This is a genomic window from Streptomyces sp. NPDC104226 (assembly GCF_055584085.1).
Map to the genome: position 1 here is coordinate 108,607 of NZ_JBVJMS010000005.1, position 54,678 is coordinate 163,284.

Here is a 54,678-nt window from a genome sequence, read left to right on the forward strand (position 1 = left end):
ATCGTCGCCGGTGGCGGCGTGGCCCTGCTGCAGGCCTCCTCGGTCTTCGAGAAGCTCGAGCTCACCGGCGACGAGGCGACCGGCGCCAACGCCGTCAAGCTCGCGCTGGAGGCCCCGCTCAAGCAGATCGCCGTCAACGGTGGTCTCGAGGGTGGCGTCGTCGTGGAGAAGGTCCGCAACCTGGCCGTCGGCCACGGCCTGAACGCCGCGACCGGCGAGTACGTCGACATGATCGCCGAGGGCATCATCGACCCGGCGAAGGTCACCCGCTCCGCGCTGCAGAACGCGGCGTCGATCGCGGCCCTCTTCCTCACCACCGAGGCCGTCATCGCCGACAAGCCCGAGAAGGCCGGCGCCGCTGCCGGCGGCGGCATGCCGGGCGGCGACATGGACTTCTGATCCACCCCGGGCTCCGGCCCGACGGTAGATCGGCTGTTCGCACCACGTACCGAGGGCGGCACCCTCTCCTCACGGAGGGGGTGCCGCCCTCGGGCGTTCGCGCGGGCCGCGGGGCCGTCTCTTTCGGACCGTGCCGTGTCCGGCCCCTGGGGCGGGCCGCACCGGCCGCCCGAGCTTTGGTTGACTGCAGGTATGACTGATGTGTTCGTCAAGATCTGCGGGCTCAAGACCGCGCACGACGTCGAGGTCGCCGTGGCCGCCGGAGCCGATGCCGTCGGCTTCGTGTTCGCGCCCGGCAGTCCCCGTACGGTCGATGCCGCGACGGCGCGGGCGCTGGTCGCCGGGGTGCCGGACGGGGTGCTGACCGTGGGGGTGTTCCGGGGGCAGTCCGTCGCCGAGGTGCGGCGGTTCGCGCAGGAGAGCGGCGTACGGGGCGTGCAGCTGCACGGCGAGGAGGGCCCGGAGGAGTTCGCGGCGCTGCGCGCCGAGGGGCGCACCCTGCTGCGGGCGACGGCGCAGCACGTGGAGCGCTGCGGGGAGTACGGGGAGGACCTGCTGCTCCTCGACGCCCCGGACCCCGGCTCCGGCAAGCCGTGGAACTGGGGCTCGGCGGAGTTCACCGCGCCCGCGGGCCGCTGGCTCCTGGCGGGCGGGCTGACTCCGGCCAACGTGGGCGAGGCCCTCGACGTCACCGGGGCGTGGGGGGTGGACGTCTCCAGCGGCGTGGAGAGCGAGCGCGGGATCAAGTCCCCGGACCTCATCCGCGCCTTCATCGCGGCGGCGCGGGGCGTCCAGCGGCCGTGAGGGGCGTCCAGCTGTGGTGAGGAGGGGGCGAAGGGCGGGCGGTGAGGGCCTTCCGTCCCTTCGGCGACGGACGTAGGTCCCTGTCCGCGGGCCTTCCGCCCCGGGGAGACTTCGCATCATGGACACTCTGGATTCGGTGATCGTCAACGTCAACGATCACCTCTGGACCTACCTGCTGATTCCGCTGGTGGTCGGTGCGGGCCTGTACTTCACGGTCCGCTCCCGGGGTGTGCAGCTGCGCCTGCTTCCGGAGATGTTCCGGGTGCTGAAGGAGAAGACCCCGCCGCGCGCCGACGGCCGCAAGCAGGTCTCCTCCTTCGGCGCCTTCACGATCTCGGCCGCCGCGCGCGTCGGTACCGGCAACATCGCCGGTGTCGCCGCCGCCATCACCCTGGGCGGCGCCGGCGCCGTCTTCTGGATGTGGATGATGGCGCTGATCGGCGCGGCCTCCGCCTTCGTGGAATCGGCCCTCGCCCAGCTCTACAAGGTGCGCAACGCCGGCGGCGCCTACCGGGGCGGCCCCGCGTACTACATGCAGCGTGCGCTCGGCAAACGCTGGCTCGGAGTGCTCTTCGCGGTGACGATCACCGTCACCTTCGGCTTCGTCTTCAACGCCGTACAGGCCAACACCATCACCGCCGTGGCCGCAGGCTCGCTCGCCGACGCGGACGGGTCGAACTGGTTCGGCCCCTCCCTCGGCGTGCTGCTGGCCGCACTGCTGGGCCTGGCCGTCTTCGGCGGGGTCAAGCGGCTCTCGTCCGTCACCACGGTCCTGGTCCCGGTCATGGCGATCGTCTACCTGCTGCTCGGCGCGGCGGTGGTCCTCCTCAACATCACCGAGTTCCCCCGGGTCATCGCGGACATCGTCGGCGGGGCCTTCGGCTTCCGCGAGCTGGCGGCCGGCGGCGTCGGCGCGGCGATCCAGCAGGGCATCCGGCGCGGCATGTTCTCCAACGAGGCGGGCCTCGGCTCCGCCCCGAACGCGGGCGCCGCCGCCGAGGTCTCGCACCCGGTCAAGCAGGGCCTCGTACAGTCCCTCGGCGTCTTCTTCGACACCCTCCTCGTCTGCACGATGACGGCCTTCATCGTCCTCGTGACCAACCCGGAGCTGTCCGGCCGCCAGGGGGCGGACCTGACGCAGACCGCGCTCAGCGACACGCTGGGCGGGTGGGCGGGCCACCTGCTCACCGGCGTCGTCTTCATGCTCGCCTTCAGCAGCATGATCGGGAACTACTACTACGGCGAGACCAACATCCAGTTCATCACCCGCAAGCGGTGGGTCCTGCCCGGGTACCGGGTGCTGGTCCTGTCGGCGGTCGTGCTGGGCTCGCTCGGCTCGGTGTCGGTCGTCTGGAACCTGGCGGACGTGTTCATGGGCCTCATGGCCCTGATCAACCTGGCCGCGATCATCCCGCTGTCGGCCATCGCCTTCCGCCTCCTGGACGACTACCTCGCCCAGCGCCGGGCGGGCCTGGAGCCGGTCTTCACCCGCGACCGCATGCCGGACCTCAAGGGCATCCAGTGCTGGGACCCGATCCGCACGACGGTCCCGTCCTCCCAGGCCCCGGAACGGGTGTAGCGGGGGTTTTCGTACCCCGATCGTGGGACGTTGAACGAAGCGGCCGCATGCCGTGAAACCGTCGGTCTACGCTCGCTGGCATATGCCGAGCGAGAGGAAGCCCGCGATGGCCGCAGCCATGGTCGAGCCCGGCCCGAACGCCGACGGCCGCACGTGGGAGTACCTCCTGCAGAGCTGGCGTGACCTGGACGTGCCGGAGGGCTGGCGCGCGGAGATCGACCGAGGGCAGATCACCTTGGGGCCTCCGCCCCACCGCCACCACAACGGAATCGCGGCCAAGGTGCATCGTGCCCTGTACGGGGTGGTGCCGCCCGAGTGGGGTGTCTACCAGATGCTCGGCATCCACATCTCGGCGCTGGGCAAGCTCTACGTGCCCGACCTGGTGGTCGCCCCGTCCGCGCTGGTCGAGGCCGTGGAAGCCGATGTCTCCGATCCCGTCGACGCGGCCGACGCTCTGCTCGTCGTCGAGGTCACCTCCAAGAGCAATGCCGAGGACGACCGCAAGAAGAAGCTCTGGGCCTACGCCCACGCCCCCGTCCCGGTCTACCTCCTCATCGACCGGTTCGACGAGCACGGCCCCACGGTCACCCTGTTCACCGAACCCCAGAACGGCGCCTACAAGCACGCCGCCCGCGTGGCCTTCGGTGACGAGCTGAGCCTCCCCGAGCCCTTCGTGCTGGTGCTCGACACGGGGAGTTTCCCGCACTGATCCGCTAGCCCCCAGAAGCGCGTCCGAAGCCCTGACCGCCCGAGCGCAGTTCACGCGGGGGCGCGGTTCCAGGGCATCCGTGACCATGGCAGGGACAGGGCGCTGCGGTCGGTCACCTCGTGCGGGGTGAGGGCGGCGATCGGGGTGGCCTCGTGGTGCCTCGCGTAGACGGTGTCGACGTAGCGGTGGCCGGTGTCGGGGGCGATGAAGAGGACCGTGCGGTGCGGCGAGCGCTCGCGCTCGTGGCGCGCCGCGAGGTAGCCGGCGCCGGTGGACAGCCCGGCGAAGACCGCGTGCCGGCGCAGCAGGTCGACGCTGCCGGCGAGGGCGGCCTCGAAGGAGACCCAGTGCAGGGTGTCGTAGAGCTCGTGCGCGACGTTCCCGAAGGGGATGGAGCTGCCGATCCCGGCGATGATCATCTCGGGGTCGCAGACGTGCTCGGAGCCGAAGGTGACGCTGCCGTACGGCTGGACGCCGACGAGTTCGACGTCGGCCCGTCCCGGGGCCGTTCCCCCGGCGTCCTCGCGGAGGTAGCGGGTGAGGGCGCCGGTGGAGGCGCCCGATCCGACCCCGCCGACGAGGGTGAGCGCCTGCGTGCCGGTGGCCTCGCGGATCCGGTCGGCGACGGCCCGGTAGCCGAGGTAGTGGACGTCGTCGTGGTACTGGCGCATCCAGTGGTACTCGGGGTGTGCGGCGAGGATCTCGTGGATCCGCTCGACGCGCCGCTTCTGGTCGAGCTTCAGGTCGCTGCACGGTTCCATCTGCTCCAGCGTCGCCCCGAGGACGGCCAGTTGGGTCCGCAGCACGTGGTCCACCGTGGACGAGCCGACGATGTGGCAGTGCAGGCCGTACCGGTGACAGGCCAGGGCCAGGGCGTACGCGTAGATGCCGCTGGAGCTGTCCAGCAGGGTGTCCCCGCGGCGTACGGCGCCGGTGTCGAGCAGGTGGCGCACCGCCGCGAGGGCGGAGACCACCTTCATCGTTTCAAAGCGCAGGCAGACGAGCCGGTCGTCGAGGCGTATCAGGTCCGGCCGGCCGATCGACTCCGTGATGTGCTGGTCCATGCTGTGCTGGTGCACGGTGGGGGATCTCCTTCGCAGGGGTGGTGCCGGTCGTGAAGGTGCGGGTGGCGGGGATGCCGTGGGCGTCCAGGGCGTGCAGGCAGCCGCGGACGCGGCGGCGCAGCCCGGGTGCGGCCGGGTCGAAGAGCACGCCCGCCACCGCACCGCTGTGCGCGATCTGTACGCCGACCGCCCCGACGCGGCGGGCGAGCACGGTCAGGGCTTCGAACTCCGGGTGTCCGAGGACCTGCTGCCCGCGCCGTGCGCTGGCGGTGGCGACCGCGCCGAGCAGCTGCGCGCTGCCGGTGGCCACGGCCCGGCGCAGCAGCGCGCGCAGCCGCTCGTAGGCGCGTACGTCGCCTTCGGCCGCGTCGGCCGGGTCGGCCGTCGGCAGGGACAGGGTGTCGACGGGTGCGCCCCCGCCGAGGGTGCAGCCGACGACGACCAGCGGCGGCAGGGCCGGGCCGAGGACCTCCAGGACCCGGCCCTCCCGCTGGGCGAACAGCACCGGCGGGCCGTCCAGCATCAGCGGATCGGAGGCGAGTTCGGCGCGTACGGCCAGTCCTGCGACCGTCGGTGGTTCCAGCCGCAGCCCGTACGAGTCCGCGACCGCGCGCACGGCTGCGATGACGTCGCTGCTGGAGCTGCCCATGCCCAGGCCGACCGGTATCCCGCCGGTGAGCCGCAACTCCCCGCCGCAGGGCGGCTGCCCGGTCCGCCGCGCGCACTCCGCGGCCGTGAGGATGGCGGCCCGCGCGGCCTTCGTACGGTCGGCCGGTACGACGGTGAGCGCCGCCGGCTCCGTACCGGGGCGGCGGAGGAACGCGGCGCTGCTGCCGGGGCCCGCCATGGGGAGGGTGACCAGCCCGGCGCACCGGCGCCCGGCGGCGTCGAGGAAGACGCCCTGGAGGATCTCGCCGTGGTGGCAGGGGGCCTGCCCGGCACCGGACGGAGCCGGGAGGGCGGAGACGGTGGTGGCCGCGCCGGGGATCACGCGCCGCCCGCCGTCCGGTAGCGGTACAGGACCGTCTCCTCGGCGCTGAACTGGGAGAAGGGGAAGGGCTCCGCGGACAGGGCGGTCACCCCGGAGCCGAGGAAGGCGCGGGCGACGGCGCTGCCGGTCTGGGCGTAGACGACCAGCGGGATGCCGCGGGAGCGGCAGCGCTCCAGGATGGTGTCGAAGGTGCCGTTGCTCAGGGTCATGCCGGTGGCGACGACGGCCCGTGCGCGCTCCAGCACCTCGTGCATGTCGTCGGTGACGGGGTCGCCCCACTGGGTGGCCTTGAGGTTGAGGTCGCACGGCAGCGGCCGGCCGCCGCGCGCGCGGATCGCCGCCACCAGCGGGTTGACGACGCCGATGAGGCCGACCTCGGCGCCCTCCTCGATGTCCAGCAGCCCGGCGATGGCGGCGTCGCGGGCCGTGGCGCGGAGCTCAGGGGTGCCGGCGGGGAGGGTGACGGGTTCGGCGTCTCCGGCGTCGGCGGCCGCGCGGTGGGGGCGGGTCTCGGAGAGGTAGGCGTCGAGGGCGGCGATGCGCAGGGGGCGCGGGGCCTCGCGCAGCAGGGCGTCGAGCGGGGTGCCGGAGGAGTCGCGGCAGATCGCCGGGTCGATCTCGCCGGCCTCGAACGCGCAGCCGCCGAAGGAGCCGCCGAGGCGGACCAGGACGTACTGGTTGAGGTAGGTGGTGTCGCCGCCGGCCAGGCGGGTGCCGTGGTGGATCCAGAAGACGCTGGTCGCGACGAGCGAGGAGGGCGACGGGCCGTACGCACCGGCCAGGACGGCCTCGACGAGCGCGTCGACCGAGGCGGAGGGGGCGGGGGCGGTGGTGGTGGTCGGGGGCGGGGTCATGGGGTTCCCTTTCACGGAGCGGGTTGGGGGCCCGTTGCAGGCGTCATGGCCGGAGCCGGAGCCGGAGCTGGAGCTGGAGCCGGAGCTGGAGCCGGTGTCGGGGCCGGAATCGAAGCCGGTGCTGGTGCTGGTGCTGACGTTGGTGTCGTTGTCGGCGTCTGGGGCGCGGCCGGTGTTGGTGTCGTGGCCGGGGCCGGGGCCGGAGCTGGTGCCGGTGTTGTGGGCAGTGCGGTTGTTGTGGCCGTCACCGCCGGCGGCGCCGGGGTGGTGAGGGGGCCGTGGTAGCTGAGTTGTGGGTGGCCGTGGGGGTTGGTGGTGAGTTCGGCGTCGACCTCGAAGACCTCGGCGAGCCGTTGCGCCGTCAGGACGGTGGCCGGCGGGCCGGAGGCGATCAGGCGGCCGTGGTGCAGGAGCAGCAGCCGGTCGCAGTACCGGGCGGCGAGGGACAGGTCGTGCAGGGCGACCAGGACCGTCTGCCCGGTGCCGGACAGCAGCTCCATCAGCTCCAGCTGGTGTTTGACGTCGAGGTGGTTGGTGGGTTCGTCGAGCAGCAGTCCGGACGGCTGCTGGGCCAGCGCGCGGGCGAGGTGGGTGCGTTGCCGCTCCCCGCCCGACAGCGCCTTCCACGGCCGGCCGGCGAGCGCGGTGAGCCCTACGCGTTCCAGCGCGGCGGCGACCACGGCCCGGTCGGCGGCGTCCGGCCCGCGCCAGCGGTCGCGGTACGGGGTCCGCCCCAGGCCGACGATGTCGGCGACCCGGAGGTCGCTGTCCGCGCCCGCGTCCTGTGCGACGAAGGCGACGTGCCGGGCGGTCCGGCGCGCACTCCAGCCGCGGACGGACTCCCCGTCGTACCGGACCACGCCCGCGTCGGGGGCCCGCAGCCCGGCCAGGCAGCGCAGCAGCGAGGACTTGCCCGAGCCGTTGGGGCCGAGCAGTCCGACGGTCTCGCCGGGGGCGATGTCCGCGCTGACGTCCCGTACGACCGGCGTGCCCGCCACCGACCAGCTCACTGCATCGGCGGTGATCCGTACGGCAGTCACGGAGCCCACGGCACTCACAGCTCCCCCCGCTTGCGCAGGACCAGCAGGAAGATGGGTACGCCGAGCAGTGCGGTGATCACGCCGACGGGCACCTCGCGGGGCCCGAAGGCGACCCGTGCCAGCGCGTCCGTCCACACCAGGAACACCGCGCCCGCGAGGGCCGCGTACGGGAGCAGTACCCGGTGCAGCGGCCCGACGAGGAACCGCACCCCGTGCGGGACGATCAGCCCGACGAAGCCGATGGCGCCGACGGTGGCCACCGCCACCGCGGTGAGCGCGGCGGTGACCACGAGCAGCAGCATCCGCGTGTGCCGGACGTCGATGCCGAGGGACGCGGCGGTGTCGGTGCCGAAGGCGAGCCCGTCGAGGGCGTTCGAGCAGAGCCAGGCCGCCGCGAGTCCCAGCGGGGTGACGACCGCGCAGACGGCGACCGTGTTCCAGCGGGCCGGTGCCATCGAGCCCAGGAGCCAGTGGGTGACGGCCCGGGTGGTGTCGGCGTCCGCCGAGGCCATCAGCACGAGCGAGGTCAGGGCGGTGAAGAGTTGCCCGATGACGACGCCGGTCAGGACGATGCGTACGGAGTCCAGCCCGGTGCGCCGCAGGAGCAGCAGGAGCAGCCCGAAGGAGAGCAGCGCTCCGGCGAGGGCTCCGCCGGTGACGCCGAGGGTGCTCGCGCCGATCCCGAGGACGACCACGGTGACGGCTCCGGCGGAGGCGCCCGAGGAGACGCCGAGCAGGTAGGGGTCGGCGAGGGCGTTGCGGGTGACCGCCTGGAGCACCGCTCCGCACACGGCGAGCGAGGCGCCGACGAGGGCGGCCATCAGCACGCGCGGCAGCCGCAGGTCCCAGACGAGCGAGTCGAGCAACGGGGGCAACGGCTCCACGTCCAGGCCGAGTCGGGCGCCGAAGACGCGGGCGAGGCCGGTCCAGCCCACGTCGGCGGCGCCGATGCGTACGGCCGCGGCGACCGAGGCCGCCAGGACGGCCGCGCCGAGGAGGGCGAGCCCCGCCCCGGCAGCGGCGGACCGGCGGGGGGCCGGAACCTCCGGAGCGAGCGGGCCGGCGGTCACCGGGGCGGCGGCCATGGCGTCGGCGGCCACCGTGTCAGCGGACATACCCGAGGTCCTTCATGCCGGCTGCCAGGAGCCCCAGGGCGTGTACGGAGCGCACCGAGGGGTCCAGTTCGATGCCGGGCACTTCGAGGATCCTGCCGTCGCGCACCGCGGCGAGCTTGGACACGACCGGGTGCTGGTTCATGGTGGTGCGCTTCTCGGCGGCGCTGTCGCCGGGCCGGCCGCGCTCGGACAGGTCGCCGATCACGATGAAGTCCGGGTTGCGCCGGGCGACTTCCTCCCAGGAGACCTCCGGCCAGTCCTCGTCGACGTCGTCGAAGGCGTTCTTCGCGCCGACGATCCGGCTCATCTCGCTGGGCAGGCCGGTCCTGCCCGCCACGTACGGCATGCCGTTGAAGACGGAGTAGAGGTAGACCACGGTCGGCCGGTCGGCGCCCCCGGTACCTCCGCTGCCCCCGGCGGCCTTCGACGCGTTCTCCCCGGCCTTGGCGACGGCGGCGCGCTGGTCGGCGGCGAGTTTCGCCGCCCGTTCGCCGACGCCGAAGACCGTGCCGAGGTTCTCGTAGTCGGAGAAGAGGAGCTCGAAGGGGGTGCGGCCGGCCGGGTTCTGCCCGGGGCAGTCCACGGCGCTGACGAAGGTCGGGACCTTGAGGGCGTCGAGCTCCTCGCGGGTGCCGGCCCGGTCCTTGGTGAAGAGGTCGGCGGAGCCGCCGATGACGAAGTCGGGGGTGGCGGAGCGCAGTTGCTCTCCGGTGGCGATCTTCGGGGCGATGACGGGGACCTTGGCGTACGCGGCCTCGTACGCGGCGGGGATCTTCGTCTTGAGGTTGGCGGTGCCCGCCATCGAGTCCTGGAGTCCCAGTTCGAGCAGGGTCTCGGTCGAGGTCTGGTCCAGGGCGACGGCCCGTTTCGGCGGCGCGGCGAAGGAGGCCTGGCGGCCGCAGCTGGTGACAGAGGACGCCGGGGCGGCGGGCCCGGCTCCGGCTCCGGCCTTGGGGCCGCTGGAGCCGCCGGTGGCGGGGGCGGCGCAGGCCGCGGTGGCGAGGGCGAGGGCCAGGGCGATGCCGAGGCGGGCGGGGTGGCGCATGGGTTCTCCGGTCTGGGCAGGGCGGGCAGGGCGGGGAGAGGGCAGGGGAGGGCGTTGTCGTGCACCGGGCAAGACCGCCGCGTTCGAAGGGTACTGTAATGGCATTCATTTTCATTAAGAACCTCGGGGGCGGTTCACCGAGCCCCCGCCCCACCCCCAAGGAGCGACCCCACCGTGGCAACCACACCCGCGCCCCCAGCCGCCAAGTCAGCTGATCCACAGGCGCGTTCGGTCCTCCGCGACCTCCCCTTCCTCCGCCTGTGGGCCGGCACCACCGCCTCCGGACTCGCGACCTGGGCCCTGCCCTTCGTCCTCGGGCTCGCCGTCCTCCACCGCGACCTGAGCGCCGCCGGCCTCGGCCTGGTCCTCGCCGCGCGCACGGCCGGATTCCTCGCCGCCGTCACCGTCGGCGGGGTCCTGGCCGACCGGCACTCCCGTCGCGCGGTCGTCCTCTGGTCGGCCCTGGCGGCAGCGGCCGCCGCGCCCCTCCTCGCCGCCGGACTGGGCCGCTCGCTCCTGCTGATGACGGCCGCCGCCGCCCTCGCCGGCGCCGGTCAGGGCGCCTGCCGCCCGGCGTTCCAGGCCCTCACCGCCGAGACCGTCGACCCCGGGCGCCGTCAGCAGGCCAACGCCGCAATGACGATGGCCGTACGCGGATCCACCCTCGCCGGACCCGCCCTGACCGCGCTGCTCGCGGCCTTCCTCGACGTCCGGACCCTGCTGCTCGGTATCGGCCTGCTCTGGCTGGTCGCCGCGCTGGTCCCGGGCCGGGGCGCGGGTGCCCTCGCTCCGGCGGATCCGGCCGCGGGGCCCGCCCCGCGCACGAGCTTCCGTACCGAATTCCTGGAGGGCGTACAGGAGGCGAGCCGCCATCCCTGGTTCCTCGCCGGGCTGGCCGCCCTCGTCGCGGTCATCGCCCTCGGCTACTCCGCCACCAGCGTCGCCCTGCCCCTGATCAGCCGGGACCGCTATGCCGGCGCATGGGTGCTCGCGGCGGCGACGACCGCGTACATAGTGGGCGCGCTCGGCGGAGCCCTGCTCATCGCCCGGTGGCGGCCGCGCTCCCAGGGCTGGGCCGCCTTCGCGGGACTGGCGGCGTACGGGTGCGCCCCGCTGAGCCTGATGCTGCCCGTGCACCCGGGCGTGGTCGTCGCCGCCTACGCCGTCGCCGGGATCGGGATCGAACTGTTCAACGTGCCCTGGTTCACCGCCACCCAGCGCGAGGTCGCCCCGGAGCGGCTGGCCCGCGTCTCCTCGCTGGACTTCCTCGTCTCCTACGGTCTGGCCCCGGTCGGCCTCGCCCTGATCGCCCCGGCCATCGACACCTTCGGCGTCACGCCCGTCCTCGGCGTCTGCGCGGCCGCCTGCTTCCTCGTACCGGCGGCGGCGGCCCTCGTCCCGACGGCCCGCCACTTCGCGCAGTCGGCCCCGGCCCCGGACGCGCCCTAGGGGAATCGCACGGATGGCACCGCCTTGGGACTCGTGCCACGCTTGAGGGAATCCATCGGACTCTCACAAGCGTGGCGGTCCCTCCCTCCGCATGGGGGCGTCAGGCCGCCGGGCAGCGACAACAGACACCCGTACCGTGTCCGTCTGCGAGGTGGAGTGATGCACGCACAACGCTCCCGTGCACTCCCCGCGGCGCTGGCCGCGGTGCTGCTCCTCGCGGGGGGAACGTCTGCGGCAGGCGCGTCCTCGGACCCCGGTGGGCAGGCCCTGTCGGCCGCCACGCCGTCCGCCGTGAGCGTGCCGGACGCCTTCACTCCCGTGGTCGTGACGCCGATCGCCGAGCCGACGTTCCCCTGGCTGGGCACGGACCAGAAGTACCACGTCTCCTACGACCTGCAACTGACCAATGCCTCGCGGCTGCCGGCCACCCTCACCGAAGTGCAGGTGGTCGACGCCGAACACCCCGACACCGTCGTCGGCACCCTCTCCGGCCGTCAGCTGGTCGATCCCGACTGCGAGTACGGAGCCTGCAACCTGCTGCGGATGCTGCCCTCGTCGAACGCCACCGACACCGTCATGCCCCCCGGCCAGTCCCGGGCCCTGATGGTGGACCTGACCTTCGACTCGCTGGACCAGGCACCCGCCGAGGTCATGCACCGGCTGTTCGTCACGGGGCAGGCCGTGCCCCCGGCCACCGAGCCGACCCCGATCAGCTACCTCGCCGCGCCCTTCGACATCTCTGCCGGCAAGGCCCGGGTCATCGCACCCCCGCTGAAGGGCGACAACTGGGTGGCCGTCAACGGATGCTGCGGCACCGGCGGGCCGCACCGTCCCTCGCTCAACTCGGTCAACGGCAAGCTGGCCAACTTCCAGCGCTTCGCCATCGACTGGATGAAGCTCAACGACGAAGGCAAGCTCTACAGCGGCGACAAGACGAAGAACGAGAGCTACGCCGACTACGGCCAGGCGGTGTACGCGGTCGCCGACGGCACCGTGAGCTCGACGCTCGACACGGTCGACGCGGGCACCCCCGGCATCCTGCCCGCCAACGACCCCGTCCTCGGTCCGAAGATCACCGTCAAGAACGTGGACGGCAACCACATCGTCCAGGACCTCGGCGGTGGCGTCTGGGCGATGTACGCGCACCTGATGAAGGGCAGTCTCCTGGTCAAGCCGGGGGACGAGGTCAAGAAGGGCCAGAAGATCGCCGATCTGGGCAACACCGGCAACTCCAACGCCCCTCACCTGCACTTCCAGCTGATGAACGACCCGTCCGTGTTCGAAGCCGACGCCGTGCCCTACGTCATCGACCGCTTCACCTACCAGGGCCAGATCCCCTACTCGGTCTGGGTGCTCACCGACGACTACCTGACCGGGACCTTCCTGCAGGGCAGGCTGCCCCAGGCGCAGTCCCGCACCGACGAGCTGCCCCTCGCCCTGTCCGTGGTCGACTTCCCGGATACGTGAGCACGGGCGACGGGGCTAGAACCAGGGGCGGGCGTCGGGCGCGGGCAGCGGGCGCAGCTCCGGCCAGCGGGCGAGGAGCCGGTCGGCCAGGTCGGAGCCGAGGCGGCCGAGAGCGTGCAGGTGGTCGTGGTCGCGGGTCATGCCGGCGACCACGCCGAGGCGGTGGACGAGCCGCTCGCGGGCGGTGACGTAGCCCCACTCGAAGTCCTCGGAGGCCACCCGGGCGAGCTGGTCGACCGTGCCGCGGTGGGCCCGCTCGACGAGCGCGTCGCCCTGGATCAGCCAGCCCGCGCACGCGTCGGCGAGGTCGCCCGGCACGTCCTTCCCGGTGAGGCCGCGCCAGGTGGACCGGTAGATCCCCTCGACCTCCGCGAGCGGGGGACCGGTGACCGACAGGGCGCACCAGCAGGTGGGGAAGGCGATGCGGAAGTAGGCCAGCTCCGTCAGCCCGTTGCCGAGCGAGGCCCGCTCGAAGTCGACGAAGCGGACGCCGTCGGCGGTGCGCAGGTCGTTGCCGGGGCAGGGGTCGCCGTGCAGCAGCGCGTGGTGCGGAGTCGGGTCCAAGCGGTCGAGGAGACCGGCGAGCTGGTCGGGAACGGCGGGCGGTACGGGGACGTCGAGCGTCCGGGCCAGGGCGAGGAAGGACTCCGCGTCGGCGGCCGTGGGCCCCGGCTCGACGGGCAGGGCGCCCGCGTCGGCGGGTCCGGTGAGGGAGTGCAGCCGGGCGAGCGACTCGGCGTAGGCGGGCAGCCAGTCGGCCGTCTCGCCGAGGTCCTCCAGGTACTCGAGGACGACGACGCGCGAGGCCGGGTCGGCGGCGAGCACCGCGGGCGCCACGGCAGCCGGTCCGGTGGCCCGCCCTGCGAGGCGCAGCCCGGTGAGCTCGCGCGCGAACCGGGTGTCCGCGTCGGCGGCGGTGTCCCCGGCGTCGGTCGCCTGCTTGACCACCACCGGCCGCCCGTCGGCCAGGCGCACCCACCACACCCGGGACCGCGGGCTGCTGTCCAGCAGCTTGGTCTCGGTGGGCGTGCCGAGGGCGGAGAGCAGCTCGTCGCTGAGCGGTATGCGGTTCCTCATGCGGCCGAGGGTAGCCGCCGCTCGTTCAGGCGAGAGCGGCTACGAAGGCTGCCCAGGCGGGGGCGCCGAAGGTGAGGTGGGGGCCTTCGGGGTCCTTGGAGTCCCGGACGGGGACGAGGTGGGGGTGGCCGTCGGAGACTTCGAGGCAGTCGCTGCCGTCGCCCGCGCTGTAGGTGGACTTGCGCCAGGTGGCCATCTCCAGGCAGTTGCCGCCGTCGCCGCCGCTGTAGGTGGACTTGTGCCAAGTGGCCATCGAGATGTCGTACTTAGGCGTGCTGGTCATGTTCGTACTCCTCCGCCACCGACTCGATCAGGGCCAGGGATTTGCGCGGTGACAGCGCGCTGGCCGTGAGGAGATCGTAGGTCAGGGTGTGACGTGCCACAGTGGCCGGATCGTCGAACAAGTGGCCCATTCCGATGCCGTCGACGTAGGCGAGCGGGGGCGCGTCGTCGAACGCCATCAGTTTGAGAGAACCGTCCAAGGCCGCATGCGCCCCAGCGCTGAACGGCAGCACCTGAAGGATGATCCGGTGGCGCCGGATCAGGTCCGCGAGGTGCCGCAGGGCCTCGGCCATCACCGACCGGCTGCCGATGACGCGGCGCAGTACCGCCTCGTCGAGCACGCACCACAACAACGGGGTTGTTGGCTCTGTGAGCAGGGCCGCGCGGGCCAGTCGGGCTTCGACCAGTTCGTCGATGGCCGCCTCCGTCGCCGTCGGCTGGTAGGCGCGGAAGACGGCTCGGGCGTAGGCCTCCTTCTGGAGCAGGCCCGGGATCAGCAGGGGCGCGTACTCCCGGATGGCCTTAGCCAGGGATTCGGCCTCAGCGGCCTCCGTGAAGTGGTCCGGGTACTTGAACTTCGTCGCCGCCTGGCAGTTGCGGGTGAAGAAGTCGTCCGTGCCCAGGATCTTGTCGATCTCCCGGCCCAGTTCAACGGTCATCCGCCTGGTCCCCGCTTCGAGTTGGCCGATGAAGGAGCCGCTGACGAAGAGGGGGTCGCCCAGCTTGTCCTGGCTGAGGCCGGCCCGTTTTCGGGCGACCCGCAGTTCGGAGCCGAGCATGGTGCGGGGTGAGGAGAACGGGTCGACGTCTCCGGAATCGGGCACGGCAACTCCCCTGACAACAGGTGCGGTTGTTTGGACCTTCGCTCTTGAAGGCTAACCACCCCGTCGCCACGCTGAGTACTGAACGCGATTACTCAGAGCGAAAGGTGACATGTCATGGTGCTCACGCCGAAGGAGCGGATGCTGGCGGCCGAGGAGGCCGTCGGGCAGTTGAGGGCCGCGCTGACGGACGTAGGCGTGGTGTTCCCCTCGCTCGGGGTGGACGGGGTGTCGGCGGCCGGGTCGTACGGGCTGCCGCTGGTCGACCTGGGGCGCTGCAACCTGGACACCGCGCTACGCCTGGCCGCCGTGCTGCACGAACGGGCGCACCCCTGAGGGGGCGTCGAGGCGGACCGTCAGGCGCGGGAGGAACCAGCCGACCAGGGGGCCCGTGCCCAGGGCGACGACCACCGTCCCCGGGCCGAGCGTGCCGCCGAGCAGCCAGCCGAGCCCGGCCACGGACACCTCGATGCCGGTGCGCACGGCCGCGACGGGCAGGCGGGTGATCCGGACGAGGCCGGTCATGATGCCGTCGCGCGGGCCCGAGCCGAACTGCGCGCCGAGGTAGAGCGCGTCGAAGAAGGCGAGGCCGAGCAGGCCGAGGGCGAGGTACGCGAGCGCGGCGGGCGTCCCCTCGGGGGCGGGGAGTACGGCGGCGGTGGCGTCGGCGGCGAAGCCGACGATGGCGACGTTGAGGACGGTGCCGAGCCCGGGGAGCTCGCGCAGTGGGATCCAGGCGAGGAGCACCAGGAGCGAGATCAGGTTCGTCGCCCAGCCGAAGGAGATGCCGAGGCTCTTGGCCGTGCCGTCGGTGAGCACGCTCCAGCTCGCCGTGCCGAGGCCGGACTCGACGAGCATCATGACGGCGGCGCCGTAGCCCGCCAGTCCGAGCAGGAGTTGGGGGAGGCGGCGTGCGGTGCGGCCCGCCCGGAGCTGGGCGATGGCGTTCATGCGGGGCATGGACCCAGCCTCGCCGGAATCTGGACCCCGAATCGATAGCCAGATTGCGTACGCTGGCCCGGTGAAGATCAGCGCGCACGCCGTCGGACGCATGGTCGGGACCTGGCAGGAGGGGCCCGGGCCGGCGCACCAGCGGCTCTCCGACCGGTTGCGGCTGCTGATTCTGGACGGGCGGCTCATTCTGGGGGCGGCGCTGCCGGGCGAACGCGACCTGGCCGGCGCGCTCGGCACGAGCAGGACCACGGTCGGGGCCGCGTACCGCACGCTCGTGGACCACGGCTACCTGGAGACGCGGGAGCGCGCGCGGGCGACCGTACGGCTCCCGCACGAGGACGCGCCCGCCCGGCGGCGGGCCGGCGATGCGGACGGTGACGCTGACGCGGAGGCCATCGACCTCTCCTTCGCCGCACCGCCCGCGCCCCCGGAGGTCCTGCACGCCGCCTTCGCGACGGCCCTGGAGCGGCTGCCGCTCCACTTCGAGCGGCACGGGTACGACCGGTACGGCATCGCGGAGCTGCGCGAGGCGGTCGCCGGGTGGTACGGGCGCCGGGGGCTGCCGACCTCGCCCGATCACGTCATGATCACCAGCGGTGCGCAGCACGCGATCGGTCTGCTGGTGCGGACGCTGCTGGCGCCGCGGGACAAGGTGGTGTTCGACCATCCCACCTATCCGCATGCGATCAGGGCGTTCGCCGAGGCGCGCGCCCGGCTGCTGCCGGTGGCGGTGGGGCCGTCCGGCTGGGACGTGCCGCAGCTCCTCGCGGCGGCGCGGTCGGCGCAACTGGCCTACCTGATCCCGGACTTCCACAATCCGACCGGGATGTACATGCCCGAGGAGGTGCGTCGTGGGCTGCGGCCGGCCTGCCCCACGATCATCGACGAGACCCTGGCCGACCTGGGGCTGGAGGGGGCGGACCCGGTCGCGGAACCCTTCGCCGCGACGCACCCCACCGTCATCAGCATCGGCTCGGTGTCCAAGAGCATCTGGGGCGGCCTGCGCATCGGCTGGATCCGCGCGGCGCCCTCGCTGCTGGAGCGGGTCGCTCGGTCCCGCCCGGCCACGGATCTCGGTACCCCGGTGGTGGAACAGCTGGCCACCGCCGTACTGCTGAACGGCGGTCAGTCCCGGCGGCCGGCGGCGCTCGCCCAACTGCGTGCGCAGCAGGACGCCTTGCTGGGGGCGCTGTCCGAGCACCTCCCCGATGTCCACGCGCCGCGGGCGGCGGGCGGGGTGACGCTCTGGGCGCGCTTCCCGGAGCCGGTCGCCTCGCGGTTGGCGGCGCTCGCCCCGGACCACGGGGTGGTGATCGCGGCGGGTCCGCAGTTCGGCGTCGGCGGCGCCTTCGAGCGCCACGTCCGCCTGCCCTACACGCTCCCGCCCGACCGCCTCACCGAGGCCGTCCGCCGCCTGTCCGCCGCCCACCGGGCCCTCACGGCGGGCGTCACCGGAGCCCACACCCCGGCGGCGGTGGCCTGAGGCGTGCGGTACGGCCCGTGGGCGGTCCTTCCGACCCTGAGGGTGAACTGGATTGGCCTCAGGGGCATTTCAGGGATCGGCGCCTGATGTGACTCGGGGTGGTGCTCTCGTAGCTTGATGGACATGATCACCTCGCGAACCGCATTCCTCGCCGCGCCCGTCCTGATGGGCGCCTACGGCGTCATCCGCATCATCGACGGCCTCGACGGCAGTAGGGGGCCGGGCTTCGCCTGGAGTGCCGGGCACCTGTGCTTCCTCGCCGCGCTCGCCCTCTTCGTCCAGGGCTTCGCCGCGATGCGGGAGGCCGCGGGGCGGAGCGAGCTGTCCACCGTGGGCCTGTGGACGGGCGTGGCGGGAGCCGTCGCCCTCGGTGCGCAGTTCACCATCGACCTGGTGGTCGGGTTCCTGTCGGCGGACCGGGGCGCGATGCACGAGCTGTTCACCCGGATCCAGGACATACCCGGTGTCCTTCCGGTGGTCTACGAGTTCGGGCCGCTGCTCTTCTTCGTGGGCCAGTTGGTCCTGGTCGGCCAGCTGGCCGGGCGCCGGGTCCTGACGGGGTGGGCCCCGGTCCTGGTGCTCCTCGCCACGGCAGTGCCCCTGGTCGGCAAGGACCTCATACCCGTCGCGGCGGTCCTCCTCCTGGTCGCCTACGCCCCGCTCTACCGCGGAGGCCTCGCAGCGGCCGCCGGGCCGAGGGCGGTGGCCTAGGACGGGGCGCGGTCCGTGCTCAGGCGGGCGTGGAGGTGCTCGTCGTGCCAGCCGTCCGCGTGGAGGAGGGCGCCGCGCATGGTGCCTTCCAGGGGGTAGCCGGACTTCTCGGCGACGTGGCAGGAGGCCGGGTTGGCCGTGGAGTGGGTGATGCGCAGGCGGTGCAGGCCGAGTTCCTCGAAGGCCCAGCGGGTCAGGACGGCCAGGCCCTCGGTGGTGGCTCCGGCGCCGCGGCCGGCCGGGAGGAGCCAGTACACGAACTCGGCGCTGCCGCCGCGCAGATCGATGTCGGCGAGGGCGATCAGGCCGACCGCGCAGCCGCCGTCCGCGGGGGCGAGGGCCCAGACCGCCGAGCTTTCGCCGTGCCAGCGTTCGCGCCAGCGGGCGATGCGGGTGACGGCCTGCTCCTCGGTGAGGGGGTCCGGGCGGTTCCAGTGGCGGATGTCCGGGTCCTCGTACGCAGCCACGAGCGCGGGGGCGTCGTAGGGCTCCCAGGGGCGCAGGTGCAGCCCGCAGGGGAGGGCGTACGAGGGCTGGGCGAGGGCGGCCATCCGGCCCGTCCGGACCACGGGCGGTATCGGGCGGGTGCGGGGGGAGGGCGGGGAGATCGCGGAGTCGGTCATCGGGCCATCATCGGGGCGATGCAGCCGGTCCGGCCGGGCGGGCCCGGGGACGTGAAGGCTCCCGCCCGGTGGGCCGCACCGGGCGGGAGCCTTCGTACAGGGGGGCCGGTGGTGTCAGCGGCCCACGGGGACGGGCGGGGCCTGGTTCGGCGCGGGCTCGGTGGCCGTCGACGGTGCGGGCTCGGGGGCCGTGTCCGCGTCCGGGCCGGTGTTGAACTCGGTCAGCATCTGCCGGGTGAAGCCGAAGAAGTAGGTGGCTGCGAAGCCGACCAGGTAGCCGACGGCCAGGCCGCCCGCGTAGATCGCGATGGTCATCCCCATGCCCGACTTGCCGTCGAGGAGGGGGAAGAGGGCCCAGCCCGAGGGGCCGATGGCGGTGGAGCCGAAGGCGGTGCCCAGCTGGTTGAAGAGGCCTACGAAGGCTCCGCCCGCGGCGCCGCCGATGCAGGCGGTGATGAAGGGGCGGCCCAGGGGGAGGGAGACGCCGTAGATGAGGGGTTCGCCCACGCCCAGGAAGCCGGCCGGGAGGGCGGACTTGATGGTGGTGCGGATCGAGCGGTTGCGGGGGAGCTTGTAGTAGACGGCGATGGCCGCGCCGACCTGGCCCGCGCCCGCCATGGCGAGGATGGGGAGCAGGACGGTGTAGCCGGTCTGCTCGATCAGGGTGGTGTGGATGGGGATCAGGGCCTGGTGCAGGCCCAGCATCACGAGCGGGAGGAAGAGGCCGCCGAGGACCAGGCCCGCGAAGGCGCCGCCGGTGGCGAGCAGCCAGGTGGCGAAGGTGCCGATGGCGCTGGAGACCTCACCGGCGACGAACATCAGGCCGAAGATGGTGACGAGGCCGGAGATCAGCACCGTGAGGGTGGGGGTGACCAGGACGTCGAGCGCCTCCGGGACCCACTTGCGGCACCACTTCTCCACCCGGACGGCGAGCAGCGCGGCCGCCAGCGCGCCGAGCACGCCGCCCTGGCCGGGGGAGAGCTGCTGGCCGAAGGCGTCGATCTTCGCGACGCCGGGGAAGACGATGATCGCGGCGACCGCGCCGCCGAGGATGGCGGTGCCGCCGAACTCCTTGGCGGTGTTGTAGCCGACGAAGACCGCGATCAGGGACATGAACCCGCTCGCCATCGCGGCGAGGGCGGGGACCACGGCGGGCACCCAGCCCATGTTGGTGAGGAAGCCGTTGAGCCCGGCGATGATGCCGCAGCCGATCAGGGCCGGGATCAGCGGGACGAAGATGTTCGCGATGCGGCGCAGGAACAGCTTGAAGGGGGTGGAGTTCTTCGCCTTCTGGGCGTTCTTGATGGCCGCGCCCTGGGCGGCGAGTTCCTCGGCCGTCACGGTGTGGGCCGGCGCGCTCCCGGCCGCCGGCGCGGCCGCGCGGCCTTCCGCGACCAGGGCCTCGAACTCGGGGGTGACGCGGGCGACGGTGCCCGGTCCCAGCACGATCTGGTACGTGTCGTCCTCGACGACGCCCATCACGGCGGGCAGGGCCTTGAGGGCCTCGTCCTGGACCAGGGAGCGGTCGCGCAGGGTGATCCGCAGGCGGGTCATGCAGTGCGCGACGGAGACGATGTTGTCCGGGCCGCCGACCAGAGGAAGGATCGCGGCGGCTGTGGCGCGGTTCTTGTCAGTGGACATCTTGGTGTTCGCCTTGCTGGTTGGGGGTCAGCGGGGAGCTAGCGGGCGGGGGTCCGGGTGAGGGCGGCCCGGAGGTGGCCCCGGGAGGCGGTGAGCAGGTCGGCGGCGGTGGGTCCGTCGACTCCGCCGAGGATGACGAGGATGGCCTGCTTGACCTCGCCGTCGGAGGCGGTGAGGGCGGCCTCGATCTCGGCGTCGGGGGCGCCGGTGGCCAGGGAGACGATGCGGCGGGCGCGGGCGCGCAGCTTCTCGTTGGAGGAGCGCATGTCCACCATGAGGTTTCCGTAGGTCTTGCCGAGCCGGATCATGGTGATCGTCGAGATGAGGTTGAGGACGAGCTTCTGCGCGGTGCCGGCCTTCAGCCGGGTGGACCCGGTGAGGAGTTCGGGGCCGACGACGACCTCGATGCCGTGGTCGGCGGCCGCGGCGAGCGCGGAGCCGGCGTTGCAGGACAGGCCGACGGTGAGGGCTCCGCGGTCGCGGGCGAACTCGACGGCGCCGATCGCGTACGGGGTGCGGCCGGAGGCGGAGATCCCGATGACGGTGTCGTCGGCGGTCAGGGCCAGCGCGGTGAGGTCCTCGGCGGCCAGTTCCTTGGAGTCCTCGGCGCCCTCGACGGCCTTGACCATGGCGGAGGGGCCGCCCGCGATCAGGCCGACGACCTCGGAGGGGTCGGTGTTGAAGGTGGGCGGGCATTCGCTGGCGTCCAGTACGCCCATCCGTCCGGCGGTGCCGGCGCCCGCGTAGATCAGGCGCCCGCCGCGGGCCATCCGCTCGGCGATCCCGTCGATGGCGGCGGCGATCGTCTCCAGCTCGCCGGCGACGGCGGCCGGGACGGTGGCGTCCTCGGCGTTCATCAGGCGGGCGATCTCCAGGGTGGGCAGCTGGTCGATCTCGGCCAGCTCGGGGCGGAAGGCCTCGGTGGTCAAGGTGGCGAGCTGGGCGCGGAGTTCGGCGTACGCGGTCATGAGTGGGGGCTCCTGAACTGCTGGGTGCTGCTAGCGGCTGGTGCTGGTGCGCTTGGCGGTGGGTACGGGGGTGTGGTGGCGGGGTGCGAGTGCCTCGTACGAGGCTGCGAGCGCGGGCGCCGCCGTCTCGTAGGTCTGCTGGGCGACGCCGACGAACAGGCAGTCCACGACGAGGAGCTGGCTGGTCCGGCTCGACATGGCCGCCGGGCGCAGCTGGGTCTCGCGGGCGGCGGAGGTGGCCAGGACGAGTTCGGCGTAGCGGACGACGGGGGAGCCGGCGCGGGCGGTGAGCGCGAGGGTGGTGGCGCCGTGCTCGAAGGCGATCCGGAGGGGTTCGACGACGTCGCCGGTGCCGCCGGAGTGGGTGATGGCGACGGCCACGTCGCCGGGGCGCAGCAGGACCGCGGTGGTGACGGCCAGGTGCGGGTCGTTGTGCGCGTGGGCGATCAGGCCGATGCGCGACAGCTTCTGCGCGAGGTCCTGGGCGACGAGGCCGGAGGCGCCGACGCCGTAGATCTCGATGCGGCGGGCGCCCGCGAGGGCGGCGACCGCCGAGCCGAGGGCGTCGACGTCGAGTCCGGCGGCGGTGTCGGTGAGGGTCTGCGCCTCCTCCTGGGCCAGCTTGGCGACCACGTCGGCGAGGGAGTCGTCGACGGCTATGTCGACGACCACGGCGGGGGCCGCACCGGACTCCTGCTGGGCGGCGAGCGCGGCGAGTGCGAGGCGCAGGTCGCGGTAGCCGGGGTAGCCGAGGAGGCGGGCGGTGCGGACGACGGTGGCCTCGCTGGTGCCGGTGCGGGCGGCGAGGTCGCTGACGGTGAGCGCGGCACAGCCGGCGGGGTCCTCGGCGACGGCCTCGGCGACGGCCTGCATGGAGCGGGTCATCGAGGGGCCGAGACTGCGGACGCGGGCCCGCAGGGCGGCGGGGGCCGGGACGGGTGCGGGGGCCGGGTCGGTCGCGCCGCCGCCCTCGCTGAAGGTTTCTTTCACGTTCTCGCTCACCCTTGAAACTTATTTTCAGAGGGGCGGGAACGTCAAGACGCCGTAAGTCACGGCCTCGGGGGGACCTTCGCCACGGGGCCGGTCCGGGTCCACAATGGCTCCATGGACCACGCGACCCCTCCACCCCCGCTCGAACAGGCGCTGCACGCCGCGCGCGCCCTGGTGCTCGCCGATCTCGTCGCGGGCGACGTCGCCGAGGCCGATGTCGTCTCCCTCGTCGAGGACGCGGTCACGCACCGCCGCTGGTGGGTCGAGCAGTGGCCGGAAGGCGCCGACTACCTCGCCGGGCTCGTCGCCCAGGACGTCAAGGACGCGCTGCTGGAGAAGTACGGGCGCTGGCCGCTGTGCCCGGTCTGCGGCCACGGCGAGCCGCACGCGCTGGACGTGGAGCCCGAGCTCGGACCGGACCCGATGTGGGTGTGTTCGGAGGCCGGTGTGCGGGTGGCGCCGGTGGGCGGCCTCGGACCGGTCCTCGGCGGCTCGGGCTTCGGCGGCTCCGGCTCCGGCTTCGGCGAATGAGCCGCCGGTGACGGTGTACATCGACCCGCCGACGTGGCCGGGTCACGGCCGCATGTGGTCGCACCTGGTCAGCGACACCTCCTTCGAGGAACTGCACGCCTTCGCGGCCTCGATCGGCTGCCCGCCGAGGGCCTTCGAACGCGACCACTACGACGTCCCGTCCCACCGCTACCCGGACGCGGTGGCCGCGGGCGCGGTGGAGATCGGCAGCAAGGAACTGGTCCGCCGCATCACGCAGGCGGGCCTGCGCCGTCCGAAGGGCCGGCCTGCGGCTTAGGGGGGCGGCCGCCGGTCGTGCTGCCGGTGCGGGGTGTCGGTGGGGCTGGTTAGCCTGCGGGGGTGACCGAGACGACCACCGATGACGACCGCCGCTTCCCGCCCGCCCTGGCCGAGGTGGCCCGGGTCGCGTTCGACTACGGCGACGAGGGCGAGGGCGTTGATTTCGAGCCCTACGAGGCCTTCGTGTCCGCCGAAGAGACCACGGACTGGCTGCGGCACTGGACGGGGAACCACGAGCTCGACGGGGACGCGTACCGGGTCTTCGGTCAGGACGGTTCCGGCGGCCTCGCCGCCATCTGGTGCGTCCGGCCGGGACTGCCGCTCGCCGGACAGCCCGTGGTGTTCATGGGCTCGGAGGGCGAGGTCGGCGTGGTCGCCGGGAACCTCTCCGACTTCCTGTGGGTGCTGGCGGACGGCTTCGGGCCGTGCGAAGCGGCCCTGTACCCGGACCGGGAGGCCCGCCCGGACGCGGCCCTGGCCGGGCTCGCCGCGCGGCACGTGACGACCCCGCGCAGGCCGGCCCGCGAGATCGTCGCCGGGGCGCAGGCGGAGTTCCCGGCCTTCGAGGACGACCTCTTCGAACTCTGCCGCTGAGCCGCTGAGCGGCCGCCTGAGGGCCGCCGTCGGCCCTCAGACCTTCTCGGTCGCGTCCGAGCGGGACGGGGTCGAGCCGGCCACCACGCGGGTCGGGCGGGTCGGGCCGGGGCCCGTGCGGCGGTCCAGGCGGAGGGCTGCGAGGCCCAGGGCGATGGCGGTGACGGTCATCGCGCCGCCCGCCCAGGCGGTGGCGGAGTAGCCGTAGCCGGCGTCGATGACGGTGCCGCCGAGCCAGGGGCCGCCGGTGTTGCCGAGGTTGAAGGCGGCCGTGGTGGTGGCTCCGGCCAGGGTCGGGGCGGCGCCGGCGACGTTGAACATGCGGGCGTTGAGGGCCGGGGCCGTGAAGAACGCCGAGAAGCCGAGGAGGAAGGACAGAGCGACGGCGGCCGCCGCGGCGGAGGCCAGCAGGGCCAGCGCGGCGAGGAACACGGTGGAGGCGGTGATGCCCCACAGCATCACCCCGAACAGGTGCGCGTCGGCGATCCGCCCGCCGAGGGTGGTGCCGACGAGCGCGCCGATCCCGAACAGGCCGAGGATCCACGGGACCCACTGGGAGTCGAGTCCGGCCACGTCGGTGAGGAGGGGGGAGAGGTAGCTGAAGGCGCAGAAGACACCGCCCGCGGCGAGCGCCGTGATGCCGATCGACAGCCACACCTGGCGGTCGCGGTAGATGCGCAGCTCGCGCGCGAGCGTCGGCTTCTCGGCGGGCAGCGGGATCTTCGGGATCAGCGCGAGGATGCCGACCAGTGCGATGGCGGAGGCGGCGCCGACCGCCCAGAACGCGGACCGCCAGCCCAGGGTCTCGCCGAGGAACGCGCCGGCCGGGACGCCGAGGACGTTGGCGATGGAGAGGCCGCCGATCATGACGGCCATCGCGCGGGCCCGCTGGTGCTGCTCGACCATGGCGATGGCCACGGCGGCGCCGACCGCCCAGAAGCCGGCGCAGGCGAGCGCGGAGACGATGCGGGAGGCGAAGAGCAGCTCGTACGAGGGGGCCAGCGCGCCCGCGACCTGCCCGAGGCCGAAGAGGCTGATCAGCGAGAGCAGGGTGGTGCGCCGGGGCAGCCGCAGCGTGGCGACGGCGAGCAGTGGCGCACCGACGACCATGCCGATCGCGAAGGCGGATATGAGCAGGCCCGCCTGGGGGATGGTGACGCCCATGTCCTCGGCGATGGGTGGCAGCAGCCCGGAGAGCATGAACTCGCTGGTCCCGAGTGCGAAGACGGAGAGGCCGAGGACGTACACGGCGACGGGCATGCGGGTGCGGTTGGCTTCTGCGGGCATGAACTACCTCAACCGCGACGAACGGGATCACATTCCCGGGGGTCCTACGAGTTCGGCCAGTTCCGCCGCCAGGTTCGCGCGGGCCGGGGCCTCCCAGTGCGCGGCCCCGTAGGCGGTGCGGAAGAGGCGGGGCAGCTCCAGGAGCTGGCGCAGTACGGCGGCCCGGCCTGCGCGGAAGGCTTCGTCGGGGACGAAGCCGTACTCGGTGCGGACGGCTGCGGCGTAGGCGGCGTACTGCTCGGGGGTGCCCGCGAGGACGCCCAGGTCGGCATCGCAGAGCAGCTCGCCGTTGGTGTCGCCGGGGGCGGGGTCGTGGGTGATCGTGAGCCGGACGAGGCGGGCCACCTCGGCGGTGCGGGCGTCGTCGATGCCGAGCTCGGGCAGGGCGCGCTCGGCGAGGGCGGCGCTGCGCTCCTCGTTCTCGGAGCGGTCGGGCCGGTAGACGGCGTCGTGGAACCAGGCGGCCAGTTCGACGGCGGCGGGGTCGTGGGCCGGGTCGGTGGCGTCGCAGGCGGCGTGGCCGTCGGGGTGGTCGCCGGCGTGCGCGGTCAGGGTGTCGATGCGTGCGAGTACGTCGGCCAGGTGCGCGGTGGTGTGGTACCTGCGCTGCGGCTCCGCCCAGGCGGTGAGGAGGCGGTCGGCGTAGGGGGCGGGGTCGCGGTCGGGGTCGGCTCCGGCGGCGCTGGTGGTGGCGTGCCAGCGGGCGCGGAGGCCCTGTGTGTCGGGCGTCATGGGGGATGTCATGCGCACATTGTGGGGGTGGCGTGATTGTGCTGGTGGAGGGTGGGCGGAGGCCCGTACCCTGGATATTGGACTAGACCTATTTTCCAATGCGGGACGAAGGATGGGATTACATGAGCAACCGTGCGCTCCTGGAGGTGATCGCCCTCGACGTGGAGGATGCGGTCGCGGCCCAGGCCGGTGGGGCGGACCGACTCGAACTGGTCACCGACATGGCCGCCGACGGGCTCACCCCGCCGCGCGAGACCTTCGCGGCGATCCGGGCGGCGGTCGACATCCGGCTGCGCGTGATGCTCCGGAAGGCGGACGGCTTCTCGGCGGGGTCCGCGCAGGACGTGGAACGCCTGGTGGAGGAGGCGCGGGCGCTGCGTGCGGAGGGGGCGGAGGAGTTCGTGCTGGGCTTCCTGGACCCCGACGGCAGTCCCGACCTCGTCGCCGTCGAGGCGGTCGTGGCGGAGCTCGGCGGCTGCGGGTGGACGTTCCACCGGGCGATCGACCGGGCGGCGGACCGTGACCAGCTCCGCAAGGCGGTCCGGGACCTGCCCGGGCTCGACACCTACCTGACCGCGGGTGCGGCGGGCGGGGTCGACGAGGGGCTGCCGACGCTGCTGGCGGAGGCGGCGAAGGCCGGCACCCCCGGGTACGAGCCGCGGATCCTGGTCGGCGGCGGGCTGGCCCTCTCCCACCTGCCGGTGCTGCGCGAGGCGGGCATCGACGCCTTCCACATCGGCAGCGCGGCGCGGCCTGCGGGCTGGGACCGGCCGGTGTCGGCGGAGGCGGTTGCTGCGTGGCGGACGGCGCTGAGCTAGGCGCTGCTGCCGGGTGCGGGGTGTCGGCGTCGGGCTTGCTGCGTGGGGTGGGTCGGTGCCGGGGCCGGGGTGGGGTGTCGGTCTGGACTGCATGATTTAGGCGCCCCCTGCCCTACTCCGACAAGGCGAAGCCTGTTTCCGCGCCACAAATCACGCTCTACGTCCAGACCAACACCCCACCCCGTCCCCGTCCCCGCCCCGGCCGTCTTCAGCCTCGCCGGCGTTTGAGGCGCGGGGTCCGGGGCGGAGCCCCAGGGGGTCCGGGCGCAGCCCGGGACCCTGTCTTTCAGCCCGTCCGGCGTTTGAGGACCGGGGTCCGGGCAGCGCCCGGGGAACGGTGGAAGGGCGGGTAGGGGACTCCGCCCGCGCAGCGGCAAACCGTCGCAGCGGGCGGGCGCGGGGGACCCCCGTGGGGGGTTAGGTCAGGGCCTCCGGGAGGGGGGTGGTGTGGAGGAGGGTGAGGCCGGAGACGGCTCGGGTGAGGCAGACGTAGAGGCGCCGCAGGCCGGTGCGCTCGTCGGGCTCGCCCGCGACCACGTCCGCCGGCTCGTGGAGGACGACGTAGTCGTACTCCAGACCCTTCGCGAGCGACGCCGGCACCAGCGTCAGCCGCGACTCCGCGGTCGTCTCCTCGCCGGGAGAGAGGTAGGGCAGGCCCGCCGCCAGGAGCGCCTCCGCCAGCTCGGGGATCCGCGCGTCCGCCGCGATCAGCCCGATCGAGCCCTCGTGCGCGAGCGAGGCCCGGCAGGCGTCGATCACCGCCGACGGGAGGTCGGAGTCGACCGGAGTGACGATCAGGGAGCCCGGGGTCTCGCGGACCGAGGAGACCGGGGAGAGGCCCGGCGAGATCTCCGGCAGCAGCCGCGAGGCGTAGGCGATCACCTCGCGCGGCACGCGGAAGCCCGCCGTCAGTTCCTCCAGCACCGCACCCGGCTTGCCCAGGTGCCCCAGCGCCTCGTCCCAGCTGCGGGTCGCCCACGGGGTCGTGCCCTGTGCGAGGTCTCCGAGGACCGTCGCCGAGCCGGTCGTGCAGCGTCGGCCGACGGCCCGGTACTGCATCGGGGACAGGTCCTGCGCCTCGTCGATGACGACGTGGCCGAGCGAGTGCGTGCGCTCCACCAGGTCTGCGGCCTCGTCGATGAGGACCAGGTCCGCCGCCGACCACTTCGCCGATTTCACGCTGCGCGCCGGCTTGGGGAGGAGGAGCAGCGCCTGCTCCTGCGCCGACAGGACTCCGTCCGCGTGTGTGGCGAGGAACTCCGGGTCGGAGAGGAGGCGCAGGACGAGCTTGGCCGGTTCCACCAGGGGCCACACCGTCTTGACCACGGCTTTCACGGCGGGATTGCGCGCCACCGAGTCCTGGACCCGGTCGTCGGGCGCTTCGCCCGCCTGTTCCATGCGGACGAGGACGGCGTGTGCGATCCGCTGCGGGAGGGCGTCGCGGGCGGCTCCGTAGCGGATGTCGCGGTTCTGGAGCTCGGCGACGATCTCGGCGATCTCGTACGCGGGCACCCGCCAGCGGCGCGAGCCGCGGACCACCATGAGGGGGTCGACGGGCTCCGTCACGTGGGAGTGGACCGCGCGGCGCAGGACCTCCGCCATGCGGGCGTCGCCCTTGATCACGGCGGTTTCGGCGGCGTCCGTGCCGCGTACCTCCAGGTCCGCGCGGGCGACCAGGTCGTCGACCGTGGCCTGCTTCACCTCCAGCTCGCCGAGGGCGGGCAGGACCTGCTCGATGTAGTGCAGGAAGGAACGGTTCGGTCCGATGACCAGGGTGCCCGTACGGGCGAGGCGGTCGCGGTGCGCGTAGAGGAGGTACGCGACGCGGTGCAGGCCGACGGCCGTCTTGCCGGTGCCGGGACCGCCCTGCACGCAGACGGAACCGGACAGGCCGGAGCGGACGATCTCGTCCTGCTCGGGCTGGATCGTCGCCACGATGTCGCGCATGGGCCCCACGCGCGGGCGCTCGATCTCCTGCTGGAGCAGCTTGCTGACCGCGGCCGCCTCGGCCGGGTCGGAGAGGTGCTCGTCCTCGTACGCGGTCAGCTCGCCGCCCGTGTAACCGAAGCGGCGGCGCAGCCCGATGTCCTGCGGGTCCTTCTTGGACGCCCGGTAGAAGGGCTGGGAGACCGGTGCGCGCCAGTCGATCACCATCGGATCGCCGCCGGCGTCGTGGACGTGGCGGCGGCCGATGTAGAACTGCTCGCCCTCCGCGCCCTCGGCGAGCTCCGCGCCGGGCGCGTGCAGGTAGTTGAGGCGGCCGAAGAAGAGGGGGGTGTGGGCGAGGTCGGCGAGGGCCTTGATCCGGTCGTCGATCTGGGCCTGGAGGACGATCGCGTTGACCCAGTTCGCGGTGACGTCGCGGATGTCGAGGTTCTCCACGTCCTCGCGCATCGCGCGGAGCGCGGACCGGGAGGCGGTGAGGTGGGCCCGCTCGCGGCCCAGGGGATCGGTGGCGTCAGGGGCGGAGTCGGGGTCGGTGACGTGGGCGTGCGCGGGCACGGAACTGCCTCCATCTGCTGAGGACCTGCGTGATGCGGGCGGACGGGCCCGCCGGTTTCCGAGCGGCGGGCGGCGCTCCCGGTGACGCGGCGGGAGGCGGCAAGAGCGGAGATTCTAGTCCGCGCGGGGGTGCTGCGCGAACGGATAAAGGGGGCCGGAAGTCCTTCCGGGTGATGACCCCGTACGGGGGGTGTTCGGGCCGTGTCCTCCTTCGGACAGAGCCCGTAGGGGGAGGCATGGGCCGGGAGGAGGATGCCGGGGAGCCGGAGGTTCAGCCCTCAGGGCGATGTGCCGACCCGGTCCAAAACCGACCATGGATACATGAGCACCGCAACCTACACCCCGGTCCAGGGTCGCCGCCCTAGCGGCGCCACCGCAACCTCCGACTCCCGCCGCCCGCGCCACAGCGCCGGCAGCGTCCTGCGCGCCGCCAAGGTCTTCGCGGCGACCGCCATGAGCGTCGTCGTCCTCGGTGAGTACGCCGAGAACACGGCCAATGCGGCGGACGCGGGCGTCATACGCCGCTGAGGTCCGGCGACCCCGTCCGCCGCCCTGTTCGTCAGCCGCCGGCCAGCAGCTCGTCGGCGTCCATGATCCGGTAGGCGTAGCCCTGTTCGGCCAGGAAGCGCTGGCGGTGCGCTGCGAAGTCCTGGTCGATGGTGTCGCGCGCGACGACCGAGTAGAAGCGCGCCTCGTGGCCGTCCGCCTTCGGGCGCAGTACGCGGCCCAGTCGCTGGGCCTCCTCCTGGCGGGAGCCGAAGGTGCCGGACACCTGGATGGCGACCGTGGCCTCGGGCAGGTCGATGGAGAAGTTCGCGACCTTCGAGACGACCAGCACGTTGATCTCGCCCTCGCGGAAGGCGTTGAAGAGCTTCTCGCGCTGTGCGTTGGAGGTCTCGCCCTTGATGACGGGCGCGTCGAGGTGTTCGCCGAGCTCGTCGAGCTGGTCGATGTACTGGCCGATGACCAGCGTCTGCTCGCCCGCGTGCTTGGCGACGAGCGCCTCGGTGACCTTCCGCTTGGTGGCGGTGGTCGCGCAGAAGCGGTACTTCTCCTCCGTCTCGGCGGTCGCGTAGGCGAGCCGCTCCGACTCGGTGAGGTTCACGCGCACCTCGACGCAGTCCGCCGGCGCGATGTAGCCCTGCGCCTCGATCTCCTTCCACGGGGCGTCGAACCGCTTCGGGCCGATGAGGGAGAAGACGTCGGACTCGCGGCCGTCCTCGCGGACCAGCGTCGCCGTCAGGCCGAGGCGGCGGCGTGCCTGGAGGTCGGCGGTGAACTTGAACACCGGGGCCGGCAGCAGGTGCACCTCGTCGTAGAGGATCAGGCCCCAGTCCCGGGAGTCGAAGAGCTCCAGGTGCGGGTAGATGCCCTTCCGCTTCGTCGTCAGGACCTGGTACGTGGCGATGGTGACGGGCCGGATCTCCTTGCGCGTACCGGAGTACTCGCCGATCTCGTCCTCCGTCAGCGAGGTCCGCTTGATCAGCTCGTGCTTCCACTGGCGGGCGGAGACGGTGTTCGTGACGAGGATCAGCGTGGTGGCCTTGGCCTTCGCCATCGCTCCGGCGCCGACGAGCGTCTTGCCGGCGCCGCAGGGCAGGACGACCACGCCGGAGCCGCCGTGCCAGAAGCCCTCGACGGCCTGCTGCTGGTAGGGGCGCAGCGCCCAGCCGTTCTCGTCGAGGTCGATCGGGTGCGCTTCGCCGTCCACGTATCCGGCGAGGTCCTCGGCCGGCCAGCCCAGCTTGAGCAGGGTCTGCTTGATCTGCCCGCGCTCGGAGGGGTGCACGGCGACGGTGTCGGCGTCGAGGCGCGCGCCGACCAGCGGGGCGATCCGCTTGGACCGCAGGATCTCCTCCAGCACCGGCCGGTCGGTGCTGGTCAGGACCAGTCCGTGGACGGGGTGCTTGGAGAGGGTGAGCCGGCCGTAGCGGGCCATGGTCTCGGCGACGTCGACGAGCAGCGCGTGCGGGACGGGGTAGCGGGAGAACTCCACGAGCGCGTCGACGACCTGCTCGGCGTCGTGCCCGGCCGCGCGGGCGTTCCACAGCCCGAGCGGTGTGATCCGGTACGTGTGGATGTGCTCGGGAGCGCGCTCCAGCTCGGCGAAGGGCGCGATGGCGCGCCGCGCGTCCGCGGAGAGTTCGTGGTCGATCTCCAGGAGGAGAGTCTTGTCGCTCTGGACGATGAGGGGCCCGTTCACGCACGTCCCTTTCGGCGCGGGAGGACCGCCCGGACGCGGGCGGCCAAACCTCCAGTCTGCCGTATCGCTCCGCCGGGTGGGACGTTCTGAGGGTGCGGGGCCGCGGAGCGGGGGTGCCGGGTGCGGCGCTGCTGCCGGGGCTCAGCCCCGGACCCGCGGCCTCACACGCCGGCGGGGCTGGATTCGGCGGGGCTGGACTCGCCCGTTGCGAAGGCGAGGATGTCAGGGACGGCCTCGCGGAGGGTCGGGAAGTGGCGGTGGGTGCCGGTGGGCGGGGTCGGGGCGTTGACGGTCCAGACCGTCATGCCGGCGTCGAGGCCCGAGCGGATGCCCGAGGGGGCGTCCTCGACGACCAGGCAGCGGGCCGGGTCGGCGCCGAGGAGGGCCGCGCCCCGCAGGTACGGAACCGGTGAGGGCTTGCCCTCGGTGACGGCGGCGGCGTCCACGAGCACCGGCGGCACGGGCAGGCCGGTGCGGTCGAAGCGGCCGCGCACCCGGTGCTCGTAGTTGGAGGTGACCAGGCCCCAGCTCCCCGGGGGCAGGGCGGTCAGCAGCTCGGCCGCGCCGTCGAAGGCGGCGTAGGTGCCGGAGCGGACGTCCTCGTCCTCCAGCTCGTGCAGCGCGGCCAGGCACGCGTGCGGGTCCCGGTCCGGGGCGACGGCCGCGAAGGTTTCCAGCGGGCGGGTCCGCAGGGCCACGGCGTAGACCTCGTCCGGATCCAGTCCGTGGCGGGCGGCCCAGGTCGCCCAGACCCGGCGCTGGTTGGCGACGGCGTCGACGAGGGTGCCGTCGACGTCGAACAGGACGTACCGGGCGGGCGGGGACGTGGGGGCGGAGGCTGCTGCGGCTGCGGTGTTCACCGGCGGATCATGCCAGGCCGCGCAGGAGCAGCTGCAGGCCCCCCTCGAACTCCCGGTCCGGGGTGACCGCGCGGGCGTCGCGGGCGGTGGCCGACATGTACGGGAACGCGTCCGGGGAGAGACCGGCGATGGCGGTGGTTCCGGGGCCGGCCGCCCGCGACGCGGCAGCCGAACGGGCGGCTCGGGCTGCCCGCCGACCTGCTGATCGGACCGGACGGGAGGGTGCTGGCCGCCACGTACGGGGAGCACGTCTACGACCAGTGGTCCGTGGACGAGCTGCTCCGGCTGGCGGCGGCGGCCCGAAACCCCGTGGGTGCCGGGGCGGCGCCTGCGTAGGGTCACGGCATGACCAGCGATCAGCAGCAGACCTTCGTACCGCCGGCCGAGGTGTTCGAGGTGCCCGTCCGGCTCGTCGGGGAGGGCTTCCGGCTGGAGCCCCTCGGGCCCGAGCACAACGAGGGGGACCTGGCCGCCTGGAGCGGGAGCATCGATCACGTGCGCGCGACGCCCGGCTTCCTGGGCGACTGGCCTCCGGAGGAGGGGATGAGCCCCGAAGCCAACCTCGCCGACCTGGTGCGCCACGCACGGGACTTCGCCGAGCGGCGCGGATTCACGTACAGCGTCTTGGACGGTGACGGTGACGGTGACGGGGCCGGTGCGGGCGAGGTCGTCGGGTGTCTCTACATCTACCCCGCGAAGGCGGACCCGGGGCGCGTGCACGTCACCTCCTGGGTGCGCGCCGACCGGGTCGCTCTGGACAAGGTCCTGTACGAGGCCGTCACGCACTGGCTCGCCGAGGCCTGGCCGTTCGCGGCGGATCGGATCGACTACGCGGCCAGGTAGGGAACGTGACGACGGGGGCCCGGCACATGTGTGCCGGGCCCCCGTCGTCGTCGTGCTCCCGTCATACGGGTGGTACTAGCCGCGGACGGCCTTGCGGCGGCGGGCGCCGAACCAGGCGGCAGCGCCGCCGAGGCCGATGAGGACGGCGGCCAGGCCGGAGTACAGGCCGGTGTTGGAGTCCGAGCCGGTGTGCGCGAGGGAGCCGTTGGGGGCGGGGGTGTTCGCCGTGGTGGGGGCCGTCGTGGCCGTGGCCGGGGTGGTCGCCGCGGAGGAGGTCGGGGCGGGGGTGGTGGGCGCGGGGGTGGTGGGGGCCGGGGAGGTGGAGGAGGACGGGGTCGGGGTCGTGGGCGTGGTGGCCGGGGTGAGCTGGAACTGGGTGTCGGCTCCGGCGAACTCGTAGGTGTTGCCCTCGGCCAGGCCGATCGTCGCCTGCAGCTTGACGGTGGTGGCCTTCTTGAAGTCCGTGTTCGGGCCGAAGCTGGTGCGCAGGTGCAGGACGCGCTCGCCGGCGGCGGCGCTGAAGCCCTCCGGGATCGTCGGCAGCATGAAGTTGTAGGGGTCGGTGGAGCCGTAGCCGATCCACTTGCCGTCGACCAGCACCTCCACCTGGAGGTTGGGGTGCTCGCCCTGCTGGTCGAAGCCCAGGTTCAGGTTGGTGGCGAGGGCCTCGCCGAACTCTCCGTCGCCGGTGAGCCGGTACGTCAGGTCCATCTCCTTGCACTGGGACGACGGGACCTTGCAGTCGCCGACGTTCTTGAAGGAGGTCTCCAGCGTGCCGGTCTTGACCGACGGGTCCGTCTTGAAGGTCAGGGAGCCCGTGTTGGCGTCCGAGACCTCACCCGCGAAGCTCGCCGCGCGCAGCGTGAAGTCGCCGTTGGTGGTCGGGTAGCTCTTGCCGAGGCCGATCGTGATCTTCCAGGTGAGCTTTCCGCCGGCCGGGATCTCGAAGCCGTCGCTCGCCTTCTTGCCGGCCGGGTAGAACAGGCCCTGCCACTCGCCGTCCTGCTGCCCGATCGTGTAGCTGGTGGCCGGGGCGCTCAGTGGCTCGACCTTGTAGGCCACGTCGTTCTGCTGGAGCGGGCTGGCGCCGGTCGGGTCCAGGAGCATCCACGGGTGGTAGGAGGAGGCCTTGTCCGTCGTGTTGGCCACCGTCAGCTCGAAGGTCTCGGTCGCACCGCCGCGGGTCAGCGGGCCGTTCGGGACCGGCGCGCTCATCGTGGTCTTCAGCGCCTTCGGGTTGCCCTCGTCGGCGGAGGCCGTCATCGGCATCAGGACCGTGCCGGCGATGGCGGCGGCGACGACGGCGGCGGAGGCGGTGCGGAGGGCGGCGGTGCGAGCGGACATGGTGGATTCCCCCAGGAATCTTGCAAGGTGGGACGACGGTGTTGGCCGAGGGGCCGAGAGGCGGAGCGGAGGTGGAGCGCCGAGCGAGGTGTCCGGCGGTGATCGGCCGGACGGTGGTGGTGCGGTTCTCGCCTGCGCTCTCCGGCTTCTTTCCTCCCGGTCGCTGCTGCGATGAACTGATCTTCACACAGACCACATCCCCAATCAGTCGCCGGAATGTCACCGCCGTGCAACAGCCCAGAAGACCTCTGGCGGCCGCCTGACCTGGGGATTTAGCGGAATGGCCGTGACCTGTTTCGGGCCCCTGCGGACGGGCTCCTGCTACGCGCCCAAGTGCGCCGGCGGTCCCGCCGGATAGGGGGTCTCCACCGGGAGCAGGGCCCGCGCCGCCTCCGCGTCGCCGGAGCGCAGCAGGCGGTGGACCTCCCGGGCCAGCGGGGTCACATCGCGGATGGAGACCGTCCACTCGTCCGCGTAGGCGCGGGAGGTCTCGCCGGACAGCCCCAGTTGGAGCGAGCGGTACGGCAGCGGGTTCAGGTGCAGGTCGCGCTCCGGGTCCCACTGCACCCGGGCGGAGGCGGTGTGCAGCGCCTGCTTCCAGGCGGCACGGTCGGCGTGCACACCCGGGGCGTAGTGCGACAGGCAGGCCTCGCGCAGGGCCCGGTCGAAGCCGGCGCGGGTGATCTCGACGGCGAGGACCGTCTCCTGGCCCTCCTTGGTGGCGTAACCGCAGCGGTACATCATCCACAGGAAGGACGGCTTGACCCAGGTCATCCGGTCGCGCTTCCACTCCGGCGGGAAGCGGCCGTCGCGGGCGGCCGGCACTCCGAGCCCGGGGCGGTACGCCTGGTACACGGTGAGGGTGTCGGCGGTGTGCGCGGCGCGGATCTGGTGGCGGGGGACCTGGGCGGTCGTGGTGGTGCTTGTGGTGGGCGTGGGGGTGGTGGGTGTGGGTGTGGGTGTGGTGGGTGTGGTCGTGGTGGAGTCGGACATGCACCCAGGGTGCGGGGCCATGTCCGGTCCGGGCCAGGGGATTTCCCTCCGGGCCCGGGTGACCGGCCGGCCTAGATCTGGTCCTCCTCCAGTTCCGCGACGCCCGTGATCCGGTGCAGCGCGAAGGTGCGCACCTCGTCCGCCGTGTGGTCGTAGCCGGTGACGAAGCCGCCCTCCACCCGGACCGGGGCGATGACCCGCTGGCTCGCCGCCCCGTCGGCGTTGACGTAGCCGATCCACACCGCCGACCCGGTGAGCGCGGCCGCCTGTACGGTCGCCAGGGTCTCCGCCGCGCTGGTGCGCGGGAGTTCGCCCGGGGAGCCCGCGCCCGAACCGGGGCCCGAGCCGGAAGAGGCCGGCTCCTTGCGGACCGCCGTCGCCGCCAGGTCGCCCGCGCGGATGGCCCGTACGGCCGCCCCCAGGAGGGTCGCGTCCGGTACCGGCGGCCCGTCCGGGACCGGGACGGGCAGCGCGCGGGCCGGGGTGCGGTGGGCGTCGGCGCGGGCCACCAGGACGTCCCCGGTACGGGATTCCGCGGCCGGGGCGTACCCCATGGCCCGCAACCCGTCGAGCAGCACGGTCGGTTCGGCCTGCGCGGCCAGGACGGTCGGCGCGAGGCGGCGCAGCCCGAGGCCCGCGGACCGCTTGTCGGCCAGGATCTCGTTCAGCATGCCGTCGTCGTCGCAGCGCACGTACGAGGAGGCCGCGCCGACCCGGAGGTGTCCGTGCCGCCGGGCCACGTCGTCGATGAGGTACGACAGCGGCTGCGGCACCGGGGTCCGGCTGTGCTCGGAGAGGAAGGACTGCAGGTCGACGGCGGTGTGGCCGGCGTCCAGGGCGCGGCGTACCGATCCGGGCGTGAACCGGTACACGGTGGCCCCGCCCTTGGACTCCACCTCCGCCAGCACGGCCAGCACTTCGGCGAGCGCCCGCCGCAGCGGCCCCGGGGCCACCGCCGTCAGGTCGGCCTGGAGCAGCACGTGGTCCACGGGCTCGGGGAGCAGCGGTGCGAGCAGCGGCGCCGGGTCGTGCCCCTCCAGCAGGGCCCGGCCGGGCGCGGCGAGCGCGCCCCGGCCGGTGACTCCGAGGACCTCCGCCTCGGTCAGGGTCCAGCGTGCGAGGCGGCCGCGCAGTTCGCTCGTACCGCGTACGGGCCGTTCCCACTCCAGGCGGGCGAGGAGCGAGGCCGGGTCGGGGGAGCCGCCCTCGGGGAGCTCGGCGAGCAGTCCGAGGACGCGGCGGCGGACCTCGGGGGCGGCGGAGCGGTCCAGGTCCGAGCCGAGCGCCGACAGGGTGCGGCCCTTCGCGTCCTGTTCGCCGACCATGCCCGGGGTGCGGGTGGCGGTCATCCAGGCCTGCGCGAGCGCCGACCAGCGCTCGGCGGGCGGGAGTTCGAGCCAGACGTCGAAGGCGGGGGTCGGGGCGTACCGTTCGTCGGCCTCGCCGTCGCTGGCCAGCAGGCCTGCGGCGTAGGACAGTTCGATCCAGAACGCCGCCGACGGCTCGTCGGCGTCGAGTGCGGCCGCCGTCCGCTTCAGGTCGCGTACGGAGAGCCCGCCCGCCCGGAGCACGGGCGGACCGGCGTGCTCCCAGGACTTCACCAGCTCCTCGACCGTGGACAGCGCCGCCAGTGCCTGGCCGGCGGCGTTCGCGTCCACAAGCTGTGGACGGTGCTCGCGGAGTGCGGCGACGACCGGGGGCAGCGGCTCCGTCACCCGGTGCGCGAGCCCGCCGCGCAGGTACAGGGCCACCTCGCGCGGCAGCAGCACCGTGCGCGCCGTGGCCGGCAGCAGCAGGCCGCGGTCGCGCAGCCAGCGCACCGGAGGCGTCGGCTGGGGCGTCACCTCCCCGTACGGGGGACCCCACACGAGCCGGCCCAGCACCTGGTGGGCCTCCGCCGGAGCCTCGTCGAGCAGCGCCGACATCCGTTCCGGGTCGGTGAACAGGGCCGTCAGCGCGGTCACCGCCGACACCGGGTCGTGCGTCGCGGGCAGCCCGGCGGCCGACACGATCTCCTGGATCCGGGTCGGCGACATGCCGGCGGTGGCCTCGGCGACGGTGGGGCCGAGACCGGTGGGGGAGGGGCGTGCGGCGGAGGGGGCGAGCAGTTCGCGGGCGGTGCGCACCAGGCGCAGCCGTTCGTCGTCGCCCCAGACGAGGGCCTGCTCGCGCAGGGTGGCCAGGGCCCGGGGGAGTTCGGCGCGGGCACCGTTGTCGTCGCCGGAGGTGGTGCCGGTGTCACCGCTGAGCAGGGACTCCAGTACCGCGTACGGGCAGGGCTCCGGGCCCACCGCGAGCGCCTCGGCGGCCTGTAGGGCGAACCGGTCCAGGCGGTCCAGCGCGCGCACCACCGAAGCCCGCGTCCCGGCCCGCGTGGCGAGCTGCGTCACGTCTCCGGGTACCGGGCTCAGCAGGTCCGGGCGGGCGCGCAGCAGGGCGCCGAGCCCGTCGTCGTCGCGGGCGCGCAGCGCTTCGGCTAGGGAGCGCGGAGTGCTTCCCGCGGTGCTTCCCGCGGTCTTCCCCGCGATGTTCCCCGCGGTGCTCGGGTCAGGCACGGTCGTCGCCTCCTGGTCGCGTCGGCCGGTCAGTCGGCCGGTCCCCATCCGGTCAACGGTATCCGCTGCGTCATCCGCTGTGCCCCCGGCCGCTCCACGGGAACAGGCGCTACCTTCGGTTGAGGTGGCACGGGAGGAGTGGGGAGGAGCCGGGGCGTGGGGATCGAGAGCGATCATCTGGTCTACGAATATCTCAGCCGCGTAGGGGACTTGGCGCAGCGCAGGCAGCTGCCGTCGGGGGACCGGATGCGGCTGGTGGCGGGGCTGCGGGACGAGATCGACCGGCGGCGGGCCACGTACGAACCGGAGACGCCGGCGGCGGTGCGGCGCATTCTGCAGCGGATCGGGACTCCGGAGGAGGTCGTGGACACGCTGTCGGCGTCGGGTGGGGGTGCGGGTGCCGGTGCGGGTGCGGCGGATGCCTCCTCCGCGTCCTCCGTGCCCGTGCAGCGGGGGGCCGCGCCGCCGCATCTCGCGGGGCTCGACGAACTGGGGGCGGGGGAGCGGCTGGAGCCCGACTGGTGGACGGTCGGGCCGGGGTCGACGGTGGAGGGCTTCGCTGGTGGCATCGAGATCCCGGAGCTCCTGAAGGCGCCGAGTCGGGGGCGGGAGGCGGAGGCGGACTCGGCCTCCGACGCGGACTCGGACGCGGACTCGGGTCCGCAGCCCGGGGCTTCCGGCCGGAGCACGCTCGTGGGGTACCTGCGCGAGCGGCGGCGCCGGGCCAAGGCGGAGGCTGCCACCGCCGAGGCCGCACCTCGGCCGAAGCCGTACGCGTTCCTGCTGCTCGCGGGGGTGGTGCTGCTTGCGGGGGCGGTGTCCGGCTACTGGCTGCTGCTTGCCGCGGGGTGGCTGCTTGCGTATGCCTCGCGGGTGCTGGGGCCTGCGGAGCGGAAGTGGGTGGTGTTCGGGCTGCCCGGGGTGGTCTTCGCGGGGGCGGTGGTGTGGTTGTGGGGTCGACTGGACGGGCGATGGGGGGCTCCGCTGGCGGACGATGCCCTGAGCGGAACCTTCCAGGACCTGCTGCCCTGGCTGGTCCGCGCTGCGGCGGTGTCCTCGGCGCTGTATCTCCTCTGGCGGTCGCGCCGCCGCTGAGTCCCTGCGGGTGCGGCCCCGTTGCCGGGGACCAGTCCCCGGACCCCTGCGCCTCAAGCGCCGGCGGGGCTGGGGTGTGGTGGCGTCGGGGTTGCTGCGGGTGGGGGTCGGTGCCGGGGCCGGGGTGGGGTGTCGGTCTGGACTGCATGATTTAGGCGCCCTCTGCCCTACTCCGCCAAGGCGAAGCCCGGTTCCGCGCCACAAATCACGCTCTACGTCCAGACCAACACCCCACCCCGTCCCCGTCCCCGCCCCGGCCCGACCGCAGCCAGTTCAGCCGTCCGGCGTTTGAGGACCGGGGTCTGGGGCGGAGCCCCAGAGGTCCGGGCGCAGCCCGGGACCCTTTTCCCGGCCCCGGCCAACTCCAGCCTCGCCGGCGTTTGAGGCGCGGGGTCTGGGGGCGGAGCCCCGGGGGGCTTGGGGCGCAGCCCGGTACCCCTTCCCGGCTTCGGCCTTCTTCAGCCTCGCCGGCGTTTGAGGCGCGGGGTTTGGGGCGGAGCCCCAGGCGGTCCGGGCGCAGCCCGGGACCCCTTGCCAGCCCCGCCGGCGTTTGAGGCGCGGGTCCGGGCTGGCCCGGGGAACGGTGGAAGGGTGGGTAGGGGACAGCCCCGCAGGGACGTCCACCCGTAACGGCCCGCCGGGATGGTGATGGCACCGGTGGGCGGCGGCCCGCGCAGCCGGGGGTGGGCTACGACGGGTGGGGGGCCGTCCAGGGGGACGTGGGGATGATGAGGGGGGAGCCCGTTATCGGGTCGGGGATGACGATGGAGGCGAGGCCGAAGACCTCGTGGACCAGGTCGGCCGTGACGATCGAGGACGGCGGGCCCTCCGCGACGACGCGGCCCGATTTCATCGCCACGAGGTGGTCCGCGTACCGGGCGGCCTGGTTGAGGTCGTGGAGGACGGCCACGACCGTGCGGCCCCGTTCGTGGTTGAGGCGGCGGACCAGGTCGAGCACCTCCACCTGGTGGGCGATGTCGAGGAAGGTCGTCGGCTCGTCCAGGAGCAGGATGTCGGTGTCCTGGGCCAGGGCCATCGCGATCCAGACCCGTTGGCGCTGCCCGCCGGACAGCGCGTCCACCGGACGCTCCGCCAGGTCCGCCACCGACGTACGGGCCATCGCGTCGACGACGGCCCGTTCGTCCGCCTCCGACCACTGCTGCCACCAGTGCTGGTGCGGCTGTCGTCCGCGCGCGACCAGGTCCGCGACCGTGATCGCCTCGGGGGCCGAGGGGGACTGGGGGAGGAGGCCGACGGCTTGGGCGATGCGCCGGGTAGGGAGGGAGGAGAGGGCTTCGCCGTCCAGGACGACCGAGCCCGAGCGGGGGCGGAGGAGGCGGCCGAGGGCGCGGAGCGTCGTGGACTTGCCGCAGGCGTTCGGGCCGACGATGACGGTGACCTTGCCGTCGGGGACGGACAGGTCCAGGTCCTCGACGACGAGCCGGTCCTCGTAGGCGAGGGTCAGGCCTCGTGCGGACAGTCGGCTCACTGTGTGCCTCCGGTGCGGCTGCGCATGATCAGCCAGATCAGGTACGGGGCCCCGACGGCGGCCGTCAGGACGCCCACCGGGAGTTCGGTCGGGGAGAGGAGCCTGCGGGCGAGCAGGTCGGCGGAGACGACGATCACCGCGCCCGTGAGGGCGGAGCAGAGGAGGGGGATCTGGGCCGTACGGGTCATGCGGCGGGCGATCTGCGGGGCGAGCAGGGCCACGAAGTCGACGGGGCCCGCGGCGCCGGTGGCCACGGAGGCCAGGATCACGCCGAGGGCGACGAGTCCGAGCCGGACGCGCCCGAGCCGGATGCCGAGGGCCGTGGCGGTGTCGTCGTCGAGGGAGACGGTGCGCTGGGCGCGGGCCGCCCACAGGATGCCGGGGAGGAGGGCCAGGAGGACCCAGGCCAGGGGGGTCGCGACGTCCCAGCCGCGGCCGTTGAGGGAGCCCGTCATCCAGATCTGTGCCTGCTGCGCGACCAGGTAGTCGCCCTTGGTCATGAGGAGGGTGGTCACCGAGCGCAGGGCGATGGCGAAGCCGATGCCGATGAGGACGAAGCGCGTGGCGTGCAGGCCGCCGCGCCACGCGAAGACGTAGACGAGGGCGGCCGCGATGACGCCGCCGAGGACCGAGAGGTACGGGAGGACCGTGTACGAGGTGACGCCGAAGGTCAGCGCCGCCACGGTGACGGCGCTCGCGCCCTGGCTGATGCCGATGATGTCGGGGGAGGCGAGCGGGTTGCGGGCGACGGTCTGGATGAGTGCGCCCGCGATCCCGAAGGCCGCGCCGACGAGCAGTCCCACCGTCATGCGGGGCAGCCGGAGGGTGCCGACGACCAGGTCGTCGGGGGAGGGGCGGCCGAGGAGGACCTTCAGCACCTCGCCGGGGGCGACGAGGGATTCGCCGACGGAGAGGTACGCGACGCACACCGCGGTGAGGAGGAGGGCCAGGCCGAGGGCCACGGCCGCCGCCCGGCGGTGCAGGAGGAAGGAGCCGCGGCCCGAGCGGGGGCGGACCAGTGCGTAGCCGGCGGGGAGGACGCGGGTACCGGTGCTCATGCCGCCACCGTCTTCCGGCGGACCAGCGTGACCAGGAACGGGACCCCGATCAGCGCGGTCATCACTCCGGCGGGGACCTCGCCGGGCGGCACGACGATGCGGCCGAGGACGTCCGCGACGAGCAGCATCACGGGGCCGATCAGGGCTGCCATCGGCAGGACCCAGCGGTGGTCGCTGCCGACGAGGGCCCGCGCGAGGTGCGGTACGGCCAGTCCGATGAAGGCGATCGGTCCGGCGGCCGCGACGCCGGCGCCGGTGAGCACGGTGGCGCCGAGACCGCCGACGATCCGTACGGCGGCGACGTTCTGTCCGAGGCCCTTCGCGAGGTCCTCGCCCAGTGCGAGTGCGTCCAGGCCGCGGGCGACCGATACCACCAGCACGGCGCCGGCCAGCAGGAACGGCCAGATCTGGTGGACGACGGCGGCGTCGCGTCCGGCGATCGAGCCGACCTGCCAGAAGCGGAACTCGTCCAGCGCCGAGGCCTTCGTGGTGAGGACGCCCATGGTGACGGACACCAGCAGGGCGTTGACCGCGGCCCCGGCCAGCGCCAGTTTGACGGGGGTCGCTCCGCCGCGGCCGCCGGTGGCGACGGCGTACACGGCCACCGAGGCGATTCCGGCGCCCGCGAAGGCGAACCACACGTACCCGCTGAGGGTGTGCACCCCCGCGAAGGCGATGGCGCAGACGACCGCGACCCCGGCTCCCTGGCTGATGCCGAGGATGCCGGGGTCGGCGATCGGGTTGCGGGTGATGCCCTGGAGGGCGGTTCCGGCGAGGGCGAGGCCCGCGCCGACCATCAGGGCTATGAGGGTGCGCGGTACGCGCAGCGTGCGGACGACTTCGGCGTTCGGGCCGGTCGCGCCCCGGAAGAGCGCGTCGAACACCTCGCCGGGTGCGATGGCGCGGGCGCCGACGGCGAGGCTGAGGAGCACCGCGCACAGCAGTGCGGCGAGGCCGGCCGCCGTCCAGGCGATGCGACGGGCCGTCAGGGCTCGCCGGCCCGTCGGGGGTGCCGCGGGGGCCGCGGGGGCCGCGGGGAGGGGAGGCGCGGGAGCCGCGGGAGCGGGGGCTGACATGTCACCAAATTTCACTGTCTGGTAAGGCGGGGCTCAGTCTACGTTCCCGGTCGCGGTGCCCGGCTCGGCACAATGGGGGGCATGAGCCCCGAGACGCAGCTGACCGTCGGATTCGACCTCGACATGACCCTCATCGACTCCAGGCCGGGCATCAGGGCGGCCTTCGAGGCGCTGTCGGCCGAGACGGGCACGTTCATCGACACCGAGCAGACGGTGTCGCGCCTCGGCCCGCCGCTGGACCAGGAGCTCGCGTACTGGTTCCCGGAGTCGGAGATCCCCGCCATGGCCGACCGCTACCGGGAGATCTATCCCGCGTACGCCATCGGGCCGACCCCGGCGATGCCCGGCGCCCGCGAGGCGGTCGAAGCCGTCCGGGCGCTCGGCGGCCGCGCGATCGTGGTGACCGCCAAGCACGAGCCCAACGCCCGCCTGCATCTGGACCACCTGGGGATCGAGCCGGACGCGGTGATCGGCTCGCTGTGGGCGGAGGCCAAGGCGGTCGCCCTGCGCGAGTACGCCGCCCAGGTCTACGTCGGCGACCACGTCGGCGACGTCCGGGGCGCCCGGACGGCCGGCGCGGTGTCGGTGACGGTCCCGACCGGCCCGTGCCCGGAGCCGGAACTGCGGGAGGCGGGCGCGGACGTGGTCCTGGCGGACCTCACGGAGCTGCCCGCCTGGCTCGCGGAGTACGAGCGCACGCGGACCGCCTAGGCCGTACTACGCCTGCGAGGCGCGGGCCGCCGTGCGCTGTGCGGCGGCCGAGCGCAGCACGCCCGCCGCCGAGATCATGAAGCCGACGCCCATGAGCATGCACACGGCCCACGCGTACGACGGGAACGGGTCCGTGCCGAGGAAGAGGGGGGCCATCGTGGCGAGCGTGGCGACGGCGCCGACGATGAAGACGATGCCGCCGGCTTTGACGAGTGCGTCGCCGGGGCGGGCGGCGTCGGGGTCCGCGGGCTCGGGCTGAGGAGTAACAGTCACCCGACCAGGGTAGTTCCCAGGCCGGAGCGGTCACCCGCGAAGGACCGGGGAACGTCTTGTCCTCCGGAGAGGGGCAACTAGCCTGAGAGGTGCGGGTCTGCGACCCGCTTCCCACCCGACGAACGCAAGGACAGAGGACGGACGTGCCTACCGGCAAGGTCAAGTGGTTCAACAGTGAGAAGGGCTTCGGCTTCCTCTCCCGCGACGACGGCGGCGACGTCTTCGTCCACTCGTCGGTGCTCCCCGACGGGTTGGACGCGCTCAAGCCCGGCCAGCGCGTCGAGTTCGGTGTCGTCGCTGGACAACGCGGTGACCAGGCACTTTCGGTGATCGTCCTGGATCCGGCCCCGTCCGTCGCGGCCGCGCAGCGGCGCAAGCCGGACGAGCTCGCGTCCATCGTGCAGGACCTCACGACCCTGCTGGAGAACGTCACGCAGCAACTGGAGCGGGGCCGTTACCCCGACAAGGCGCACGGCGGGAAGATCGCCGGCATGCTGCGCGCGGTGGCCGACCAGCTCGACGTCTGAGCCCCGCGCAGGACCGTGCCCCGCCGCCCGTCAGGGCCGCGGGGCACGTTCGTGTCCTACGGGAAGGCCAGCGCGTCGGCTGCGATGGCCGGAACCAGACCCTCCGCGGCCGCCCGGGTCAGCAGCCCGCGCACCGCCGCGTAGCCGGCTTCGCCGAGGTCGGCGGTGAACTCGTTGACGTACAGCCCGATGTGCTGGTCGGCGACGTCCGGGTCCAGCTCCTGCGCGTGCGCCCGTACGTACGGCCGGGACGCCTCCGGGTCGGCCCAGGCCATCCGGACCGACGTGCGGGCGGCCCCGGCGAGCGCGCGCAGCGCGTCCGCGCCCAGGGAGCGCTTGGCGATGATCGCGCCGAGCGGGATCGGCAGGCCGGTGGTGGACTCCCAGTGCTCGCCCATGTCGGCCAGGCAGTGCAGTCCGTAGTCCCGGTAGGTGAAGCGGGCCTCGTGGATGACCAGTCCGGCGTCCACGCGGCCGTCGCGCACGGCGGGCATGATCTCGTGGAAGGGGAGGACGACCACCTTGCCGACGCCTTCGGGCAGCACGTCGGCGGCCCACAGCCGGAACAGCAGGTAGGCGGTGGAGCGTTCGCTCGGGACCGCGACCGTCTTGCCGGTCAGGTCCAGGCCCGGCTCCCGCGTCAGGACCAGGGGGCCGCAGCCGCGGCCCAGCGCACCGCCGCAGGGCAGCAGCGCGTACTCCTCCAGCACCCACGGCAGGACGGCGTAGGAGACCTTCAGCACGTCGAGCTCGCCGCGTTCGGCCATGCCGTTGGTGAGGTCGATGTCGGCGAAGGTGACGTCGAGGGCGGGCGCGCCCTCGACCCGGCCGTGGGCCCAGGCGTCGAAGACGAAGGTGTCGTTCGGGCAGGGCGAGTACGCGATCCGCACGGGCGGTGCGGCGTTCGTTCCGGTCGTGAAGGTCATGAAGGTCCTCCCCAGGAAGCGAGTACGGGTCCCAGTGCCCGGAAGCCGTCGGCCAGCGCCGTCAGCGCCTCGCCGATCCGCCAGGCGTCGCGGTCCCGCGGGCCCACGGCGTTGGAGACGGCACGGACCTCCAGCACGGGAAGCCCGTGGGCGGCGGCGGCCTCCGCGACCCCGAAGCCCTCCATGGCCTCGGCCCCGGCGAGCGGGTGCCGGGCGGCGAGGGCGGTCGTACGGGCGGCGGTGCCGGTGACGGTGGAGACGGTCAGCACGGGCGCGAGCAGCGCACCGGTCGCCTCGGCGGCGCGCGCGGCGAGTTCTGCGGGAGGCAGGTGCACGCTGCGGCCGAAGCCGAGTTCGGTGACGGTCAGGAACCCCTGCGGGGTTTCGGCGCCCAGATCGGCGGCGACGATCGCGTCGGCGACGACGAGGGAGCCGATCGGGGCGGCGGGCGCGAACCCGCCGCCGATGCCGGCGGAGACGACGAGGCCGTAGCCGTCCGGGGCTGCCGCGAGCGCCAGGGCGGTCGCGGTACCGGCGGCCGCGGCGGCCGGGCCGACACCGGCGACCAGCACGTCGAGGGCTCCCCGGCGGTGGATGAGGTAACCGCCGGGGAGGGTGCGCGGCTCGGGAGAGTGGTCGGGACCGGGGGCGGGGTCCGGGCCGGGGGTGTGGTCCGGATGAGGGACCGGACCGGACAGGCCTCGGACGACGGAGTCGGCCTCCGCCGTCACCGCGGTCACGATGAGCGCGCGCATGGTGGGTACGTGACTACTTGAGCTTGACGTTGAAGGCCCAGACGGCGATGGGCTTGCCGTCCTCGGACACCTGGACGATGTTCAGCTTCTTGGAGGCCGGGGCCTCGCCCTGGCCGCCGGTGGCGAACAGGTCGGCGCCGGGGAAGCTGCGGTAGGTGTTCGAGGAGGGCTCGGTGATGGGCTGCCCGTCGAGGACCGCCTGCCACTTCTTGCCGTCCTCGACGACGTCCGGCTCGACACCGAGGCGCAGCGTGTCGCCGCGGCCGTAGTCGATGTTCTTGGCGTGCTTGAGGTCGGCGAAGCACTCCTGGACCTTGTCGGCCGTGAGCTCCTTGGCGTCGCTGCAGGCGGCTTCGGTGGACACCGACGAGGTGCCGACCGTCACGGTCGCCAGCGGCGTCGGCTTGTCACAGGCGGAGAGGAGGAGGAGGCCGGCGGAAACGGCTCCGAGGGCCGCGACGCTGCGGCGGGCCCTACCCGAGAAAAGCGGTGCGGTCATGAGCCGAAGGCTATCGGGCGGGTGGCGTGCCTTGCTGCACGGGGTCCCGTGGTGCGGCGCCGTGGCGGCGGCACCCCTGTACGTGACCCCGGGCGTGAACTCCGCACGTGAACGCCCCGCAGGGCTGCGGGCTACGCCACCCGGGGGCGCGAGGGCGTCGTGTGCTGGTGGCGCGGGGAGGTGAGGAAGCCGCGCAGGGCCATCACCGTGCCGAGGGCGACCACCACCGCGGCCACGGACATGCCGAGGACGCCGTTGAGCGGGAGCGCGATGCCGATCGCTCCGCCCAGGACCCAGGCCACCTGGAGCGCGGTCTCCGATCGGGCGAAGGCCGACGTACGGACGGCCTCGGGCACGTCGCGCTGGATCATCGCGTCCAGCGAGAGCTTCGCGAGGGCCTGGCAGAAGCCGGCCGTCGCGCCCAGGACGGCCATGAACACCCCGCTGAAGAAGACCGCCGCGAGGACGGCCACCGCGAGGGTCAGGGAGAGCACGGCGGCGATGATCGCCTCGGGCGCGCGGGCCCGGAGCCAGGCCCCGACGGCGGTTCCGCAGGCGTTGCCGACGCCCGCCGCGACCCCGACGATGCCCAGCGACACCGCCGCGCTCTGCCCGGCGAGCGGGTGCTCGCGCAGCAGGAACGCCAGGAAGAAGATCAGGAACCCGGACAGGCCGCGCATCGACGCGTTCGCCAGCAGCCCGCACAGCACCGGCCGGCTGACCGTCCGCAGCCCCGGGCGTTTGGAGTGCGGCTCGTGGGTGGAGAGCCGGGCCCGGCGCTCGCCCTTCGCCTCGTCGACCTTGTGCGGCAGCGTGAACGCCGCGAAGGTGCCCCAGATGAAGATCGCGCACGCCCCGTAGAGCGGCCACGGCGGGCCGATCGTGTGCAGGGCGGCGCCCACGGGCGCGGCGGCGCCGGTGGCCAGCAGACCGGCCAGGGTGACCCGTGAGTTCGCCTTGACCAGGGAGAACCCCGGTGGGAGGAGGCGCGGGACCACCGCGCTGCGGACCACCCCGTAGGCCTTGGAGGCGACGAGGACGCCGAGGGCGGCGGGGTACAGCTCCAGGCCGCCCGTGGCCACCGCGCCCGACATCATCACGGCCAGCAGGGCCCGGGTGAGCATCGCGCCGGCCATCGCGGCCCGCCGCCCGTGCGGCAGCCGGTCCAGCAGGGGGCCGATCACCGGGGCCAGCAGGGTGAAGGGGGCCATCGTGATGGCGAGGTACAGGGCCACTCGGCCGCGTGCCTCGTCCGTGGGGACGGAGAAGAAGACGGTGGAGGCGAGCGCAACTGTGATCATCACATCACCGGCGCCGTTGATCGCGTGCAGCTCGATCAGCTTGCCGAGACCCGATTCGCCCGCCCCGTGCGCGTGCGTGGCCCGCCGGATTCCGCGCGCCGTACCGGTGAAGGGCAGGTGCAGGGCACGCCCGATGGCCCGGCCGGCCCGCCTGGCCGGTCCCGAGCCGTCATCGGACGACCGTACGGGTGCCACGTGGCCATACTGCCCCACTCGGCCCCCGGGGACCCTTCCCGGCGCGTCGCGGGGACCCGGCCGGGCCTCGGCTCGGGCCCGACCGGGCCCCGACCGGGCCGCAGGTTGGCCGCGGGTGTCCGCGAATCGGACCTTGCATGTGGGCCGAAGGCGCCGGAGGAGGTAGCGTGCGTAGCGCGCCACCGGCGGTTGCTCCTGGCCGTGCGCCTCTTCGCGATCCCGCAGAATGGGTCGCAGGGAGAGCGCGCCCTGGAACCCGATCGGGCGCGGACGTCGACGCGGCCCCCTGGTCCGCTCCGCCCGCGCTACGTAGGGACAGCCGACGGGTCGTTGTGGACGACAAGTACGGACGGCGCACTCGTGAGACGGCGTAGGAGAGAACGAGACCTGTGAGTGCTGCGACGACGCGAAGCCGTACCCCCGACCGCCTGTGCGTCGAGGCGGTGGACCTCGCCCGAGCGGCGGCCGAAGAAGCCGCCTACCCCGGAGTGGTGGGCGAACACACCGCCGCCCTCGCGGAAGGTGACCGGGTCGTCACGCACCTCTTCGAGTGCAAGGACCCCGGCTACCGCGGCTGGCGCTGGGCCGTGACGGTGACACGTGCCTCCCGCGCGAAGAACGTCACCCTCGACGAAACGGTGCTCCTCCCGGGCGAGGACGCGCTGCTCGCGCCCGAGTGGGTGCCGTGGAGCGAGCGGCTGCGGCCGGGCGACATGGGTCCGGGCGACCTGCTCCCCACGGACGCCGAGGACCTGCGCCTGGAGGCCGGCTGGTCGGGCGAGGACGCCCCGCCGCCGAACTCGGTGGTCTCCACCGAGATGGCCGATCTGGTCGAGGCGGAGGACGCCGACGTCACCGACCGCACGGTGGTCCCCGCCCGTGGCTCCATCACCTCCGTCGCGGAGGAACTGGGCATGCGCCGGGCGCGCGTGCTCTCCCGCTACGGACTGCACAGCGCGGCCGACCGCTGGGACGAGTCCTTCGGCGCGAAGACCCCGATGGCGCAGGCGGCCCCCGCCTCGTGCCTCTCCTGCGGCTTCCTCGTCGCGATCGGCGGCTCGCTGGGCCAGGCCTTCGGCATCTGCGCGAACGAGTTCGGACCGGCCGACGGCCGCCTGGTCTCCCTGTCCTACGGCTGCGGCGGCCACTCGGAAGCCGCGGTCATGCCGAAGCCGCCGCGGCCGGCGCCGCCCGTCCTGGACTCGATGGCCGCGGACGAGTTCCCCCTCCGCCCGGCCGCCGACACCGGTTCGGTCCCGGCGACGGACGAGCTGGCCTCGGACCTCGGCCACTCCTGACCCGTCCGGCCACTCCTGCCCCGTCCGGCCACTCCTGCCCCGCCCGGCCGTCCTGACCCGTCCGGCCCCGCCCGCGCCGCGGGCCGGGGGTCCGGGGCGGAGACCCCCGGAACGGGCGAAGGGCCCGGTCGCGGCGCCCGCGCGGCCGGGGGCCCGGTCCCGGTCCTCGCCCGGTTGGGTGGCCCGGAGGGCGACGGGCCGTCAGGCGTGATCCGCTGGGCGGGATGAAGACCTCCACGCGCCCCGAGACCCACACCGGACAGGCAGCGCCCACCCGCACCCGCCTGTCCTGGGTCGACTTCGCCGTGGCGGCGGCCTTCCTCGTGCTCGGGTACGCGATCCTCCAGGTCGGCAAGGGCACCACGGTCAACTTCGACCCCGCCGACGTCCCCGACGTGGACACGGACCCGGCGAAGCTCCCGTACTACGCCGCCCGCAGCGTCCTGCGGATGTTCATCGCGCTGTTCGCCTCCGTGGTCTTCACCTTCGGCTACGCCTACGCCGCCGCCCGCAGCCGCCGCCTGGAACGGGTGCTCATCCCGGCCCTGGACATCCTCCAGTCCGTCCCCGTCCTCGGCTTCCTCTCGGTCCTCGTCACCTTCTTCGTCGCCCTGTTCCCCGGCTCGCTCCTCGGCCTCGAATGCGCCGTGATCTTCGCCATCTTCACCTCGCAGGCCTGGAACATGACCTTCGGGTTCTACGCCACCCTGACCTCCCTCCCCCGCGAACTCGACGAGGTGTCCCGCTCGTTCGGCTTCACCCGCTGGATGCGCTTCTGGCGCGTGGAGGTCCCCGCCGGGGTCATCGACCTGGTGTGGAACGGCATGATGAGCTTCGCCGGCGGCTGGTTCATGCTCGTGGCCTCCGAGGCGGTCTCCGTCTCCGGGCAGGAGTACGCCGTCCCCGGCCTCGGCTCGTACGCGGGCACCGCGATCGGCGAGGGGGACCTCGGGAAGATCGCCTGGGTCATCCTCGCGATGACCGTCACCATCGTCACCGTCAACTTCTTCTTCTGGCGGCCCCTCACGGCCTGGGCGGAGAAGTACAAGAACGAGCAGTCGGAGTCCACCGACGTCCAGCGCAGCTTCGTACTGGACTTCCTGCGCCGCTCCCACTGGCCCCGCATGCTCGGCCGCGCCACCGCCCCCGCCCGCGAGGCCACCGGCCGGGCCGCCCGCGTACTGGGCCGCGACGACCGGGCGCTGTCGGTGGATCCGGCCCGCCGCCGGACCGGCGACGTGGTCTTCGCCGTCGTCGCCGGAGCCGTCATCCTGTGGGGCCTGTACGACCTGGTGCGCTACCTCCAGCGCGAAGCCGAAGCCGGCCTCGGGGTGTTCGGGGAACCGCTGCTGCTCGGGCTGATCACCTTCCTGCGGGTGATCGTGCTCGTCGCCGCCGCCACCGTCGTGTGGGTGCCCGTGGGCGTGTGGATCGGCTCCTCGCCCCGGCTCACGAAGATCGCCCAGCCCGTGGTGCAGGTGCTGGCGAGCTTCCCCGCGAACCTGCTCTTCCCGGTGGCCGTCTGGTTCTTCCTCAAGACCGGGCTGAACATCAACATCGGCTGCATCCTGCTGATGGCCCTGGGCGCGCAGTGGTACATCCTCTTCAACGCCATCGCCGGAGCCATGGCCATCCCCTCGGACCTCAAAGAGGCCATGGACGACCTCGGCGTCCGCGGGCTCCAGCGCTGGAAGCGCCTGATCGTCCCGGCCGTGTTCCCCTCGTACGTCACCGGCGGCATCACCGCCTCGGGCGGCGCCTGGAACGCCTCCATCGTCGGCGAGGTCGTCACCTTCGCCGGGACGACGCTGTCCGCGACCGGTCTCGGCGCGTACATCTTCCACGCCACCGAGGACGGGGACTTCCCCAAGCTGATCGCCGGGATCGCCGTCATGAGCCTGTACGTCGTCGGCCTCAACCGGCTGTTCTGGCGGCCCCTGTACCGGCTCGCGGAGCGCCGCTACTCCATCTGAACCCCGCCCGCCGGCCGGCCCGCCGGCCCACTCGCCCGCCCGACCGAGGAGCCCGCCCCGCATGACCACGATCCTCCAGGCCGCCGCCCTCACCAAGTCCTACGCCGGCGCCGACGGGGAACTGCCCGTGCTCGGCGGCATCGACCTGGAGATCCGCGAGGGCGAGATCGTCGCCCTCCTCGGGAAGTCCGGCAGCGGCAAGTCCACCCTGCTGCGCTGCCTCGCCGGGCTGATCCCCGCCAGCTCCGGCTCGGTCACCTACCGGGGCGAGGAGCTGCGCGGGGCGAACCCCGGCACGGCGATGGTGTTCCAGACCTTCGCGCTGCTGCCCTGGCTGACGGTGCAGCAGAACGTGGAACTGGGCCTGGAGGCCAAGGGCATGGACCGCGAGTCGCGGGCCCGCCAGGCGGTGGAGGCCATCGACCTGATCGGCCTGGACGGCTTCGAGTCGGCCTACCCCAAGGAGCTCAGCGGCGGGATGCGCCAGCGCGTCGGCTTCGCCCGGGCCCTGGTCGTGGAACCCGACGTGCTGATGATGGACGAGCCGTTCTCCGCCCTGGACGTGCTCACCGCCGAGAACCTGCGCGGTGAGCTGATGGAGCTGTGGGCCTCCGACCGCTTCCCCGCCAAGGCGGTGGTGCTGGTCACGCACAACATCGAGGAGGCCGTGCTGATGGCCGACCGGGTGGTGGTGCTGGGCTCGCGGCCCTACGGAACCATCAAGGAGACCTTCGCGGTGGACCTGGCCCGCCCCCGGGACCGGGGGAGCGCCGAGTTCGAGCGGATCGTGGACGCCGTGTACGCGGTGATGACCGGCCGCACCGCCCAGGCCGCCGCCAGCACGCCCACGGCCCCGCCGGCCAAGCGCACCCCGGCCAACACCCCGCTCCCGGCGGCCAGCGTCGACGGGATGGCCGGCCTCGCCGAGATCGTGCTCCAGCGCGGCACCGGCGACGGCAGCGTGGACATCGCGGACCTCGCCGAGGAACTGGGCCTGGAGGTGGACGACGTACTGCCCCAGGTGGACGGGCTGGAACTGCTGGGCCTGGCCGAGGTACGGGACCTGCACCTGGTGCTGACCGCCCGCGGCAGCGCCTTCGCGGGGGCCGACGTACAGGAGTCGAAGGAACTGTTCGCGCAGGGGGCCATGGAGGTCCCGCTCGTCCACCTGATCCACACCACCCTGCAACGCTCGCGGGGCGGCACCCAGCGGGCCGGGTTCTTCCGCGACCTGCTCTCGCACCACTACACGAGCGAGCAGCTGGAGCAGCAGCTGGAGACGGCCACGGACTGGGGCCGCTACGGGGAGCTGTACGGCTACCACGCGGACGGCGAGGAATACCGGCTCGACGAGGACCCCGCGCGCGGTTAGCCCCGTACGCTCGGAGCATGGGGGAATCGGACATGGTGGGACTGGACGGCCGGGTCACCGGGACGGTCGGTCCGGGGCTGGTCGGCGAGGTCATCGTGCGGATCCGGGGCGGAGCCGAGCACTTCCTCGCGCACCCGGCGCCGGGGACGGGCCGGCTGGCGGTCGGGACGGTGGTCACGGTGGTCGAGTACCTGCCGCCGCGGACGGTCTACGTGATGGCCGCGTACGGGGACTGACGGGCTGGTCGCGGCGGACCGTATCAAGATGGCGACAAGAATCGGCCGCCGTCTTCACGCCGCCCTGACGCGGGCGCACACTCGCCTTCTTCGGTGGCGAACGCCACTGCGTACGAGGGGGAGTTGCCGATGTCTGTCGGCGTACTGGCAGGGATTGTCGTAGGCGCGATCGCGGCCGCGATCGGCCTGTTCAAGCTCATGTGGCGGGTGGCCGAGCCCAACGAGGCGCTGGTCATCTCCGGCTCCGCGCACAAGACCGAGGGCATCGCGGAGGGCATGGGGTTCCGCATCGTCACCGGACGGGGAACGCTGGTGCTGCCCGGCGTGCAGGCCGTGCGCAAGCTGTCGCTGGACCTCAACGAAACCCAGCTGAACGTGGACTGCGTGACCCACCAGGGCATCCCGCTGCGGGTCAAGGGCGTGGTCATCTTCAAGATCGGCGACGACTTCGTGTCCATCGCCAACGCGGCCCGCCGCTTCCTGGACCAGCAGAAGATGATGCCCGAGCGGGTGCACATCGTCTTCGCGGGCCATCTGCGCTCGATCGTGGGCGGGTTGACGGTCGAGGACATGATCCGCGACCGGGAGAAGCTGACCGGGCAGACCCGGGCGGCGTGCGGGACCGAGATGGAGAAGCTCGGCCTGATCGTCGACTCGCTGCAGATCCACGAGATCGAGGACCCGACCGGCTACATCAAGAACCTGGCGATGCCGCACGCGGCGGCCGTGCAGCGGGACGCGCGGATCGCCCAGGCGGACGCCAACCTGCGGGCCACCGAGGCCGAACAGGCCGCCTTCGCGCGGATGTCGGAGGCCACCCGGGACAGCGAGATCCTCCAGGCCGGCTACCAGGCCGAGCGGGACAAGGCGGCCGCGACGGCCCGCCAGGCGGGGCCGCTGTCGGAGGCGGCGGCGCGCCAGGAGGTCGTGGTCCAGGAGACCCGGGTGGCGGAGCTGGAGGCGCACCGGCGCGAGCAGCAGCTCCAGGCGGACGTCCGCAAGCCGGCGGACGCGGCGGCGTACGAGACCCGGACCCGGGCCGAGGCGGAGCGCGACGCGCGCATCTCGGCGGCGCAGGCCAAGGCGAAGGAGACGGAGCTGGCGGCCGCGGCCGAGGCGACCCGGGTGACGACGGCGGCCGCGGCCGACGCGAAGGCCACGGAGGCCCGGGGGCTGGCCGCGGCGACGGCCACCCGCGCGACGGGCGAGGCGGAGGCGGCGGCGACCCAGGCCAAGGGCCTCGCGGAGGCGGCCTCGGCCCAGGCGAACGGGCTGGCGCTGGCGGAGGCCGCCAAGGCGAAGGGCCTCGCGGAGGCGACGGCCATCAAGGCGCGGGCCGCCGCGCTGGCGGAGAACCAGGAGGCGGTGGTCGCGCAGCAGCTCGCCGAGAACTGGCCGGCGATCGTGGAGGCGGGAGCGGGCGCCTTCGGCAACGTCGAGCACATGATCCTCCTGAACGGGGCGGAGGGCATGTCGGAGATGTTCGCGAAGGCCCTGACGATGGGCGGCACGGGCCTGGGCCTGGCCCGCCAACTCCTCGCGACGATGTCCCAGCCGGCCCCGCCCACGGAAACCCAGGAGATCCCGATCCAGGGCGCGTAAGGGGTCCCTGGCGGGGTGGGGCTGGGCCTGCTGCGGGTGGGGCGGGGCCGGGGGTGGGGTGGGGTGTTGGTCTGGACTCATGATTTAGGCGCCCTGACATCGGCTTCGACAGGGAGACGGCCTGTTCTCGCGCCACAAATCACGTTTTACGTCCAGACCAACACCCCACCCCACCCCCGTCCCCACCCCGGCACCCCGATCGACTCTGACCGGCCACATGTCCAGCCCCGGCCGGGGTGTGTTCCTTTTAGCCGTCCGGCGTTTGAGGACCGGGGTCTGGGGCGGAGCCCCAGGGGTCCGGGCGCAGCCCGGGGCCCCCTTTCAGCCCCGCCGGCGTTTGAGGCGCGGGTCCGGGCCGGCCCGGGGAACGGTGGAAGGGTGGGTAGGGGACTTCGCCCCGCAGGGCCCGCCGCCCCCGCTGCGGGGGCCGGACCCAGGCCCGGAGGGTCAGGGCTTCGGGCGGCGGCGGAGGAGGCGCTTCGCGGCCAGGGTGAGGGCGAGGGCCGCGACGAGGACGAGCGCGCCCTTCGTGAAGCTGCCGGAGGCGGGTTGGCCGGGTTCCCCGGGCGCGCCCGGGGCCGGCGCGGCGGAGCCGGAGGGCGGGGGCGAGGGCTTCGCGGTCGCCGGCGCCACCGGGACGGCGACGACCCGGCTGTTCACCCCCTCCGCGCCGAACAGCAGCGTC

Annotated in this window: 54 protein-coding genes (2 of these 54 cut by a window edge); 23 read left to right on the top strand and 31 right to left on the bottom strand. The window is 73.4% G+C overall.

The window, feature by feature from the left end; translation table 11 throughout:
• From groL to ACZ60J_RS16935, 4 genes are all read left to right on the top strand, one after another.
• Positions 1-399 carry the final stretch of a chaperonin GroEL gene (gene groL / locus ACZ60J_RS16920; RefSeq protein ID WP_469682608.1) on the top strand. The gene continues 1,224 nt to the left of window position 1, outside the view, so 399 of the gene's 1,623 nt are visible here — the last part of the coding sequence; the start codon falls outside the window, past its left edge; it ends in the stop codon at positions 397-399.
• Positions 400-591: 192 nt separating this feature from the next.
• The gene (locus ACZ60J_RS16925; protein ID WP_469682609.1) at positions 592-1,203 is read left to right on the top strand and encodes a phosphoribosylanthranilate isomerase; all 612 of its coding nucleotides are present in this window, start codon (positions 592-594) and stop codon (positions 1,201-1,203) included.
• 118 nt (positions 1,204-1,321) lie between these two features.
• Positions 1,322-2,782 carry an alanine/glycine:cation symporter family protein gene (locus tag ACZ60J_RS16930; RefSeq protein WP_469682611.1) on the top strand — a complete coding sequence of 487 codons (1,461 nt, stop codon included), beginning with the start codon at positions 1,322-1,324 and terminating at the stop codon, positions 2,780-2,782.
• A 106-nt stretch (positions 2,783-2,888) separates the two neighbouring features.
• The gene (locus tag ACZ60J_RS16935) at positions 2,889-3,491 is read left to right on the top strand and encodes a Uma2 family endonuclease (RefSeq protein ID WP_469682612.1); all 603 of its coding nucleotides are present in this window, start codon (positions 2,889-2,891) and stop codon (positions 3,489-3,491) included.
• Between the two features lie 50 nt (positions 3,492-3,541).
• Here ACZ60J_RS16935 and ACZ60J_RS16940 read toward each other — a convergent pair whose 3' ends face one another.
• Genes ACZ60J_RS16940 through ACZ60J_RS16965 form a run of 6 tightly spaced genes read right to left on the bottom strand, consistent with a single transcriptional unit; the run spans position 3,542 to position 9,600 of the window.
• Positions 3,542-4,555 (bottom strand): pyridoxal-phosphate dependent enzyme, encoded by a 1,014-nt coding sequence (locus tag ACZ60J_RS16940; protein WP_469683249.1) that lies wholly within the window; start codon positions 4,553-4,555, stop codon positions 3,542-3,544.
• Positions 4,476-5,546 (bottom strand): GHMP family kinase ATP-binding protein, encoded by a 1,071-nt coding sequence (locus ACZ60J_RS16945; protein ID WP_469682614.1) that lies wholly within the window; start codon positions 5,544-5,546, stop codon positions 4,476-4,478. The genes ACZ60J_RS16940 and ACZ60J_RS16945 overlap by 80 nt, the downstream gene beginning before the upstream one ends.
• Positions 5,543-6,400: a Rossmann-like domain-containing protein gene (locus tag ACZ60J_RS16950; RefSeq protein WP_469682616.1), complete on the bottom strand. Its 858-nt coding sequence runs from the start codon at positions 6,398-6,400 to the stop codon at positions 5,543-5,545. The genes ACZ60J_RS16945 and ACZ60J_RS16950 overlap by 4 nt, the downstream gene beginning before the upstream one ends.
• 11 nt (positions 6,401-6,411) lie before the next feature.
• Entirely contained in the window at positions 6,412-7,449 is a 1,038-nt protein-coding gene (locus ACZ60J_RS16955) for an ABC transporter ATP-binding protein (RefSeq protein WP_469682617.1), read from the bottom strand.
• 5 nt (positions 7,450-7,454) lie between these two features.
• The gene (locus tag ACZ60J_RS16960; protein ID WP_469682619.1) at positions 7,455-8,555 is read right to left on the bottom strand and encodes a FecCD family ABC transporter permease; all 1,101 of its coding nucleotides are present in this window, start codon (positions 8,553-8,555) and stop codon (positions 7,455-7,457) included.
• Complete coding sequence (locus ACZ60J_RS16965; protein ID WP_469682620.1) at positions 8,545-9,600, bottom strand: ABC transporter substrate-binding protein; 1,056 nt, start codon at positions 9,598-9,600, stop codon at positions 8,545-8,547. The genes ACZ60J_RS16960 and ACZ60J_RS16965 overlap by 11 nt, the downstream gene beginning before the upstream one ends.
• A gap of 174 nt (positions 9,601-9,774) precedes the next feature.
• Here ACZ60J_RS16965 and ACZ60J_RS16970 point away from each other — a divergent pair, with 174 nt between their 5' ends.
• Together ACZ60J_RS16970 and ACZ60J_RS16975 are read left to right on the top strand one after the other, a co-directional pair.
• The gene (locus tag ACZ60J_RS16970; RefSeq protein ID WP_469682622.1) at positions 9,775-11,049 is read left to right on the top strand and encodes an MFS transporter; all 1,275 of its coding nucleotides are present in this window, start codon (positions 9,775-9,777) and stop codon (positions 11,047-11,049) included.
• 159 nt (positions 11,050-11,208) lie between these two features.
• Entirely contained in the window at positions 11,209-12,516 is a 1,308-nt protein-coding gene (locus ACZ60J_RS16975) for a M23 family metallopeptidase (RefSeq protein WP_469682624.1), read from the top strand.
• 15 nt (positions 12,517-12,531) lie between these two features.
• On the opposite strand, the gene ACZ60J_RS16980 is transcribed toward ACZ60J_RS16975, so the two are convergent.
• From ACZ60J_RS16980 to ACZ60J_RS16990, 3 genes are read right to left on the bottom strand one after another with little or no spacing between them, the layout of a single operon-like run.
• Entirely contained in the window at positions 12,532-13,593 is a 1,062-nt protein-coding gene (locus ACZ60J_RS16980) for an aminoglycoside phosphotransferase family protein (RefSeq protein ID WP_469682626.1), read from the bottom strand.
• 25 nt (positions 13,594-13,618) lie between these two features.
• Entirely contained in the window at positions 13,619-13,876 is a 258-nt protein-coding gene (locus ACZ60J_RS16985) for a DUF397 domain-containing protein (RefSeq protein ID WP_469682627.1), read from the bottom strand.
• Positions 13,860-14,654 carry a helix-turn-helix domain-containing protein gene (locus ACZ60J_RS16990; RefSeq protein WP_469683251.1) on the bottom strand — a complete coding sequence of 265 codons (795 nt, stop codon included), beginning with the start codon at positions 14,652-14,654 and terminating at the stop codon, positions 13,860-13,862. Before ACZ60J_RS16990 ends, ACZ60J_RS16985 begins: the two co-directional genes overlap by 17 nt.
• A 159-nt stretch (positions 14,655-14,813) precedes the next feature.
• Between ACZ60J_RS16990 and ACZ60J_RS16995 the strand changes: the two genes are divergently transcribed.
• Positions 14,814-15,032, top strand: a complete 219-nt coding sequence (locus ACZ60J_RS16995) for a hypothetical protein (protein WP_469682629.1) — start codon at positions 14,814-14,816, stop codon at positions 15,030-15,032.
• Here ACZ60J_RS16995 and yczE read toward each other — a convergent pair.
• On the bottom strand, positions 14,991-15,656 hold the full coding sequence (gene yczE, locus ACZ60J_RS17000; RefSeq protein WP_469682631.1) for a membrane protein YczE: 666 nt from the start codon (positions 15,654-15,656) through the stop codon (positions 14,991-14,993). The two genes, ACZ60J_RS16995 and yczE, sit on opposite strands and share 42 nt — an antisense overlap.
• A gap of 61 nt (positions 15,657-15,717) precedes the next feature.
• Here yczE and yczR point away from each other — a divergent pair, with 61 nt between their 5' ends.
• Positions 15,718-17,133, top strand: a complete 1,416-nt coding sequence (gene yczR / locus ACZ60J_RS17005; RefSeq protein ID WP_469682632.1) for a MocR-like transcription factor YczR — start codon at positions 15,718-15,720, stop codon at positions 17,131-17,133.
• Between the two features lie 123 nt (positions 17,134-17,256).
• On the top strand, positions 17,257-17,844 hold the full coding sequence (locus ACZ60J_RS17010) for a hypothetical protein (RefSeq protein ID WP_469682634.1): 588 nt from the start codon (positions 17,257-17,259) through the stop codon (positions 17,842-17,844).
• Here the strand turns inward: ACZ60J_RS17010 and ACZ60J_RS17015 are convergent.
• The 4 genes from ACZ60J_RS17015 to ACZ60J_RS17030 form a co-directional block, all read right to left on the bottom strand.
• A complete protein-coding gene (locus ACZ60J_RS17015) occupies positions 17,841-18,467 on the bottom strand; it encodes a GNAT family N-acetyltransferase (protein WP_469682636.1) in 627 nt (208 codons plus the stop codon). The genes ACZ60J_RS17010 and ACZ60J_RS17015 overlap by 4 nt on opposite strands.
• 114 nt (positions 18,468-18,581) lie before the next feature.
• A complete protein-coding gene (locus tag ACZ60J_RS17020; protein ID WP_469682637.1) occupies positions 18,582-20,108 on the bottom strand; it encodes a PTS transporter subunit EIIC in 1,527 nt (508 codons plus the stop codon).
• 38 nt (positions 20,109-20,146) lie between these two features.
• Complete coding sequence (murQ, locus tag ACZ60J_RS17025; protein WP_469682638.1) at positions 20,147-21,076, bottom strand: N-acetylmuramic acid 6-phosphate etherase; 930 nt, start codon at positions 21,074-21,076, stop codon at positions 20,147-20,149.
• Between the two features lie 30 nt (positions 21,077-21,106).
• Positions 21,107-22,078 carry a MurR/RpiR family transcriptional regulator gene (locus tag ACZ60J_RS17030; protein ID WP_469682640.1) on the bottom strand — a complete coding sequence of 324 codons (972 nt, stop codon included), beginning with the start codon at positions 22,076-22,078 and terminating at the stop codon, positions 21,107-21,109.
• A gap of 102 nt (positions 22,079-22,180) precedes the next feature.
• On the opposite strand from ACZ60J_RS17030, the gene ACZ60J_RS17035 reads away from it, so the two are divergent.
• From ACZ60J_RS17035 to ACZ60J_RS17045, 3 genes are all read left to right on the top strand, one after another.
• A complete protein-coding gene (locus tag ACZ60J_RS17035) occupies positions 22,181-22,597 on the top strand; it encodes a hypothetical protein (RefSeq protein WP_469682641.1) in 417 nt (138 codons plus the stop codon).
• A 7-nt stretch (positions 22,598-22,604) separates the two neighbouring features.
• Positions 22,605-22,874: a DUF4031 domain-containing protein gene (locus ACZ60J_RS17040; protein WP_469682642.1), complete on the top strand. Its 270-nt coding sequence runs from the start codon at positions 22,605-22,607 to the stop codon at positions 22,872-22,874.
• A 62-nt stretch (positions 22,875-22,936) separates the two neighbouring features.
• Positions 22,937-23,470 carry an SMI1/KNR4 family protein gene (locus tag ACZ60J_RS17045; RefSeq protein ID WP_469682643.1) on the top strand — a complete coding sequence of 178 codons (534 nt, stop codon included), beginning with the start codon at positions 22,937-22,939 and terminating at the stop codon, positions 23,468-23,470.
• A 36-nt stretch (positions 23,471-23,506) separates the two neighbouring features.
• On the opposite strand, the gene ACZ60J_RS17050 is transcribed toward ACZ60J_RS17045, so the two are convergent.
• Both ACZ60J_RS17050 and ACZ60J_RS17055 read right to left on the bottom strand, forming a co-directional pair.
• Entirely contained in the window at positions 23,507-24,730 is a 1,224-nt protein-coding gene (locus ACZ60J_RS17050; RefSeq protein WP_469683252.1) for a Cmx/CmrA family chloramphenicol efflux MFS transporter, read from the bottom strand.
• Between the two features lie 54 nt (positions 24,731-24,784).
• Positions 24,785-25,501 (bottom strand): HD domain-containing protein, encoded by a 717-nt coding sequence (locus ACZ60J_RS17055; RefSeq protein WP_469682645.1) that lies wholly within the window; start codon positions 25,499-25,501, stop codon positions 24,785-24,787.
• Between the two features lie 110 nt (positions 25,502-25,611).
• Between ACZ60J_RS17055 and ACZ60J_RS17060 the strand changes: the two genes are divergently transcribed.
• Positions 25,612-26,307, top strand: a complete 696-nt coding sequence (locus tag ACZ60J_RS17060) for a copper homeostasis protein CutC (RefSeq protein WP_469682646.1) — start codon at positions 25,612-25,614, stop codon at positions 26,305-26,307.
• A 417-nt stretch (positions 26,308-26,724) separates the two neighbouring features.
• Here the strand turns inward: ACZ60J_RS17060 and ACZ60J_RS17065 are convergent, their stop codons facing one another.
• The gene (locus tag ACZ60J_RS17065) at positions 26,725-28,701 is read right to left on the bottom strand and encodes a HelD family protein (protein ID WP_469683253.1); all 1,977 of its coding nucleotides are present in this window, start codon (positions 28,699-28,701) and stop codon (positions 26,725-26,727) included.
• Between the two features lie 429 nt (positions 28,702-29,130).
• Here ACZ60J_RS17065 and ACZ60J_RS17070 point away from each other — a divergent pair, with 429 nt between their 5' ends.
• Positions 29,131-29,337, top strand: coding sequence for a hypothetical protein (locus ACZ60J_RS17070; RefSeq protein WP_469682647.1), 207 nt, complete (start codon positions 29,131-29,133; stop codon positions 29,335-29,337).
• 31 nt (positions 29,338-29,368) lie between these two features.
• On the opposite strand, the gene ACZ60J_RS17075 is transcribed toward ACZ60J_RS17070, so the two are convergent.
• Positions 29,369-31,012: a DNA repair helicase XPB gene (locus ACZ60J_RS17075; protein ID WP_469682648.1), complete on the bottom strand. Its 1,644-nt coding sequence runs from the start codon at positions 31,010-31,012 to the stop codon at positions 29,369-29,371.
• Between the two features lie 161 nt (positions 31,013-31,173).
• Positions 31,174-31,872 (bottom strand): HAD family hydrolase, encoded by a 699-nt coding sequence (locus tag ACZ60J_RS17080; RefSeq protein ID WP_469682650.1) that lies wholly within the window; start codon positions 31,870-31,872, stop codon positions 31,174-31,176.
• 345 nt (positions 31,873-32,217) lie between these two features.
• Here ACZ60J_RS17080 and ACZ60J_RS17085 point away from each other — a divergent pair, with 345 nt between their 5' ends.
• Positions 32,218-32,715: an N-acetyltransferase gene (locus ACZ60J_RS17085; RefSeq protein ID WP_469682651.1), complete on the top strand. Its 498-nt coding sequence runs from the start codon at positions 32,218-32,220 to the stop codon at positions 32,713-32,715.
• 75 nt (positions 32,716-32,790) lie between these two features.
• Here ACZ60J_RS17085 and ACZ60J_RS17090 read toward each other — a convergent pair whose 3' ends face one another.
• The 3 genes from ACZ60J_RS17090 to ACZ60J_RS17100 form a co-directional block, all read right to left on the bottom strand.
• Positions 32,791-34,059 (bottom strand): LPXTG cell wall anchor domain-containing protein, encoded by a 1,269-nt coding sequence (locus ACZ60J_RS17090; protein ID WP_469682653.1) that lies wholly within the window; start codon positions 34,057-34,059, stop codon positions 32,791-32,793.
• Positions 34,060-34,380: 321 nt separating this feature from the next.
• Positions 34,381-35,052 carry a DUF4291 domain-containing protein gene (locus ACZ60J_RS17095; protein ID WP_469682654.1) on the bottom strand — a complete coding sequence of 224 codons (672 nt, stop codon included), beginning with the start codon at positions 35,050-35,052 and terminating at the stop codon, positions 34,381-34,383.
• 71 nt (positions 35,053-35,123) lie between these two features.
• Positions 35,124-37,655: a helicase C-terminal domain-containing protein gene (locus tag ACZ60J_RS17100; protein WP_469682656.1), complete on the bottom strand. Its 2,532-nt coding sequence runs from the start codon at positions 37,653-37,655 to the stop codon at positions 35,124-35,126.
• Between the two features lie 108 nt (positions 37,656-37,763).
• Here ACZ60J_RS17100 and ACZ60J_RS17105 point away from each other — a divergent pair, with 108 nt between their 5' ends.
• Entirely contained in the window at positions 37,764-38,702 is a 939-nt protein-coding gene (locus ACZ60J_RS17105; RefSeq protein ID WP_469682657.1) for a hypothetical protein, read from the top strand.
• Between the two features lie 688 nt (positions 38,703-39,390).
• Here ACZ60J_RS17105 and ACZ60J_RS17110 read toward each other — a convergent pair.
• The 3 genes from ACZ60J_RS17110 to ACZ60J_RS17120 are packed head-to-tail and all read right to left on the bottom strand — an operon-like array spanning position 39,391 to position 42,325.
• Positions 39,391-40,191, bottom strand: coding sequence for an ABC transporter ATP-binding protein (locus ACZ60J_RS17110; RefSeq protein WP_469682659.1), 801 nt, complete (start codon positions 40,189-40,191; stop codon positions 39,391-39,393).
• The gene (locus ACZ60J_RS17115; RefSeq protein WP_469682660.1) at positions 40,188-41,249 is read right to left on the bottom strand and encodes a FecCD family ABC transporter permease; all 1,062 of its coding nucleotides are present in this window, start codon (positions 41,247-41,249) and stop codon (positions 40,188-40,190) included. Before ACZ60J_RS17115 ends, ACZ60J_RS17110 begins: the two co-directional genes overlap by 4 nt.
• Positions 41,246-42,325 (bottom strand): FecCD family ABC transporter permease, encoded by a 1,080-nt coding sequence (locus ACZ60J_RS17120; protein WP_469682662.1) that lies wholly within the window; start codon positions 42,323-42,325, stop codon positions 41,246-41,248. Before ACZ60J_RS17120 ends, ACZ60J_RS17115 begins: the two co-directional genes overlap by 4 nt.
• A 72-nt stretch (positions 42,326-42,397) precedes the next feature.
• Here ACZ60J_RS17120 and ACZ60J_RS17125 point away from each other — a divergent pair, with 72 nt between their 5' ends.
• Complete coding sequence (locus ACZ60J_RS17125) at positions 42,398-43,036, top strand: HAD family hydrolase (protein WP_469682664.1); 639 nt, start codon at positions 42,398-42,400, stop codon at positions 43,034-43,036.
• 6 nt (positions 43,037-43,042) lie between these two features.
• Here ACZ60J_RS17125 and ACZ60J_RS17130 read toward each other — a convergent pair whose 3' ends face one another.
• Positions 43,043-43,309: a hypothetical protein gene (locus tag ACZ60J_RS17130; protein WP_469682666.1), complete on the bottom strand. Its 267-nt coding sequence runs from the start codon at positions 43,307-43,309 to the stop codon at positions 43,043-43,045.
• Between the two features lie 143 nt (positions 43,310-43,452).
• Between ACZ60J_RS17130 and ACZ60J_RS17135 the strand changes: the two genes are divergently transcribed.
• On the top strand, positions 43,453-43,836 hold the full coding sequence (locus ACZ60J_RS17135) for a cold-shock protein (protein WP_323187858.1): 384 nt from the start codon (positions 43,453-43,455) through the stop codon (positions 43,834-43,836).
• A gap of 56 nt (positions 43,837-43,892) precedes the next feature.
• Here ACZ60J_RS17135 and ACZ60J_RS17140 read toward each other — a convergent pair whose 3' ends face one another.
• The 4 genes from ACZ60J_RS17140 to ACZ60J_RS17155 form a co-directional block, all read right to left on the bottom strand.
• Positions 43,893-44,762, bottom strand: coding sequence for a 1,4-dihydroxy-6-naphthoate synthase (locus ACZ60J_RS17140; protein ID WP_469682668.1), 870 nt, complete (start codon positions 44,760-44,762; stop codon positions 43,893-43,895).
• Positions 44,759-45,517, bottom strand: coding sequence for a futalosine hydrolase (locus ACZ60J_RS17145; RefSeq protein ID WP_469682670.1), 759 nt, complete (start codon positions 45,515-45,517; stop codon positions 44,759-44,761). The genes ACZ60J_RS17140 and ACZ60J_RS17145 overlap by 4 nt, the downstream gene beginning before the upstream one ends.
• A gap of 13 nt (positions 45,518-45,530) precedes the next feature.
• Positions 45,531-46,016 (bottom strand): DUF2771 domain-containing protein, encoded by a 486-nt coding sequence (locus ACZ60J_RS17150; RefSeq protein WP_250747456.1) that lies wholly within the window; start codon positions 46,014-46,016, stop codon positions 45,531-45,533.
• A gap of 131 nt (positions 46,017-46,147) precedes the next feature.
• Positions 46,148-47,530: an MFS transporter gene (locus tag ACZ60J_RS17155; protein ID WP_469682672.1), complete on the bottom strand. Its 1,383-nt coding sequence runs from the start codon at positions 47,528-47,530 to the stop codon at positions 46,148-46,150.
• Positions 47,531-47,901: 371 nt separating this feature from the next.
• Between ACZ60J_RS17155 and ACZ60J_RS17160 the strand changes: the two genes are divergently transcribed.
• The 5 genes from ACZ60J_RS17160 to ACZ60J_RS17180 all read left to right on the top strand — a co-directional run bounded on the left by ACZ60J_RS17160 (position 47,902) and on the right by ACZ60J_RS17180 (position 53,993).
• Entirely contained in the window at positions 47,902-48,810 is a 909-nt protein-coding gene (locus tag ACZ60J_RS17160) for a DUF3027 domain-containing protein (protein ID WP_469682673.1), read from the top strand.
• Between the two features lie 224 nt (positions 48,811-49,034).
• Positions 49,035-50,783: an ABC transporter permease gene (locus tag ACZ60J_RS17165; RefSeq protein ID WP_469682675.1), complete on the top strand. Its 1,749-nt coding sequence runs from the start codon at positions 49,035-49,037 to the stop codon at positions 50,781-50,783.
• A gap of 61 nt (positions 50,784-50,844) precedes the next feature.
• Positions 50,845-52,155 carry an ABC transporter ATP-binding protein gene (locus tag ACZ60J_RS17170; RefSeq protein ID WP_469682676.1) on the top strand — a complete coding sequence of 437 codons (1,311 nt, stop codon included), beginning with the start codon at positions 50,845-50,847 and terminating at the stop codon, positions 52,153-52,155.
• A gap of 17 nt (positions 52,156-52,172) precedes the next feature.
• Positions 52,173-52,391 (top strand): hypothetical protein, encoded by a 219-nt coding sequence (locus ACZ60J_RS17175; RefSeq protein WP_266878693.1) that lies wholly within the window; start codon positions 52,173-52,175, stop codon positions 52,389-52,391.
• Between the two features lie 129 nt (positions 52,392-52,520).
• Positions 52,521-53,993 (top strand): SPFH domain-containing protein, encoded by a 1,473-nt coding sequence (locus tag ACZ60J_RS17180; RefSeq protein ID WP_469682678.1) that lies wholly within the window; start codon positions 52,521-52,523, stop codon positions 53,991-53,993.
• Positions 53,994-54,440: 447 nt separating this feature from the next.
• Here the strand turns inward: ACZ60J_RS17180 and ACZ60J_RS17185 are convergent, their stop codons facing one another.
• Positions 54,441-54,678, bottom strand: the final stretch of a protein-coding gene (locus tag ACZ60J_RS17185; RefSeq protein WP_469682679.1) for a WD40 repeat domain-containing protein. It continues 764 nt past the right edge of the window; the window shows 238 of its 1,002 coding nt (coding positions 765-1,002); the start codon falls outside the window, past its right edge; its stop codon occupies positions 54,441-54,443.

Coding starts and splice junctions, on each gene's coding strand:
- ACZ60J_RS16925 (WP_469682609.1), top strand. CDS start 592: ATGACTGATGTGTTCGTCAAGATCTGCGGGCTCAAGACCGCGCACGAC.
- ACZ60J_RS16930 (WP_469682611.1), top strand. CDS start 1,322: ATGGACACTCTGGATTCGGTGATCGTCAACGTCAACGATCACCTCTGG.
- ACZ60J_RS16935 (WP_469682612.1), top strand. CDS start 2,889: ATGGCCGCAGCCATGGTCGAGCCCGGCCCGAACGCCGACGGCCGCACG.
- ACZ60J_RS16940 (WP_469683249.1), bottom strand. CDS start 4,555: ATGGACCAGCACATCACGGAGTCGATCGGCCGGCCGGACCTGATACGC.
- ACZ60J_RS16950 (WP_469682616.1), bottom strand. CDS start 6,400: ATGACCCCGCCCCCGACCACCACCACCGCCCCCGCCCCCTCCGCCTCG.
- ACZ60J_RS16960 (WP_469682619.1), bottom strand. CDS start 8,555: ATGTCCGCTGACACGGTGGCCGCCGACGCCATGGCCGCCGCCCCGGTG.
- ACZ60J_RS16965 (WP_469682620.1), bottom strand. CDS start 9,600: ATGCGCCACCCCGCCCGCCTCGGCATCGCCCTGGCCCTCGCCCTCGCC.
- ACZ60J_RS16975 (WP_469682624.1), top strand. CDS start 11,209: ATGCACGCACAACGCTCCCGTGCACTCCCCGCGGCGCTGGCCGCGGTG.
- ACZ60J_RS16980 (WP_469682626.1), bottom strand. CDS start 13,593: ATGAGGAACCGCATACCGCTCAGCGACGAGCTGCTCTCCGCCCTCGGC.
- ACZ60J_RS16985 (WP_469682627.1), bottom strand. CDS start 13,876: ATGACCAGCACGCCTAAGTACGACATCTCGATGGCCACTTGGCACAAG.
- ACZ60J_RS16990 (WP_469683251.1), bottom strand. CDS start 14,654: ATGCTCGGCTCCGAACTGCGGGTCGCCCGAAAACGGGCCGGCCTCAGC.
- ACZ60J_RS16995 (WP_469682629.1), top strand. CDS start 14,814: ATGGTGCTCACGCCGAAGGAGCGGATGCTGGCGGCCGAGGAGGCCGTC.
- yczE (WP_469682631.1), bottom strand. CDS start 15,656: ATGCCCCGCATGAACGCCATCGCCCAGCTCCGGGCGGGCCGCACCGCA.
- ACZ60J_RS17010 (WP_469682634.1), top strand. CDS start 17,257: ATGATCACCTCGCGAACCGCATTCCTCGCCGCGCCCGTCCTGATGGGC.
- ACZ60J_RS17015 (WP_469682636.1), bottom strand. CDS start 18,467: ATGACCGACTCCGCGATCTCCCCGCCCTCCCCCCGCACCCGCCCGATA.
- ACZ60J_RS17020 (WP_469682637.1), bottom strand. CDS start 20,108: ATGTCCACTGACAAGAACCGCGCCACAGCCGCCGCGATCCTTCCTCTG.
- murQ (WP_469682638.1), bottom strand. CDS start 21,076: ATGACCGCGTACGCCGAACTCCGCGCCCAGCTCGCCACCTTGACCACC.
- ACZ60J_RS17035 (WP_469682641.1), top strand. CDS start 22,181: ATGGACCACGCGACCCCTCCACCCCCGCTCGAACAGGCGCTGCACGCC.
- ACZ60J_RS17050 (WP_469683252.1), bottom strand. CDS start 24,730: ATGCCCGTCGCCGTGTACGTCCTCGGCCTCTCCGTCTTCGCACTCGGG.
- ACZ60J_RS17055 (WP_469682645.1), bottom strand. CDS start 25,501: ATGACATCCCCCATGACGCCCGACACACAGGGCCTCCGCGCCCGCTGG.
- ACZ60J_RS17060 (WP_469682646.1), top strand. CDS start 25,612: ATGAGCAACCGTGCGCTCCTGGAGGTGATCGCCCTCGACGTGGAGGAT.
- ACZ60J_RS17065 (WP_469683253.1), bottom strand. CDS start 28,701: ATGCGCGAGGACGTGGAGAACCTCGACATCCGCGACGTCACCGCGAAC.
- ACZ60J_RS17070 (WP_469682647.1), top strand. CDS start 29,131: ATGAGCACCGCAACCTACACCCCGGTCCAGGGTCGCCGCCCTAGCGGC.
- ACZ60J_RS17085 (WP_469682651.1), top strand. CDS start 32,218: ATGACCAGCGATCAGCAGCAGACCTTCGTACCGCCGGCCGAGGTGTTC.
- ACZ60J_RS17090 (WP_469682653.1), bottom strand. CDS start 34,059: ATGTCCGCTCGCACCGCCGCCCTCCGCACCGCCTCCGCCGCCGTCGTC.
- ACZ60J_RS17095 (WP_469682654.1), bottom strand. CDS start 35,052: ATGTCCGACTCCACCACGACCACACCCACCACACCCACACCCACACCC.
- ACZ60J_RS17100 (WP_469682656.1), bottom strand. CDS start 37,655: ATGGGGACCGGCCGACTGACCGGCCGACGCGACCAGGAGGCGACGACC.
- ACZ60J_RS17115 (WP_469682660.1), bottom strand. CDS start 41,249: ATGAGCACCGGTACCCGCGTCCTCCCCGCCGGCTACGCACTGGTCCGC.
- ACZ60J_RS17120 (WP_469682662.1), bottom strand. CDS start 42,325: ATGTCAGCCCCCGCTCCCGCGGCTCCCGCGCCTCCCCTCCCCGCGGCC.
- ACZ60J_RS17125 (WP_469682664.1), top strand. CDS start 42,398: ATGGGGGGCATGAGCCCCGAGACGCAGCTGACCGTCGGATTCGACCTC.
- ACZ60J_RS17140 (WP_469682668.1), bottom strand. CDS start 44,762: ATGACCTTCACGACCGGAACGAACGCCGCACCGCCCGTGCGGATCGCG.
- ACZ60J_RS17145 (WP_469682670.1), bottom strand. CDS start 45,517: ATGCGCGCGCTCATCGTGACCGCGGTGACGGCGGAGGCCGACTCCGTC.
- ACZ60J_RS17150 (WP_250747456.1), bottom strand. CDS start 46,016: ATGACCGCACCGCTTTTCTCGGGTAGGGCCCGCCGCAGCGTCGCGGCC.
- ACZ60J_RS17165 (WP_469682675.1), top strand. CDS start 49,035: ATGAAGACCTCCACGCGCCCCGAGACCCACACCGGACAGGCAGCGCCC.
- ACZ60J_RS17170 (WP_469682676.1), top strand. CDS start 50,845: ATGACCACGATCCTCCAGGCCGCCGCCCTCACCAAGTCCTACGCCGGC.
- ACZ60J_RS17175 (WP_266878693.1), top strand. CDS start 52,173: ATGGGGGAATCGGACATGGTGGGACTGGACGGCCGGGTCACCGGGACG.
- ACZ60J_RS17180 (WP_469682678.1), top strand. CDS start 52,521: ATGTCTGTCGGCGTACTGGCAGGGATTGTCGTAGGCGCGATCGCGGCC.